Raw genomic sequence first — 57,671 nt, 5'->3', positions numbered from 1 at the left:
TAGATGGGCATCCTTTAGCCAAAAAAGGCTTAGCAGGCAAAACACTTAGTATTTCAGCACTCAGCTCTTTTATTGGATCTTTTATAGCAATTTGTGGTATCATACTTTTTGCTCCACTTATTGCACAATGGTCTTTGAAATTTGGGCCTGCTGAATATTTTGCCCTTATTGTTTTTGGTTTAGCAACCTTAGGAAGTATGCTAGCACAAAAACCTATAAGATCTTTTCTTTCAGCCTTAATAGGACTTTTTTTAACTACCATAGGTATAGATGGAAATACAGGAGTTTATCGTTTTACTTTTGATAGTCCGCATTTATATGATGGAATTTCTTTTATTATTTTAGTGATAGGACTTTTTTCGGTTAGTGAAATTTTTTTGATATTAAAAAATACTCATACAAGTCAAAATATCATCAATAAAACAGGCAAGCTTTTAGTAAATATTAAAGAGTTTTTTCTCTGTTTTTGGACTATTATTGGATTGCCAGGTTCAGGAACAACTGCTGTAATGATGGGAGCATTAACGCTTTATAATATCACTCCAGGTCCTACAATGTTTAGCGAACAAGCAAATATAGTATGGAGACTTATAGCCTCTTTATTATTTACAAATGTAGTTTTGCTTTTAATGAATTTACCCTTAGTAAGTAAGAATTTTCGTAAAAATTTTAAGCATACCTATATGGAGTTTAGCTCCTATTATAATCATTGTTTCAATTATAGGTATTTATTCTATTAATAGCACCAGCTTTGATATAATTTTAATCCTAATTATAGGTATTATAGCTTACATTCTAAGAAAACTTGAATTTCCAATGGCACCACTTATACTTGACTTTGTACTAGGAGAACAACTAGAAACCAATCTAAGAAGGGCTTTATCTATTAGCAATGGAGATTTTTCAATACTTTGGAATGGCCCTATAACTCAAATTTTACTCATAGCAGCTGCATTGATTATAATAATGCCATTTTTAATCAAAAAGCTAAGAAAAACTAAATTTTATTTTTTTTAGCTATAAACATAGAACTCACGCCAAAACTAAAGCTTTTAAAATCAAAGATTTTAAAACCTGCATTTTTAAGTTCTAAAACAAATTCATCCTTGCTTAAAAACCCTTCAATAGAATTAGGCAAATACTCATAAGCACTCTTATTTTTACTGATCATAGCACCTATACTTGGCAAAATATTTTTAAGATAAAAATCTCTAAAAGCTGTAATAAAACCGGTTTTTTCTCTTTTTATAAATTCTAAAACCACTAAAATACCTTCTTTTTTAAGCACTCTAGCAAATTCTTCTAAAGCCTTTTGTCTTTGAACTACATTACGTATACCATAGCTAATGCTTATAATGTCTACACTCTTGCTTTCTAAAGGTAAATTTTGGGCTTGAGCTTCTATAAATTCGACATTAGGAAATTTTTCTTTTGCTATATTTAGCATAGCACTACTTGGATCAATACCCTTAATATTTAAGGTATTTTGCGTTTTTAAAGCACTTTCTTGCCAACTTCGTATCATATCTCCTGTGCCACATGCAATATCAGCAATTTTCAAATTTTGCTTTTCATATAAAGCCATTACTTTTTCACAAGCTTTCCTACGCCATCTCACATCAGCCCCAAAACTTAAAATTCTATTAGCCCTATCATAAGTTGGAGCAATTTGATTAAACATTTCTATGATTTTTTTTTGTTTTTGCATGTTTATCCTTTATAGATTTTCAAATTTTTACTTGCCTTTTTAAGCAGTTTGCAAAGCTGTTTTTTTCTAGTTTTAAACAATAAATTTCTGTCTGCAGCACTAAAATACTTTTTATAAAGCTTATTTAAAATTTTCATTTTCAAAAAACAATGAAAATATTTCAAAAAAATAAATGATGCAAAAAAACTCTGCTCAAAACTCTCTAAAGTATTTTTATTTAACACCTCTTTTCTTAAGAAAATAAGCTTTTTTCTAAGCTCTAAGGCTACAAGTTGTTTAAAAAATCTCTCTTTAGAATGACCCTTATAAAAAGAATTTTCTCTAATAAAAAAATCAAGATCATCTAAAAGATCTTGATGCTTCTTTAAAAACAATAATAAATTTTCACTATTTATAGTGCTTTGAATTTTATAAATTATAGCTTTAAACTGCAAAGCCAAAGCATCACTTAATTTTTGATCTAAAACAGTATTCATGCTAGATAAAAAAATATAAAAACTTCGCATATAAAATACTAAGTTCTCTAAATCTTTCTTATCTTTTTTTTCTAAAAATAACTTCCAATAAAATTGTAGTTTTTCAAATAAATAAAACAAAATAATTCTAAATCCATCAAAAGCACCAATAAAAGCTGGAAAATCTAAAACAAAATTTTGTTTTTTCTCTATAAGGTTAAAATACTTTTGCACATTAAAATCTTCATATCCAAAACCATACAATAAAATCGATTTAAAATCTAAATTATAATGAAATTCTTTTTGAATTTTAAACTCTTTGGGAATTTTAAATTGCTTAGCTGAATTTAAATCTGGAAAAAATACTTTTAAAACACAAATTTTAGGTTTTTTATAAATATCTATATAAGCTTTCAAAGAAGGAAATTTTAATTCAAAACGCTTTTTTTTAATACTTTTTCCTATAATTTTTTTTCGGGCTTTTTCATATTGCTTTTGAGAAATTCTTTCTTCTCGTTCTAAGATTAAATCATTTAATTTTGTAATTTTATAAAATTGTTTGGAAGAACTTTTAAATTTAATGCTATGCTTTAAAGTGATTTTAGTATAAAAAATTTCAAGTTCATAATTTTTAAGACAATTATTTTCCAAATTATCTAAAAAAGTGCAATCAGAAAGCAAAAAATTTTTTTCAATTTCACAAACCATTAAAATAACCCTTAATTCATAAGGATTATTTTAATCTTATTTTGCTTAATGACACTTTTTACAACTATCAACATAAGCACAAACTGATAAATGATTGATCAAATTACCTAGCTTTGTTTCTAAATGTTCTTGATATTCATTAAGCTTTGCATCTTTAAAATTTAAATCTTCTATGTTACCACATTTAGAACAGATCACATGAACATGTTTTTCCTCATAAATATCATAACAAGCTTTTTGATTTAAAACATTAACTTCAACAACCAAACCTTGCTCTTGCAAAGTATTAAGATTTTTATAAACTGTTGCTAAAGAAATGGATGGATACTCTTTCTTAATTTCTGCATATAATTGATCAATGTTTGGATGTTCATGCCTTTGTAAAATTCTCAAAACACAAAGTCTTTGCGGAGTAGCTTTTAACTCATGTTTTCTAAGCATTTGTAATAATTCCATTTTTTATATCCTCACTTTTTAACTCGAAATAATAATAAAATTTTTATTAAAAAAAGTTTATATCAAATAATATTTTTTATTGCTTAATCATAAAATCGTAAAACTTCCTCTACTAAAGTCTTAACATCCTTTCCTAAACTTCTCTCTACTTCACTTGTTTTACCATGCTCAATAAATTCATCTGCATATTCAAAGCTAATAAGCTTGATTGACAAATCGTATTTTTGCAAAAAATCATTAATCAAAGCACCCACACCGCCAATCTTAGCATTTTCGCTAAAAACAAACCAAATGCAACTTTCTCTAGCAAGTTCTACTAAAAGCCCTTCATCCAAAGGTTTTGCAAAAATAAGATCAATTAAATTAGCATTTTTACCCAATTCTTGTAAAGACCGTAAAACTTGCCATGCCTTTCCCACACCCTGTCCATAACCTAATAAGGCAATTTGACTATTGTTTTTTATAAGCCATTGTGCTTTAGCAAGTTTGATTTGACAGGGACTAAACTCTTTATCTAAAATAAAACTTCCCCTAGGATAACGAAAAGCAATAGGCCCTTGATGCAAATAAGAATATTCCATAACTTTTTGCATCATCTTTTCATCTCGCGGTGCTAAGAGAGTAAAATTAGGCAAAGGTGCTAAAAAACTCACATCAAAAACCCCTTGATGTGTCTCCCCATCTTCGCCAACTATGCCTGCTCTATCTATAGCAAAAACGATATTTAAATTCATAATAGCACAATCATGGATGATTTGATCATAAGCACGCTGTAAAAAAGTACTGTAAATGGCAACAAAAGGTTTAAATCCCTCTTTTGCCATAGCTGCCATAGAAGTAACAGCATGTTGCTCTGCTATGGCAACATCCCAAAAACGATTAGGATATTTATCAATTAATTTATCAAGCCCTGTACCGCTTGGCATGGCCGCTGTAACCCCGACAATATTCTCATATTTTAAAGCTAATTGCATTAAAGTAGCAGAAAAAATTTCAGTGGCTGATTTTTTAGCATCAAGCTTTTTAATACTTTCTCCACTATCTATGTCAAAAGCTCCTACCCCGTGCCATTTAGCATGCTTTCCTTCTGCTAAAGTATAGCCTTTACCTTTGATGGTTTGTGCATGCACTACACAGGGCTTTTGCATAGCCTTTGCCTGTTTTAAAGCTAAAATCACCTCAGCTAAATCGTGCCCATCAATAGGACCAATATATTCTAAACCTAATTCTTCAAATAAAAGCCCAGGAGTAATAAGCTTAAAACTTTCTTCAAAACGTTTTGCTATATAAGTAGCACTATTGGGCAATACCCCAAGCATTCTTGCTACACGTTTTTTAAAATTTTGATAAAATTGCGTTGCCATAGCTTGAGAAAGATATTTTGAAATCGCACCTATGGGTTTTGAAATGCTCATTTCATTGTCATTTAAAAGTATCACGCAAGGAAATTTAGAATCCCCTAATTCATTTAAAGCCTCATAAACCATTCCCGCACTCAAAGCTCCATCACCTATTAAGGCTATAGGGATGCGTTTTTCTCCTTTTAAAGCAATAGCTTTGCAAGCACCAAGTGCTAATGAAATAGAAGTGCTTGAATGTCCTGCAACAAAATAATCTCCTTCACTAGGCTTTGTATAACCACTTAAACCATTAATTTGTCTTAAGGAATCAAACACATCCTCTTTTCCACTTAAAAGCTTATGGGTATAAGATTGGTGAGATACATCAAAAATAAAAGGATCTGCACTAACATCAAAAACCAAATGCATAGCTATGCTAAGCTCAACAGCACCTAAATTCGAACTTAAATGCCCTCCATTTTGGCTGACTACTTGTATTATTTTTTCACGTATTAAAGCAGCTAAATCTTGTAATTGTTTTAAACTTAACTTTTCTAATTCTTCCTTGCTATAAGCAAATTTTTTACTCATTATTCACCATTTTTTTAATTTTCATCAAACGAGAATTAAGATTAGACTCCATATTGCCCATATCACTTATAATTACAACACTGCCTTTGCTAATAGCATCATCAAGACTCACTTTAATGTGTGCATTTTCACTAAATTGTTCTTTTAAATACTCATAATCATCTGTATTGACCTTAAGCTCTATAGTGCTAGCACCTTTAAGCTCATTAATTAAATCTTTTGCTAAAGCATAAGCTATTTCTTTAGAATTAGGATCAAGCTCTTTTAAAATCACTTCTTTAGCAATATCTATGGCTGTTTCTGCTAATTCTTTTTCATTTTTTTCTATAAAAGTCTCTAAATTAGCACAAGCACTATCAAGTTTTGCTATGCTTTTTAAATACTTGTCTTTAAAATCATTAAGTTCTTTTTGGAATTCTTCTTTAGCTTTTTCATAGCCTTCTTTAGTAAATTTCTCTTTAGCATTTTCAAGCTCGGAATTTAAACGATTATTAAATTCACTCTCTTGGCTTTCTATTTGCATTTGAAGTTTAATAATATTACTTGACATTTCATCGGTTTTTTTAAGCAAATCTTCAATAAAACTCGGCTGAAATGAAGGAATATGAGATTCTTGCTCTACTGGAGAAACTAAAGATTGATTTTCTTCGTTTGAGTTTTCATTGTTTGAAGATGCATTATCATTTTCTTCCTTAGAACTTTGGACAAGATTTTGTTTTTCTGCTGCAGGAGTATCAAATTCAGAAATCACTTTAAAACGGTATCCTTCAACTACATGCTGATCAGAACTTCCACCTGAAATAACATTGCTACGATTAATCATTATCCACCTACTCTATCATTTCATCTGCATCGCCTGTTTGCACAAGTCCTTGCTCCGCAAGTTTTTGCACCACTTCTACTACCTTTCTTTGCGCATCTTCGACATCTTTTACACGTACAGCTCCTAAAAAACCCATTTCTTCAAGAAAAGCTTCACTCGCACGCGTAGACATATTTGCTAAGAATTTTTGCTTTAATTCTTCACTAGCACCTTTTAATCCTATCATTAAATCCCGCTTATCAGCGACTTTTAAAATCTCTCTGATAGCTTGGGTGCTAAGTTTTTGTATATCATCAAAGGTAAACATAAGCTCTTTAATAGTCTCTGCTAAACGCTCATCACTTTGTTCAATATAAGTAATAGTAGATTTGCTTGCTTTTTGACCCAAACGATTAAGCACTTCAGCCACAGCTCTTGGACCCCCTACTTCAACTTTATAAGAAGTAAGGCTTTCAAGTTTGCTTTCTAACACAGCTGAAACTCTTTTAATAATACTTGGAGAAATATCGCCAAGATTTGCCATTCTTATTACAACTTCAGCCCTTAACTCATCGCTAAAATACTCTAAAGTTTCAGCCGCATGGATTGAGTCCATATGTGCTAAAATAAGGGCAATGGTTTGAGGATGCTCTTTAGTGATAAAATCTGCAAGCTGCTGAGGCTTAATTTGTGCCAAATATGAAAAATTTTGGTTATTTTCCATACTTTTGGTAAGTTTTTCAAGAATTTTATTAGCAATTTCAGGACCAAAAGTACGAAAAAGTATTTCTTTAGCATATTCTAAACCGCCGCTTTTGATGTATTGATTTGATTGAAGCAAGGTATAAAATTCTTCTAAAACCGCAGTAGCTACAGAACGATCAACATTTTTTGCCATAGCAATATAACGCGAAATTTCAGTAATAACATCAATTTCCATATGTGAAAAAACCGAAGTTGTAGCATCTTCACCAAGTTGTATAAGAAATATTGCTACCTTTTCAGGCATAGATAAATCATCATAAACCATTTTTTGTTCTTCACTAAGCTTGATCATTACATATCCTTTTCACCAAATTCACTATCATTTTGGACTAAATTTTGTAAAAGTGCTGCGATTTCTTCACCCTTATCACTCACTAAAGCACGCAATTTTTCAAGTAAAACTTCATATTGAATAGAATCTTCATTGAAATTTTCCCCAAAACCAAGTTGTTCTTCGACTTTTTTCCTGGCTGCATTGAATTTTTCTAAAGCATCTTCAGCATCATCTAAAACAGCACTTGAACCTTGTTCCATTTCTTCTTGTACTGCGACATCTTCTAGCATTTTTTGGGTAAATGGCGCAATAACTTTCTTGTAGAAAATAAAAAGCAAAATCGCTGCGATAAAATATTTAACCGGTGGAATAAAAGGCTCAATAAAACGATTATAAAAAGTTTTAACCTTGCTTTCAACCCTAATAGACTCACGATGAAATGGCAAATTTTGCACCACAACACTATCCCCTCTTGCAATATTGAAATTAATAGTATTTTTAACTATACTTTCAACACTTGCAAGTTCTTCCTTACTTAATGGCACATACTCGCTTTTGACATTGCCATTTTCATCAACAACATCTTGGTATTTCCCATCAATTGTAACAGCAGCTGAAGTACGCACTACGGTTGCAAATTGCTTTTTAGTATTGGTAATAGTTTTTGAAAGTTCATTATTTGTAGTTACTTGATTTTTTTTATAAGTATCAATTTGACCTTTATTATCTAATCCTTCAACCGGACCTATATTAGAAACCGCACCTGGGACTCCTTGAATTTCAGGATCTTTTCTACCTGTTCTTTCTTCATTTAAAGTTTGTTCGCTTCTTACTATAGGATTAGGATCATAAATTTCACTTTGGGATTCTTGCTTAGAAAAATCAAAATCTATATTGACACTTACTTTAACCTTATCCATACCGCCGGCAAAAGGTGCTAAATTTTCTACGATTTTATCTTCTAAGAATTTTTCTTGATCGCTTTTAAATTTAATTTGTGCACGAACCAAATCATCTTCATAAGCTTCTTGTTCATCAAGAGGCACACCTCTTTGATCGCTAATTTTTACATTTTCTTTACTCAATCTCGCAACAGCAGCAGAAACAATATTTTTAATCCCATCAATTTGTTTTCTAGTCAGCTTTAAACCTTCACGCACATTAACAACAACCGAAGCCGTAGGAGGTATTTGCCTTTCAGTAAAAACACTTTCTTTAGGAAAAGCTATATGTACAACAGCACTGCGTATAGGATCTAAAGTTTCTATAGTTCTTGCAAGTTCACCTTCAATAGCCCTTTGATATTTTACTTTTTGCTCTTCATTAGTAGCTCCAAAAGCTTGAGTATCAAAAGCTTCAAAACCTACACGACTATCTTTAATAAGCCCTTCACTTGCAATAAACATTCTTTGACGATAAACTTGATCTTGAGGTACTAAAATTTTATTTTCACTCTCTAATTTGTAAGGGATATTATTTTGTTCAAGTTTAGCTACGATTGCAGCAGAAGAACTTGGACTCACATTTTCAACTAAAACAGCATATCCTTTATTTACACTACTTGCACTTCCACGAAACAAAGCCAAAAATACTAAAAAACCTACCACAACTACAATAGACACAGCAATAACTATACGCTGTTTACGAGTTAGGTTTTGATAAAGCTGTCCGATTTGATGAAACATATTTTTAAAATCCATTAATCCTCATCCCTTAAATTAGCAAATTTTACGCATTATTTTCTTGATAAGTTATTTTTTTAAAATCTTTTCCATTTCTGTTAAAAATTTCTCATTTTCATAGGGCGTTCCTATAGTAATACGCATAGCATTTAAACCATAGCTTTTTAAATTTCTTATTATTATACCCTTTTTAAGCAATTTTTCAGACAAATCTATGCTATTTTTTTCATCAAAAAAATAAGTAATAAAATTCGTATAACTTTGAAGAGTTTTTATACCATGTTTTTTTGCAAATTCATAATAAAGCTGCATTTGAGAAAAATTATTCTTTAAAGTTTTTTTAACAAATTCTTCATCATCTAAGGCTGCTACTGCGGCCTTTAAAGCAAGATTGCTTACATTAAAAGGGGCACGTAGTTTATAAAATGCATTAATAATTTGTGTGTTTGCTATACCATAGCCTATACGCAAGCCTCCAAGCCCATAAAGTTTAGAAAAAGTTCCTAAAAAAAGCACATTTTCAAATTCTTTAATCAAATCATAAGGCTCTAAATGTTTTTTTTCATCTTTAAAGCTTGCAAATTCATTATAAGCTGCATCAAGGACAAGCAAACAATCCTTATCCACGTCTCTTATGAATTCAAGCACTTCATCAGCATCCAAACACTCACCCAAAGGATTATTTGGCAAGCATAAAAAAATAATTTTAATTTCTTCTTTATGCTTATCATAAAGCGTTTTAAATTCCTTTAAATCATGGGTAATGCTTGAGGTTTTATAGCATTTTGCACCCCTTTGTTTAGCATAAATTTCATACATAGCAAAAGTTACACCAGTTTGTAAAAAGGCATTTTGAGGGTTAAGCTTAGAATGCACAGCAAATTCTATAATTTGATCACTACCCGCACCAATAATGATATTTTCATTTTTAATCTTGTATTTTTGTGCAAGCTTGCTTTTAAGCTCTATCATGCTATCATCAGGATAAAGATAAGCTTTACTTGCATTTTGCTTTAAACTTTCAATAGCCTTTGGAGGAACGCCAAAAGGATTTTCATTGCTTGCTAACTTTATAACTTCACTAATACCATATTCTTTTGCGATCACTTCTATATCTTTACCCGGTTCATAATTGCTTAAATGATTTAAAAACTCATTAAAATTCATTTTTTTCTCCTGATAAATAAGATCCAAGCCATACGATTTCTTCTATATTTTTCAAAGCCCTTTGGACATTTTCATCATCAATATGTCCTTGAAAATCTATATAAAAACTGTGTAAAAATTCTTTTGATTTTACAGGACGCGATTCAAGCTTGGTAAGGTTAATATTTTCTTTTTTAAATTGCTCTAATAAAAAACTAAGCCCTCCTGGCTTATGATGAGTATGGGCTAAAATAGAGGTTTTACAATTTGGCATTTTAGCATTTTTAATATCACTTAAAATCAAAAATCTTGTTTTATTAGCCGCATTATCTTCTATCTTATCAAAAAGCACAGGTACATTATAAAGTTTTGCAGCGATCTTAGAACAAATTGCTGCAGAGTATTTATCTTCGCAAGCTAAATAAGCCGCATGGGCTGTAGATTTTGAAGGCACAAATTCTATAGTGCTAAGTTCATGGCTTTCTAAAAATTTACGACATTGATTATACCCTTGAGGATGAGAATAAATGCGTTTTATTTCCTTTAAATTTTCATTAATACCTACAAAAGAATGGTGTATATCCATATAGATCTCACCAAAAATTTTCAGTTCATGGTATTTACCAAGACAATCTAAAGTAACGCCTACAGCACCTTCTGTGTTATTTTCTATAGGTACTACTCCATATTTTGCCTCTTTATTACTTAATTCCTTAAAAACATCTTCTATATTAGCAAGCGCAATATAACGACTCATAGCCCCAAAACGACTTCTTGCTGCTTGATGCGTATAAGTCCCCTCAGGCCCTAAATAAGCTATGCTTTGAGGCATTTCTAAATTCCTAGAAACAGCAAAAATTTCTTGATAAATAGCTTCTATGGCATTATGATCTAAAAGCCCTAAATTAGCATCTTTCAAACGATTTATAATGGCTCTTTCACGTTCAGGGCGATAGATAGTCCCTCCACTGCTTTGCTTGATCTCACCTATATTTTTAACATAGATCATTCTTTCATTTAAAAGTTCTAAAATTTTATCATCTATGCTATCAATTTTATTTCTAAATTCTTCTAAATTTGACATCTTAGCTCCCTTAAAAACTCTAAAACACTAGGATAAACCCCATCAAGCAAATGCGTATTAATTCCTTTAGTATCGCTTAGTTTGCCGCTTAAAACAAGCAAGGTTTTCATCCCAAGTTCTTTTGCTTGAAACAAATCGCCTTTAAAATCATCACTAAGGATTGTAAGATCTCTAAAATCCGCTTTTGGATTTTGTTTTCTTAATAGCTTCAAAGCCTCTTGATAAAAAGCCTTACTTGGTTTACCCACAACTTCATATTCTAAACTCACAGCATTTTTAAGCATAGCCAAAATACTGCCCACCCCAGGATAAAGCCTATTGTCCTTTTTATAAATACTTGTTTCATGCATAAAAATAAATTTAATTCCTTTTTTAGCCAATTCTATCATACTAGCAAAGTCTTGAAATTTAAAATCATCATAACTGGCTATAAGCAAAGCATCTGGAGAAGTAAAATTAAGTTCAAAATCAAGTTTTTCAAGGCTACACAAAAATTCATTCGCACCAAATGCTGCAACTTTACAAGGTTTTAAAACGCGATTTAATACACAAAAAGGATCAATATAAGCATCTTTTTTAATTTCTAAACCTTTTTGCCTTAAATCTTTTAAAAAATCAAGTTTTTTTGTATTATTCGTAATTACAATATAAGGAAGATTTTTTGTATTTAAAAAATCAATCAATTCTTTAGCACCCTTAATCAAAGATTTATCAAGATCTGAAATCAAAGTCCCTTGCACATCTAAAAAAAACATTTAATTCCTTAAAAATTTCTCTTCTAAGGCGATTTGATCTTCAAAACTTTCTCTTTGACGGATTAATCTTACTTTTCCATCTTCTAAAGCCAATTCACAGACTTTATTTCTTGTATTATAATTGCTACTCATGCTAAAACCATAAGCTCCAGCATTTTTAACAATCATTATATCCCCGCTTTGCGTTTTAGGCAAAAATCTTGCTTTAGCAAAGAAATCTCCACTTTCACAAATTCCACCTACAATATCACACTTGCTTTCTTCTCCTTGATTATAAGGCAAAACAATCTCATGATAAGCCTCATATAAACTCGGGCGTATAAGATCATTCATAGCCCCATCTACGACAACAAAACGCTTTGTTTTATTATATTTCTCATAAAGCACACAACACACAAATTCTCCACTTTGCGCCACTAAATACCTTCCAGGTTCCATTCCTATAGTCAAATCAAGCCCTTTTAATTGAGCTAGTATACCTTGAGCATAATCATAAAGATTAGGTTCGCACTCTTGCTTTTCATAAACCACGCCAAGACCTCCGCCAATATCAAAAAATTTAAGATCTATTTGCAAGGCTTTTAATTCCCTCGTAAGTTGGGCTACAATTTTTGCTGCTTCATGGATAGGAGTGAGATCTAAGAGTTGGGATCCTATATGAAAATGCACTCCAACAGGATCTAAAAAAGAAGAATTTTTAGCATAAAGATACATTTTTCTTGCAAGATCAATTTCAACGCCAAATTTATTTTCATTAAGTCCTGTTGAAATATAAGGATGAGTTTTTGCATCCACATTAGGATTAACGCGGATGCTAATTCTTGCCTTTAAAGCCAATTCTTTAGCCACATTTTCTAAAAGCATCATTTCAGCTTCACTTTCAAGATTGATATATAAAATATCGTATTTTAAAGCAAGTTTTAATTCCTCTTTAGTCTTTCCTACTCCGCTAAAAATAATCTTATAAGGCTTCGCACCTGCTTTTAAAGCACGCTTAACCTCGCCTATACTCACACAATCAAATCCGCTATCTAAATGTGCAAACATCTGCAAAAGACTAAGATTTGAATTAGCTTTTACAGCATAAAAAATTTGAGATTTTCTAGCTTTAAAAGCATCTTTAAGATTTAAAAAACGTTCTTTTATCTTATCAAAATCATAAATATAAAAAGGAGTTTGAAAGTCATTTTTTAATTGTTTATAGTCCATTTTTAACCTTTAATTTCCATAATTTTACTACACAAAGCTTAATTTAGCGATGTTTATAATACATATAAGCACTTAAAAAACCTAAAAAAACTATAGGCAATATAATTCCAATTTCACTTATAATCACATCATTTTCACTCAATCTAGTAAGCAAAAACAGCACACCCCAAATCATCAAAGTAACAACAAAGGCCACAAAAGTCACAAAAGCAAGATTAAAAAACCTCGCTATAACAGGAAAAAAATAATACATAATAAGCATTAAAAACGGGGCAAAAAATGGAGTAAATAAGAATTTATAAAGACTGATTTTAGGAGCATCTATATTGACATTTTGTGCCCTAAAAAGCTCAAAACTTTCAAGCGCATCAGAAATAGAATAATCACTATTGCTAGCTACACCTTCTATGATCTTTGGTTTAAAACCATCAAGGGATCTAATTTGAGAAAATTCTTTTATCTTTAAACCCTCATTGCCAAGCCGATAATTTTTAGGCAACAGTGTAATATTGCCATCTTTTAAAACCCAACTTTGGCTTTCAAAATGTGCATTCTTAGCGCTTATAAAAGAACTTAAATTCAAATCATTAAGATGAAAAATTTTTATATTTTGGGCACTGTTTTGCCCATTATTTATTTTCCAAATATAAACAAAATTATTATTAAGCTTTAAAAATACCTCTCCACTTTGATTCATAATAGTGCCGTTTTTTAAAATATTTCTTTTATAATCATTTGCATAAGCAAAAGAAGTAAAATTAAGCCCTATATAAACGCAGCAAAAAAATAAAGCCCACAAAAAAGGAAATAAAATAATATAATTTTTACTAAAACCTAATGCATGAAGGCTTACAAATTCATTAGATCTTATCATAGAAACTAAACAAACTACCAAAGCAAAAACTAAAGAAATAGGCAATACATAAGGCACTGCTGAAAAGGATAAAAACATAACATAAAGCAAATCAAGATTAGCAGCTTTAGGCAAATCTTTAAAATTTAAAAGCAAATCAACGCCGCAATAAAAACCCAATAAAGAAAAAAAAATAATAAAAAAATTTTTTAAATAAATTCCTGAAATAAAACGAAAAAATATACGCATTTTAAGCCTTCAAACTGTATTTAGATGATACAGCAGATAAATCATCATTTTTAATAAGTTCTAGTAAGGCTTCTTTAGAATGTTGCAAAACCTTAGTTAAAATCACTTCTTCATCAGCTTTAAATTTGCCCAATACATGAGAAATCACATTCTCACCCTTGCCTACCCCTATACGTATTCTTATATAATCACTCCCACACAAGCTATCAATACTTTTAAGTCCATTATGTCCCCCACTTGATCCTCCTTTTTTAAAACGTAAAGATCCTAAATTAATATCAATATCATCATGGATTACTATAATTTTTTCACATTTATAAAAATCCTTAACAGCTTTGACACTAAAACCTGAATGATTCATATAAGTACTGGGTTTAAGAAGAAGCAAAGAAGAGTTCATTTTAAAAAGCTCTCCTTTGAATTTTGAATTTGTAAGATCTATAAAATTGCCTTGTTTTAAAACTAAGTCAACAAGCATAAAACCGACATTATGGCGTGTATTTTCATACTCTACGCCTATATTGCCAAGCCCTACGACTAAAATCATCTAGCTTTTTCTACGCCTACAACCGCTACTCTCTCAGCATCAATGACTATCACACCCGCAGGTACTACTATATCGCGAACAAGTAAAGCATCACCCACATCAAGTTTGCTTACATCAAGTTCAAAGAAATTAGGCAAGTTTTCAGCCGCACATTTTACCTTTATTCTTCTTTTTGATTGGATTAAAACACCTTTATTTTTAAGACCAATGGCTGTTCCTGTAATTTTAATAGGAACCATATATTTAGAAACCACACCCTTTTGTGCGACTTTTAAATCTACATGTTTAAGTTCTGCAGTAACAGGATCTTTTTGATAATCTACTACTACAACACTCAAAATTTGAGAACCTACTTTTACATCAAAAATTAAAGTGGTTTTTTTGCGAACTTCTTTAATGAATTCATTGACTTTAAAAGCAGCATTAATATTTTCTAATCCTTTTCCATAGATGTTTGCGATTAGATAACCATCTCTTTTTAAAGCCTTAGCAGCTTTTCTACCGATACTCTCTCTAACGATACCTTCTAACATCCTTTCATCCTTTCTAAAAAATAAGCTAAGATTATAGCTAACTTTGGCTTAGGCAAAAGTAAAATTAGGACTTATTTTAATTTCTTTAGCTATAATTTACTAAAGTTATTTTCATTGATAAGGTTTAAAATGCAAATTTATATAAGTGGGATTCATACTGATGTAGGCAAAACGCATTTTAGTGCGATTTTTTGTGCACACTTTGATTATGATTATTTTAAGCTCATTCAAGCAGGAAGTCCTAAAGATAGCGAGTTAATAGCTAAATTAAGCCCGAAAACAAAGATCTTTAAAGAAGGAGTTTTTTTACAAACTGCAGCCTCACCTCATCTTGGAAAAATCCAAGAAAAGGCTGAGTATAAAGCCTTAAAAATCGCCCTTCCTTCAAGCAAAAATTTACTCATTGAACTTGCTGGGGGGCTTTTCTCACCTATAGATGAAAACTACACTATGATTGATTTTATGAGTAAAAATATAAAGCCAACCTTCTTAATAGCAAAATATTACCTTGGCAGCATCAATCATATCTTACTTAGTATAGAAGCCTTAAAGCGACGCAATATCGACATTTTAGCCCTTGTGATGATGGGAGAAAAAAATACTTTGCAAGATAACTTTGTGCAAAATTACACCCAAATTCCCATCATAAATCTCGATTTTTTAGGTACAAAGCAAGATTTTAAAAAACAAATGCAAAAAATTTTAAAGGCTAAAATTCTTTAAAAATTTGCTCTAAACTCTCTACCACATAAGAAATCTGCTCTTTAGTAATAATATAAGGGGGCATAAAATAAATCGTATTCCCCAAAGGTCTTAAAAGCAAGGCTTTTTCCAAGGCTTTTTCAAATACAAAAAGCCCTACACGTTCATATTTAACACTTAAAATATCAAAAGCACTAATCATACCACAGGTTCTAAAATTAGCTAAGAAATCAAATTTTTTAAGCTTTGCAAATTCTTCTTTGATAAATTGGCTTAGAATTTGGTTTTTTTCTAAGACATTATCTTGTTCAAAGATATCTAAAACTGCATTAGCTGCAGCACAAGCTAAGGCATTTCCTGTATAACTGTGAGAATGCAAAAAAGCCTTTTGTTCTTTATAAGGAGCATAAAAGCTTTGATAAATTGCATCTTTTGTAAGTACCACAGAAAGAGGCATAAACCCTCCAGTAATCCCCTTTGAAAGGCAAATAAAATCAGGACTTTGCTGGCATTGATGCAAGGCAAAAAGACTTCCTGTACGCCCAAAACCTACAGCAATTTCGTCAAAAATCACATGCACTCCAAACTCATGACACAATTTTATAGCCTCATTAATAAATCCCACTTCATACATATGCATATTTCCCGCACACTGCACTAAAGGTTCTAAGATAAAAGCACAAATTTCTTTGCCATGTTTTGTTAAAATACTTTTTAATTCTTGAAGTTCTTTTTGATAATCTTTATTCTTAGGTACACTCACACTCAAACACTCTAAAAGCAAAGCCTTATAAGTATCTTTATAAAGCCCCACACCCCCTACACTCAAAGCCCCTAAGGTCTCACCATGATAAGAATTGCTAAGAGATAAAAACTTATTTTTTTTCTTTCCTTGATTGAAATGATAATGAAAACTCATTTTAAGCGCAACCTCAATAGCACTTGATCCATTATCTGCATAAAAACATTTAGTAAAACCCCTTCCTACTTTTTGACACAATCGGGCTGAAAGCTTTATAATAGGCTCATGCGAAAAGCCTGCTAAAATCACATGCTCAAGCTCATCAACTTGTTTTTTAATCGCCCCTGCTATGGTCTCATTACAATGCCCAAAAAGATTCACCCACCAAGAACTCACACAATCCATATAAGCCTTGCCCTTAAAATCATAAAGCCACATACCTTTAGCTCTTTTTATAGGAATTAAAGGTAAATTTTCATGATCTTTCATCTGAGTGCAAGGGTGCCAAATATGTTTTAAATCAAGTTCTTTTAAAATTTCACTTTGCATTGTAACTTCTTTTTTAAAATATTTTGGCAAAATAATGCTTTAAATTTCTTAAATTACTAGGAAAAAAATGAGTCTTAAAAAAATTTTGCAAGATTTAGAACAAAACCACAATATAAGAACCCTCACGCCTTTAAAACATGAACAAAATTACGTTTATAAACAAGATAAAAAACTTTTAAATTTAGCAAGCAATGATTATTTAAATTTAGCTTCTTCTAAAGAATTAAAACAAGAATTTTTAAGCACCTTAAAAGAAGAAAATTTCTTTTTTTCAAGCTCAAGCTCAAGAAGTTTAAGCGGGAATTTTGAAATTTATGAAGAATTAGAAAGCTTTTTAAAAACCAAATTTAAAGGGAAAGAAATTTTACACTTTAATAGCGGTTATCATCTAAATATTTCTTGTATAGCAGCTCTTTGTCTCATCCCTAAAACACTATTTTTAGCTGATAAACTCATACATGCAAGTATGATTGATGGCTTAAGACTTAGCAAGGGAACTTTTTTTCGCTTTCATCACAATGATATATCGCATTTAGAAAAACTCATACAAAAACATTATCAAAACTATGATAATATCATCATTTTAACCGAGGCTTTATTTAGTATGGATGGAGATTTTAGTGATTTAAAAGCCTTATGTGATTTAAAAAAACGCTACGAAAAAATCAAACTTTATGTAGATGAAGCCCATAGTGTGGGTTGCTTTGATAAAGAAGGCTTAGGACTTGTAAAAAAACTAGGTTTAGAACATGAAGTAGATTTTTTAATTTTTACCTTTGGCAAAGCTCTTACTTCAATGGGTGCTTGCATAATATGCCAAAAAGAATATAAAAGTTTTTTTATCAATAAGGCTAGGGCTTTTATTTATTCTACTGCTTTACCGCCTATTAATGTGGCGTGGACGCAATTTATTTTAAAAAAATTGCCCTATTTTCAAGACAAAAGAGAAAAATTACAGCATTTAAGCGCATTTTTTAAAAACAAACTTCAAGAAAAACATTACCCCATTTTAGGCAATGCTTATATTATTTCTTTGCTTTTAATAAAGAATGAAAAAGCCTTAGCTTTAGCAAACAAACTTGAAAAATCAGGGATTTTTGCACCCGCGATTAAAGAACCCACCGTAGCCAAAAATACAGCTAGAATTCGTTTTTCTTTGCATGCAGGCTTTAGCACAAAAGAACTTGAAAGGATAATAAAAATTTTATGAAACATGCCTTTTTATGCAAAAACCCAGCTTCAAAAGAATTAATAGTAGTATTAGGAGGATTTAGCTCTCATCCTAGTCATTTTTCGCATTTAACAAGCAGTAAAAATGTGATTTTATTTTATGATTATGAAAATTTTGATTTTGATTTTGATTTTAGCAGTTTTTCAAGCCTTAATCTCATAGCTTTTTCTATGGGAGTATGTATCGCAAGCAAGCTTTTTAAAAATTTAGCTTTCAAGCAAAAAATCGCTATTAATGGAACTAATTTAGGTATCGATAAAAACAAGGGTATCCCTGCTGCAATTTTTACTAAAACGATTAAAAATTTCAATTTAGAGGATTTTAAAATTTCTTTGTTTAAACAACACGCCACTTTAGCAAAAAATTTTATTTTTAAAAACGAAAAAGCCTTACAAATAGAACTTCAAAATCTCTTTGATTTTGCTTTAAAAGATCCTAATGAAAACTTCATTTGGCATAAAATTTACTCTAGCAATGAAGATGAGATTTTTCCTCAAAAGGCTTTAAAAAATAGCTTTAAAGAATTGATTTTTTTAAATCAACCTCATTTTGCCTTTTTTCATTTTAAAACTTGGGATGAATTGTGAATTTTTTAAAGGCAAAAGATTATAAAAAACATGCTAAGATCCAGCATCTTATGGCTTTAAAACTTTGTTTAGAACTTCAAAATTTAAAACAAAAACATTTTAAAAGAGTATTTGAATTTGGCTGTGCAAGAAGGGAATTTACTCAAGAACTTGAAAAAATCATTAGCTTTGATGAGTACCTTAAAAATGATATTTTAGATTATGGTATAGATTTAAAAGTACAAATTTTTGATATGAATAAACTCTCTAAACATGATTTAAGCAAAGAAAAATTTGATCTTATTACCTCAAATGCGACCTTACAATGGCTTGATTTAGAACATATCTTGCCTACACTTGCAAATATGCTAGATGAAAAGGGAATTTTACTGCTTTCTACTTTTGGAAAACAAAATTTAAAAGAAATCAAGCAAAGCACAGGATTTTCTTTAAAATATTTTAACATCCCTAACTTAAAGCAAATATTTAAAAAATATTTTTCTCATGTACAAATCATGGAAGAGATTATAGTCTTAGAATTTAATAGTGCTTTAGAAGTTTTTAGACATTTAAAATTAACTGGGGTGAATTCTTTAGGCTTTTATCCTTTAAATAAAAAATTTTTAAAAGATTATGAAGAAAAATTTCAAAACAAACTCACTTATCATCCTATATATATTTTATGCAAAAAAGATATACAATAAAAATTTTGTGCTATAATGGAAAAAATTGAATTTTATATAAAGAAAATTATAATGAAAAGTCTTGCTATTTGTTTAATAATTATATTTTTTACCTTCAATTTAAATGCACAAAATTTAAGTATTTTCGTAGCTTCTTCGGCCTCAAAAGCTATCAATGAAGTCACAAAAGAATTTTTAAAAACACATCCTAATGATAAAATAGAACTTGTTTTTGGTGCTTCAGGAAAATACTATGAACTTTTCAAGCAAGGAAGGGAGTTTGATTTATTTTTTTCAGCTGATACTAAATACGCTCAAGCAATCTATGAAGATAAAAATGCTGTAGAAAAGCCAAAGGTTTATGTTTTAGGGGTTTTAGCTCTATATAGCTTGGATGAAAATTTGCTTCAAGGTGGAGTTGATAAATTAAAAGAAAAAGCAAATCAAATTACACATTTAAGTATAGCCAATCCCAAAGTCGCTCCTTATGGAGTAGCCGCACAAGAAGTGCTTAAAAACTTAAATTTAGATGAAACATTTAAGGATAAAATCGTCTTAGGCGAAAACATTTCTGTACCTGTGCTTCATGTAGATAGCAAAAATGCAGATTTAGCTATCGTGGCATACTCTTTAATCTCCCCTATAAATCACCCCAAAGGTAAGGCTGTCTTGATTGACCCTAAATACTTTCAAGCTTTAAAACAAAGTTTTGTCATCACAAAATATGCTAAAGATAAAAAATTAGCCTTTGAATTTAGTGATTTTATCACCTCACCCAAAGCACAAGAAATCTTTAAAAAATACGGATTTAACACGCCATGAACCTTTTAAAAGGGCAAATTTGTGAACTTTTAAAGCAAAAAGACATAATCTTAGCAAAAATAGCTTGTAAACAAACCATTTTAAATGTTTTGATGCTAGATACTCTAAAAGATTTAAAAATAGGCACAAAGGTAGAATTACTCTTCAAAGAACACGAACTTTGCTTCACTTTTGCTAAGACAATTTTAAGCGTTGAAAATTCTTTTTTAGCAAAAATAGATAGAATTGAAAAAGGAGAACTCTTATACCATATTTTTTTTGACTTTCAAGGCGATAAACTCTCTAGCATTATTACCAAAGAAAAAGCCTTAGAACTTGAAATTTGCGAAAATCAAGTATGGCTTTGTTTTGTCAAAGCAAACGATATTATCTTAAGGATAAATCATGCTTGATCATGCTTTTTTACAAACGCTTTATCTGACTTTCAAACTTGCTTTTATCACTACTTTTATACTCTTTTTTATAGGCGCGTTTTTAGCATATTTATTGAGTTTTGTACACTTTCCTTTTAAGATTGTATTGCAAAGTCTTGTTTCTTTGCCTTTGGTTTTGCCACCGAGTGTTTTAGGATTTTACTTGCTTATAAGTTTTTCAGCTAATAGCTTTTTAGGACAGTTTTTAAAAGAATATTTCAATCTTTCCTTGGTTTTTAGCTTTGAAGGATTGGTTTTTGCTTCTTTAGTTTTTTCTCTTCCTTTCATGGTAAATCCACTACAAAGTGCCTTTTCATCAATAAATCAAAATTTACTTGATGCATCTTATAGCCTAGGCAAAGGCAAAATTTACACTCTTTTTAGAATCATTTTGCCTAATTCTAAAACAGGGATTTTCAGTGCTTGTGCGATGAGTTTTGCTCATACTATAGGCGAATTTGGTATTGTAATGATGATAGGTGGACATAAGCAAGGTCAAACTTTGGTTGCAAGCGTAGCAATTTATAATGAATTAGAAGTGCTAAATTACACTTTAGCGCATCAATATGCTTTTATCTTGTTTATTTTTTCTTTCTTAATGCTTTTAAGCCTATATTTTGTAAATAAAAAAATAAGTTTTCAATGATAAAAATCAACATCAATCATCCCATCACTACAACTCAAGGTGTTTTAGATCTTGAATTTAATAAAGAAATACAATCAGAAAAAATCACCGCACTTTTTGGAGAAAATGGATCGGGAAAAACTACACTTTTAAAAATCATAGCCGGAATTATAAAACCTAAATTCGGATACATAGAAGTAGACAATGAACTTTGGTTTGATTCTTCTAAAAAGATGAATTTGGCCTTGCAAAAAAGAAAAATTGGTTTTGTTTTTCAAGATTATGCTCTTTTCCCTAATATGAATGTCAAAGACAATATTGCCTATGCAGCAAATTCTAAAAAGAAAGTCCAAGAACTGTTAGCTTTAATGAAGTTAGAAAAATTAGCAAAAAGCTATCCTAAAAACTTAAGCGGGGGACAAGCCCAAAGAGTAGCCTTAGCAAGAGCTTTAGCAAGGGATCCAAAAATACTGCTTTTAGACGAACCCCTAAATGCACTAGATTTTAAAATGCATTCTTATTTACAAGATGAACTATCTAAAATCCTCCATCATTTTAAAATCACTACTTTATTAGTCAGCCATAATTTAGCTGAAATTTACAATCTAAGCCATAGAATTTTAGAACTTAAAAATGGAAAAATTATCAAAGACACATCCAAACATCAATTTTTTATAAAATCTGACATTAATACCCAGTTGCATTTAAATGCTATTTTACTTGAAATAAAACAAAGCGATATTTTAGTCATTTTCACACTACTTATAAATCAAGATATTGTTAAAATCACTTTAAGCAAGCAAGAATTCGCACAAAAATATCAAGACATCAAAATAGGTGATAGCTTAGCCTTATCAATAAAAACTTTTAATCCCTTAATCATTAAATAAAAATATCAAGGTCTTAGATAAAAGGGATAAGTGAAAAATATCAAATGCATTAAATTCAATCCAAAATGGAAAAAAATACTCACCCATAAATATTTACTATACCTATAAGCTAATCCATATATAATACCAGCTAAACTTGCAAAAACTACCATTAAAATCCCACCCCTATAATGGATCAATCCAAAAGCTACACTTGCTATTAACAAAGCCCAAAGTGGATTTAAAAACTCACAAAGCCTTTGTTGAAGGTATCCTCTAAAATACGCTTCTTCAACCAAAGCCACCAAAAAAAGATTTGAAAACAAAAAATACCCTAACCACCAAGGCAAACCCAATTCCCATTTTAAAACATCTAAATACCAAGGTATAGACAATAAAATTAAAGGACTAATAATAAGCAAAACCCATTTTAATAAAGACGCTTTAATATAATTTTTATTGACAAATAAAGCAGGGAATATTAAAAACAATACAAACACACCCAAAGGTTTATCAAAATTAAAATACAAAGTAAAAGCAGTGCTATTTGTACTTGCATAGACTCTATCTAAAACTTTTACATTATCAAACCCAGGTATAAAATGCAAAAATAATGCTATAGAAAAAACAAATAATATAATTTCTAAAATCAAAGATTTTTTATATTTATACCATAAAGCTAAAATCAAAATTAATATACCAACTAAGCTAAGATTTATTATATTAAAATAATACGCACAGCATACACTTATTGCTAAAAGTCCATAAGCTGTTTTAATCCTATTAAATGACAATAAAACCAAAGCAAAAGTCAAAAAAGCATAAGTTAAGATAAACATAAATAAGCCTTCATCGTTAAAATATATGGTTTTTATCTGTTTTTAAAATAACGACTTTTTTCCCAAACAAAGCAAAAATATTAAACAAGCATTTAAATTATAAAAATGCTAGAAATTACAATTTTTTACTCTCAATGACCTTTCTCATAGCCAAGCTTGCTAAAACCAATCCAAAAGAAGCAGTCACCCCCATAAAAGATCCAAGATCTTTACAATGCGCCTCTTCATCTGAAAATACTACATCAAAATTCCCTTTAAAACCTGATTTTCTAAGTTCATATCTGAACTTTTTAGCCAAAGCATCACCATGAGTTTTAAAAATATACTTGTGGTTTTAATACGTGTTGGATCAAGCTTTCTAGCTCCTCCTGTTGAAGAAATAAAAATTTGCTTTTTAAAATCTATAAGATGGGCTAAAGCCACTTTAGCAGGGATATCATCAATAGCATCAATAACAAGATCAAAATCACTCAAATTAAAATTTTTTAAAAAGCTTTCATCAATCTTATTAGTTATACCTTTAGCTTTATAAATTCTTTCAAATACTTTTGCTTTTTCTTCACCTATATTTTCACTATGGATTTGACGGTTTTGATTAGTGCTTTCAAATTTATCCGCATCAATTAAAGTAAAATCTCTAAAACCACTTCGGTAAAGACAATCAACACAAATTCCACCCACGCCTCCTAGTCCACAAACAAGTATCTTTGTTTGCAAAATTTTTTGAAATTTTTCTTCTCCGATAAGCCATTTCACACGTGTAAATCTGTCAATCATTCCTTTACCTTTAACCATTTTTTAACTTTTTTCATTTTTTCATAAGCTGTAAGATCAAGCATTATAGGCGTTATAGTCGCATAGCCTTTTTTAAGCAAAGCAATATCACTGTTTTTCTCATCCTCAAAGTCTAAATTCGCCGCTGCAAGCCAATAATACTCCACTCCGCGTGGATTGATGTTTGAATAAGCTTCAAAATTATATACTCTCTTGCCCGCTTTGCAAACTTTTATTCCTTTAAATGGTGGACTTGAAGGGAAATTAATGTTTAAAAATTCTTTTTTTTCCAAAGGGAAGCCTTTATCAAAAATGTTTTGAACAATCTTTTTAGTAATTTTTAAAGCATATTTATAATCGTATTCTTCTTCATTATTTTTATAAAACTGTGAAAGAGCAATAGCAGGAATACCATGTAAAACCGCTTCCATAGCACCCGCACAAGTACCTGAATAAGTGATATCCTCACCTACATTTGCACCCTTATTAATCCCACTAATGACAAGATCGGGCAAATGCGTTTTATAAAATGCATGCAAAGCAAGATAAACGCAATCTGCAGGCGTGCCATCATCAAGCTTATAAAATCGCTTTCCCACTTTTACAAAACGCAAAGGCTTAGTTAAAGTAATAGAGTGTGAACAAGCTGATTTTTCAGCAGCTGGGGCTACTATAGTAATCTTAGCTTTAAATTCTTTTTTTAGCATTTTAATAAGCTTTTTAAGTCCTTCACTTTCATAGCCATCATCATTGGTTAATAAAATTCTTTTCATATTTTTCCTAGAAATTTTTGTGAAATTATATCTATTTTTTAATCATTTATTTGCAAATATTTTTATGAATGAGTCTTTTGGGTTTTTAAAATACTAAATAAATTTTACAAAATATATATTAAAACCCTGATTAAATATATTTACCTTAGCTAAGATAAAATTATTCTTTGAAATGTTTTTTTATTTAAATTATATTTTTTTATGTTAATATTTAACTTAAAGATCTAAAATAGGAAAATTATATGCTTAAAAAAAAATATATTATTATTTTGTTTGATTTTAAACCTAGCTTTTGCAAGTGATAAGGTATTAAAAAGTCAAGGCGTTTTTAGTGATTATATCACCATTATGAATCCTGCTGGAACCATACTTGTCGTATCTAATCCTACTGTAGGCAATTTAATAACAGGCTATACTTTATTAAACAGTAAAAATTTTGGCGAAGCTAGGGCTTGGCGTTTGATAGAATTCCCAAACAATACTGTTATGTTTAAAAACGCAAAAACAAATACTTGCCTTAGTGCAAATAGAAATAAAGATCTTGTCCACTTTGCTTGCAATGTAAACGATTCTTCTCAATTTTGGACTTTAATACCTTATGATAATAAAGCTGTAAAAATTCAAAATTTATTTACCAAATTATGCATTAGATCTATAATTAACCAACCTCTAAAAGACTTTGATAAAATAAGCAGAGTTTTATTAACAAGATGTGTTTTAAAAGGCGAATCCAATCTCGATCAACAATGGTATATCACCGCACCGCCATTTAGCGCAAGACCACTTTATAACAAAGGTGAAAAATGAGAAAAATAATATTGATTTTATTTAGCTTCATATATGCTTTTGCAGGGTTTGAAAACTACAATATAGGCACTTGGAATTTACAAGGATCTTCAGCTGCAAGTACAGAAAGCAAATGGACTATAAGCATAAGACAATTAATCACAGGAGAAAATCCTTTAGACATTTTAATGGTTCAAGAAGCAGGTGTACTACCCTCTACAGCTGTTATGACGCCTAGACAGGCTCAACCTGCAGGCGTTGGCATACCCATACATGAATATATTTGGAATTTAGGCACCTTATCACGCCCTAATAATGTCTATATATATTATTCTCGCATAGATGTAGGTGCCAACCGTGTCAATTTTGCCATAGTAAGCAGACAAATGGCAGATGAAGTTATAGTTATACCATCCCCAACAGTGGCTTCTCGCCCTATCATAGGCATACGCATAGGCAATGAAGCCTTTTTCAATATACACGCACTATCTCCTGGTGGTAACGATGCAGGTGCTATAGTCACAGCTGTTGACAGCCATTTTAGAAATAGATCTGAGATAAATTGGATGATAGCAGGGGATTTTACATAGAGAACCTCTAGATACCTTAAGTTCCCTAGATAGGGACTTGCTTAGAAGAGTAAGTGTGTTTTATCCTCCTAGTTTTACACAAACCACTTCCCAAAGAACGATTGATTATGCAATAGTTGGTAATGCTATGAGACAAACGCCTCCACTGCTTGCAGCTGTGTTGATGTTCGCTGGTCTTAGAACCTTTTTAGCATCGGATCATCACCCTGTTAACTTCAGAAAATTTTAAAAAAGGGTGATTATGAAAAAAATTATATATTTATTTTTGTTTTTATTTCATTTAGTCCATGTGCAAAAATCCACCGATTCTACCTTAGCCCTAAGCATTAGGTCTTTAGAAACAGGCATAATTTTAAGTCCATTTATAGAAACCTCACAAGATATTAGAGATCAAAATTGGATAGTTAAAGAAATAATGTTAAACGAAAAATTAAAAAAGAGAGATAAAATGGCTAATTTATTGCCCTTTGGCTATGTTCAATTTACCTACCCAACTGATGCGGATTTATGTCTGGCCATAGCTCCTAGCGTTTTTTTCGTAGGCAAATCTTGCAGTGATGATTTAGCCAAAGAAGAATTAGAAACTGTATTTTCTATAATGCCTACTACAACCTCAGCTGTTCAAATTAGATCTATGGTTTTAAATAGCGATGAGTGCATGAAAACCTTCTATAATCCAAATATCCCTATACAAGAACGTTTTGGTATAGGCCCTTGCATTTTAGATACTGCTCTTTTTGCTAATTTAAACGAATTAATGATTTTAACCCCTGCAATCACTAATGCAACACCTTTAGAGTGATAAGAATTTAAAGCTTATCACTTCATACCAAATTATAAATTTCTTCTAAATATTAATTTTATAAACAAAAAGCAAAATTGCCTTGCAGATATTAAAGCACTATTTTAAATATAAAAACACAAAAGCAAATCCTTGTAAAAATTTTATTTTAAAATATAGTTTAAAAAGAATTATTTTGTTAAAATATATTTTTTATTTTAAGGGTTGAAATGATTTTTGAAAAACAAGAATACCAAGAACAATGTATAAGCAATATAATAAAACTTTTAAAAAATTTTGACTTTAAAAAGCAAAACAATTTAAAAGAATGCCTAAAACAATTTTATAAAAGCACGCCTTTACCACTGCAAATTATCGATAATAAAACCAAACTAGACATTTTAATGGAAACAGGCACAGGCAAAACTTTTACTTATTTGAATTTAATTTTTGAACTTCATAAGCTTTATAAACAAAACAAATTTATTATTTTTGTACCAAGAAAGGCCATTTTAGAATCAGTAAACAAAATATCAATCTAACACAAACTTATTTTTATTCTCAATACAAAACATATTTAAAAGCTTATTATTATAACGATGGCAAAAGTCAAAGCACTATTATCAACCATTACATAAAAAACAAAGACGAACTCTCAGTACTCATCCTAACCAATAGTGCTATAGATAAAAAAAACAAATTTACTTAATAAAACAAGCGAAAATCTATTTAATATTAAAAGTATTTTTGAAAATATTATAGATTTAAAACCAATCAGCATTATAGACGAGCCCCGTTTACTCAAAGGCAAAGCTTTTAATGAATATTTTTCAAAAATAAATTCTTTATATTTTCGTTTTGGTGCTATCTTTCCACAAGAAAAAGAATATCAGCTTAGCAACATGGTATACTGTCTAGATTCTATCTCAGCTTTTAAAAAATATTTAGTAAAACAAGTAAAAGTGCATACTTTAGGAGGAAACAAAAATAATATTTTTTTAAAAGAATACAAAAACAAAAAAGCCATTATTTCTTATACCACTAATGGATTAGCCCAAGAACAAGAATTAAAAATCAATGATAGCTTTAAGATCTTAAACAATGCGATCTTAAGAGAACTAAAAGACAATAAAGCTTATTTTGGCGATGGTTCCATTGTAGAAAGAAAAGAAAATTATATTCTAAATGATGAAGAAATAAAAGAACTTTTAAAAAAATCCATTGATTTACATTTCCAAACTCTTTAAAAAAGGCATAAAAGCTTTGAGTTTGTTTTTCATACCAAATATCGCAGATTTTAGAGGCAAAAATGCTTTTATTAAAACCACTTTTGAAGAACTTTATAAAGAAAAACGTAAAGAAATCTTAAAACGAAATTTAGATAAAAAATATAAAGCATATCTAGAAAAAGACTTCGATGAAAAAGGAAATTTAAAAGTCCATCAAGGCTATTTTAGCGGAGATAAAGGAAGCATAGATGAAAAGGAAGCTTATGGGGTAAAGCTTATTTTAGAAGATAAGGAAAAACTACTTTCTTTTGATACTTCTTTGCGTTTTATTTTTAGCGTTTGGGCCTTGCAAGAAGGTTGGGATAATCCTAATATTTTTACTTTAATCAAGCTTGCAAATTCAGCTTCTGAAATCAGCATACATCAGCAAATAGGCCGTGGACTAAGCTTTGTGTCAATGATAAAGGCAAAAGAATTACTCATAATTACTTAAATTTCAATGATGATAAATTTTATGACATTAATTATCTTGATATATTAGTAAGTGCAAGAGAATTAAATTATATACAAAATCTACAAAAAGAAATTATAAATTCTAGTTTCACTTTTAATGAAAATATTTTAAATTTTCAATGTTTTAAAAATATAGATTTAAATGATAATCAAATACATAGAATCTTAGTCTATCTAGAAGATAAAGGAATAATAAAATTTGCTGAAGAAGAAAATAACTATATTATCTTAAAACCTTTATATGACAGTATCAAAGAAGATGAAAAAATCCAAAAACTCCTAGGCGATAAATTAGAAGTTTTATTAAAAGCACTTGAAAATCCTCAAAATAAATATAAACAAATCATCAATGTAAATAAAGAAAACAAAAAAAGTCAAAATCAAACCTAATTTAGTCAAAGATTTTAAAGAGCTTTGGGATAATATAAACAAAAAAGCAAGCATAGTTTAAAAAATATAAAAGAAAAAGAACTCATACAAACAATAGCAAAAGAATTTAATGCTTCAAAAATAGAAAAAGAAATTTTATATTATGAGAAAAAAGTTTTTAATCCTCAAGAAAATATTATCATTAGTGAAGAATTTGATATTTTAAGAGAAATTGATTATAAAGACAGTTTATATAAGCATATCCATAATTTATTTTTAAATTTTTGCAAAAATGAAAAATTTCCTTTGCAATTTTTACTAAAGATTTATGAAAAATTAGACAAAACTAAATTTGAAAATTCACCCAAAAAAGCTTTTGATAATTTAAAAAATATAATTAAAAATCAACTTCACAGTAGCTTATTACAATGCTTAAGCTATGAATTTTCTCTTAATATTTTTTCACATTCTTATCATAATTTAGTAGAAAATGGAAAAATCAAAGAAAGCATAGATATGCAAAAACTAGGACGCTATATAGATGATGAAAAACCGGCTAAAAATTATCTTTATGAAAGTATAGTTTATGATTCTGATATAGAATAAAGATATCATCAAAGAAAACAATGAAAATATAAATAAAAAAATCATAAAAGTTTTTGCAAAATTACCAAAATTAAGCATTCCTACTCCGTATAAAAATTATGAACCTGATTTTGCTTATTTTTTAGAAGATGATAAAGGTAAAAAAATATTTTTTGTATGCGAAAGCAAAGGCTATGATAATGAAAGTGAAATTCCCCAAGGTGAAAGAAACAAAATAGACTATGCAAAAATATTCTTTAAAAATTTAAATGATAGCTTAAAAGATAAAAATATAGATATTATTTTCAACACAAGGATAAATAAACAAAAACTCATAGAATGCATAAAGGAAGTTTTATAATGATAGACATTAAAGATATAAAAAAAGAAAATTTAATCAATACAAAAGAAAGCAAAAATGAATTTTTAGAATATCTAAAGCATAATTACCCACAAACCATAAGCGATAATACGCCTAATTTAAATGCTATTATGCAGCTTTTAGGCTTAAATACTAAAGCCCAAGGCATGAAGCTTACTTTCACCGGAAAAGCTTTAGCAAACGCACTTTATAACACTCCAAATACTAAAGAATTAAAATTTGAAAAAGACAAAAGTATAAATCATGAAAACACTAAAAACATTATCACAAAAGGGGATAATCTTGATGCTTTAAAGCTTTTAAAATCAAGCTATTATAAAAAGATAAAAATGATTTATATTGATCCACCTTATAATACAAAAAATGATGATTTTATTTATAATGATGATTTTAGAAAAGACTACAAAGAACTTTTAATCCAAACAGGGCTTTTAGAAATAGACGAAGATGGAGTTGAGATAGAAAGTGAAACTTTAAGATTTTTTAACAATATAAAATCAAGCAAAACCCACAGCGGATGGCTTTCTTTTATGTTGCCTCGCCTTAAACTTGCTAGAGATTTACTTCGTGAAGATGGAGTGATATTTATAAGCATAGATGATAATGAACAAGCAAATTTAAAAATTCTTTGTGATGAGATTTTTGGGGAAGAGAATTTTATTTCATGTTTTATTTGGCAAAAAAATCAGGTGGAGGACAAGCAAAATATTTTTATGAAGGACACGAATACATTCTTATATATACAAAAAATAAAACGGTTTTAAATGGACTTTTTAAATTCAAAGAAAAAGCAAAAATTAATAATGATCTAATAAGAAAAACTCATGGTAAATACACCAATAATGAAGCTATAAAGAAAATTTTAAATTTATATCCAAAAGATACTATTAATCATAGAAATTTAATGTTTGAAGAACTAGATATTTTTTTAAAAGAAAAAATTATCAGTGAGAAAAAGTATAATGACATAAAATCTAAAATCAACAATAATGAATATTTTTTGCAACAATACAAAGATACAAAATTTCATCTTATTTGTTCTTATCAAGATGATAATTTATCAAAAATGTATTCTATATTTAGTGGATATTGGACATCAGATGGAAATGAAGAAATTGAGAAATTATTTGATAATAAATTGATTTTTGAAAACGCAAAGCCAACTAAATTGATCAAAGAAATATTCTTTGCAAATACAAAAGAAAATGATATCATCCTAGACTTTTTTTGCAGGTAGTGGCACCACAGCACAAACGGTCATGGAATTAAATGCAAAGGATAATGGAAACCGTAAATTCATCCTAATACAACTTGATGAAAAGATTAATGAAACTAAAAGCAAAATTTCTTATGATTTTTGTAAAAACGAATTAAAAAGTAAAATTCCAGTCATTAGTGATATAACCATAGAAAGAGTTAAAAGAGCAGCACAAAAGATAGCCAAAGAAAACGAAGGTAAAAATTTAGATTTAGGTTTTAAAGTATTTTCTATGCTAGAAAAAGCCAAACTTGCAAGTGATAAAACAGGTACTTTAACTTTAATCAATCATACGAATTTAAACCCTTATGAAAAAGCTTTAAATTTAGCTTTACAAGATGGAAAAACTTTAGATAAAGAATTAAAAATGATTTTAAAAGATAAACTTTATAATTGCGACGAAAGCTTTTATATGGTAAATTTTGATGATGAAGTTTTACAATTTTTAAAAAATACTTCAAATGAAAATGTCTATATCAATGGCTTTGATGATATAAATTTAGAAATTTATCTAAATTTAGAAAGCTTTTTAAAAGAACGTTTAAAAGTAGTGTATTAATACAAGTTAAAAATTATGAAAAAGTTAAGTTCTAAGCAACAAGAAAAATCTAATAAAATAATGATTAAAGGCGATTATGATACCATAAATAATCTTGTAAAAAAGTCACCAAGCACTCATTGGTATCAAAACAAAAAAATTCCCTTTTTGAAAATGAAAGAAATTACATGAAAACCTTTTTAGTTTGCGCTCTAGAACCCTCTGCAAATTTGCATTTAAAAGAAGTTTTAAAAGTTTATAAAAAAGAATATAAAGACTTTAATTTATTAGGAATTTATGATGAAACAATATGTAAAGATTTCAATCTAAAATCTAAGCCCCTATACAGCTCACACGAATTTAGTGCTATGGGTTTTATAGAGATTTTACCACTTATTTTTAAAGCAAAAAAAGCTATAAAACAACTAGTAAATTTAAGCCTTACTCAAAAAATAGATTCTATTTTATGTATAGATTCTCCAGCCTTTAACATACCTTTTGCAAAAGCTTTGAAAAAAGCAAATTCTAAAATAAAAAGGATTTATTATATCTTACCTCAAGTTTGGGCATGGAAAAAAGGACGCATCCGCATCATAGAAAGTCATTTTGATATTTTAGCTTCGATTTTGCCTTTTGATGAACAATTTTTTAGCAAAAGCATTTATGTAGGTCATCCTCTCTTAGATGAGATAAAAGAATTTAAAAACAAAGAAGACATAAAAAATATACTTTCAAAAAAAGACAATGAAAAAACTATAGCTTTTTTACCCGGTTCTAGGAAAAGTGAAATCAAGCGTTTAATGCCTATTTTCAAAGAACTTTCTAAAAATTTCCAAGGCGAAAAAATCCTGTGCATTCCTTCTTTTCATCTTAATAAACTTGAAATTTATGGTGACATAAGCGGTTTTAAAATCCAAAGCAACACCCCAAAAGTACTCAAACAATCTCATTTTGCCTTCATTTGTAGCGGTACAGCCACACTTGAAGCAGCTTTAATTGGAACGCCTTTTATACTCGCTTATAAGGCTAAGGCTATAGATATTTTTATCGCAAAACTTTTCGTAAAATTAAAACACATAGGCCTTGCAAATATTTTTTTAGATTTCGCAAAAAAAGAAGAATTAAATCCTGAATTCTTACAAGATCAAGTAAATGTTTTAAATCTTTATGAAGCTTATAATAAATATGATTATAAGGCATTTTTTGCTAAAATTGACTTTCTAAAAGAGTATTTAAAATTCGGAAGTGCTAAAAATTTAGCAAAAATATTAAGCCAAACACAATAAGGATAAATCATGCAAAAAGAACCAATGAGTCAATTTGGCTATGACAAATTAGTCGCTGAACTCAAAGATCTAAAAGACAATCAACGCCCCGCTGTTATAGTAGAAATTGACACAGCAAGAAGCCATGGGGATTTAAAAGAAAATGCAGAATACCACGCCGCAAGAGAAAAGCAAGCTTTAATAGAAAGTCGCATTGGTGAGCTTAGCGATCTCATAGCAAGAGCACAAGTAATCGATCCTTCAAGTTACGATCACAATAGCGTAAAATTTGGATCAAGTGTGGTAATCATGGATTTAGACACAGAAAAACAAAGCAAATATACCATAGTAGGAATTTGCGAAGGAAATCTGGATAAAGGCTATATTTCTATAGCTTCACCCATAGCAAGGGCTATGCTTGGAAAAAAACAAGGCGATGATTTTAAAGTGCGTTTGCCCAAGGGTGAGAGCGAATTTGAAATCATTTCTATAAGTTATGAGCCTTTAATATTTTAAGGAAAGAACATTTTACTTCAAAATGGGGCGATTTTAATCGCTGATGCACACGAAAACGAAGAAAGAAAAGGGTTTTGGGAATTTTTACAAGCCCTAAAAAAAGGTGAAATTTCCACCCCACAACTCATATTAATGGGTGATATTTTTGACTTACTCGTAGGTGAAATTTCTGCCACACATGAATTTGCTAAGCCCTATATCAATATACTTGAAGAATTAGCTTTAAACACACAAATCCTCTATTTAGAAGGAAATCATGATTTTAATCTCACACCTCTTTTTCAAAGAGTTAAAATTTTCACCCTAGAACAACAGCCCTTAAAGCTTAATTTGCATCCAAGTAAAGCTAATAATCCTATTAATAACAATACTATTATCCATTTAGCTCATGGCGATATTTTCTTATCTCCTTTATTGCAATTTATTCTTAAAAGCTTAAGAAACCACTATTTGCTTATATTTTTAAATTTTTTAAATACCCTTACTTACAATTTTATTTCTAAGACAATTTTAAAAAACCAAAAGAAAAAAAATCTTTTTTATAAAATAAAAGATTTTGAAAACTTAGCCAAAGAAAGATACAAAAAATACGGAAATTCAGACTCTTGGGTATGTGAAGGACACTATCATCAAAATATGATTTTAAACCAAAAAGATGTCAAATATTTTAACTTAGCTAGTTTTGCACATGAGAAAAGTTTTTTTGTAGTAAAATACCAGCGAAAAATCAAATTTCAAGAACAGAAATTGAGGGGTCAAAATGTTTGATGAAAATATCGTGAAAACGGGTTCAAATGAAATGGAACTTGTCGATTTCCGTATCTTTAAACAAGGACACGATAAAATCTATGAAGGGATTTATGGTGTTAATGTTTCCAAAGTCAAGGAAATTATAAAAATTCCAAGCCTTACAGAACTTCCGGGTGTGCCTGATTACATCGAAGGCATTTTTGATCTTCGTGGTGTGGTTATACCTGTAGTCAATCTTGCTAAATGGATGCAAATTACTGAACCACAAAGCACTATGTTAAAACCTAGAGTTATTATTACTGAATTTAGTAATATACTCATTGGCTTTATAGTCCACGAAGCAAAAAGAATTCGCAGGATCAATTGGAAAGATATAGAACCAGCGACTTTTTCTGCAGGTTCAGGTGCTTTAGACAAAGGTAAAATTACAGGCGTAACGCGCATTGAAAATGATGAAGTTTTACTCATTTTAGATCTTGAAAGTGTTGTTGAAGATCTAGGAATTTATGCACCAAAAACGGATATTGATTTTGGAAAAATAGAAAAATTCAGCGGAACAGCACTCATTTTAGATGATAGCATGACGGCTAGAAAACGTATTAAAGAAATGATGCAACAAATGGGCTTTCAAGTCGTTGAAGCCAAAGATGGCGTAGAAGGCTTAAACAAACTAGAAGAATTAAGCCAAATTTATGGAGAAAGTTTCCAAAGCACGCTTAAGATTATAGTAAGTGATGTTGAAATGCCACAAATGGATGGTTTTCATTTTGCTGCACGCATCAAAGAAGATCCAAGATTTAAAGATATTCCTATAGTCTTTAACTCATCCTTATCAAATGAATTTATGAATGAAAAAGGTGTCCAAGAAGCTGGTGGAGAAAGTTATCTTGTTAAATTTAACGCCAATGATTTCTTCAATGAAATCGCTAAAGTTATAAAAAGACATCAATCTCAAGAACAGGGGTAAAATATGGAAGATATGCAAGAAATACTTGAAGACTTTTTGGTTGAAGCTTTTGAGCTTGTTGAGCAAATCGACCATGACTTAGTAGAGCTTGAGTCTAATCCAGAAGATTTAGAATTACTAAACAGAATTTTTCGCGTCGCTCACACAGTTAAAGGATCATCAAGCTTCCTAAATTTTAATGTTTTAACAAAACTCACTCATCACATGGAAGATGTTTTAAACAAAGCAAGACATGGGGAATTAAAAATAACTCCAGATATTATGGATGTTGTTTTAGAGTCCATTGATAGAATGAAAACATTACTTAATTCTATCCGTGATAATGGCAATGATACAACTATTAATATGGATATAGAACCAATATGTGCAAGACTTACAGCAATTTCAGAAGGAGAAGCCCCATCTAAGGCTAATGCAAACGAAAATACCGTTTCAAATACTACAACACAAGCACCAAAAGAAGAAACGCCTAGCCCAAAAGAAGTAGACATTAATCAACTAAGCGATTCTGAAGTTGAAGCTGAAATAGAAAGACTTTTAAAAGTTAGAAAGGCTGAAGATCAAGCCCGCCGTGCACAAAAAAAACAAACAGCAAAAGCAAATAAATCAAACAACGATACAGTGAACAAAACAGCACAAAACAATGAGAAAAAAGTCCCTGCTTCAGGAAGTGCTAGTGCTAATAGCATGGATCAAACCATACGCGTAGAAGTAAAAAGACTTGATCATTTAATGAATTTAATCGGAGAGCTTGTTTTAGGCAAAAACCGCTTGCTTAAAATTTATGATGATGTTGAAGAACGCTACGAAGGTGAAAAATTCCTTGAAGAATTAAACCAAGTTGTAAGTCAATTAAGCATCATTACAACCGATGTGCAACTTGCTGTAATGAAAACAAGAATGCAACCTATTGCTAAGGTTTTCAACAAATTCCCAAGAGTCGTACGTGATTTAAGCCGTGAACTTGGAAAACAAATCGAACTTGAAATCACTGGAGAAGAAACCGAACTTGACAAATCCATAGTAGAAGAAATTGGCGATCCTATCATGCATATGATCAGAAATTCATGCGATCATGGTATTGAAGATCCATTAACACGTACTAATAATGGAAAGCCTGAAAAAGGCATTGTTCAATTAAAAGCTTATAATGAAGGCAATCACATCGTTGTTGAAATCACCGATGATGGTAAAGGACTTGATCCTAATGCTTTAAAAGTAAAAGCTATAGAGAAAAATCTGATCACTGAAAGAGAAGCAGATCAAATGACTGATAAAGAAGCCTTTGCTTTAATCTTTAAACCAGGTTTTTCTACAGCGGCTAAAGTTACAAACGTTTCAGGTCGTGGTGTGGGCATGGATGTTGTCAAAACCAATATAGAAAAACTCAATGGGGTGATAGAAATTGATAGTGAGTTAGGTAAAGGAAGTTCATTTAAGCTTAAAATCCCTCTTACTTTAGCAATCATACAATCTTTACTTGTTGGCACACAAGAAGAATTTTATGCTATTCCATTAGCAAGTGTGCTTGAAACAGTCAGAGTGCCTATTGATGATATTTATACTATCGAAGGTAAAAATGTATTGCGTTTAAGAGATGAAGTACTTTCTCTTGTAAGGCTTTCAGATGTATTTGGGGTTAAACAAGTACTTGAAAGCGGGGATCAAACCTATGTGGTTGTTATAGGTGTGGCTGAAAGCAAACTCGGTATTATTGTAGATACTCTTGTTGGGCAAGAAGAAATAGTGATTAAATCTATGGGAGATTATTTGCAAAACATTCAAGGTATAGCTGGAGCTACGATCCGCGGCGATGGTAGAGTAACGCTAATCATTGATGTGGGTGCTATGATGGATATGGCCAAAGAAATCAAAGTCGATATCAAAGCCCAACTAGAATCAAATGCTAAAAAACCTAAAGAACAGCCAAGTGACTATAAAGTTTTAATTGTAGATGATTCTAAGATGGATAGAACACTCATGCAAAAAGCTTTAGAACCGCTAGGAGTTAGTTTAATCGAAGCAACAAATGGGGTTGAAGCACTTAATATCATTAAATCTGGCGAACACGATATTGATGCTATGCTTATTGATATTGAAATGCCAAGAATGGATGGCTATACTTTAGCAGGTGAAATTAGAAAATATTCTAAATATCGCACTTTACCACTCATAGCAGTGACTTCTAGAACAAGCAAAACAGATCGTTTAAGAGGAGTTGAAGTGGGCATGACTGAATATATTACTAAGCCTTATTCTCCAGAATATTTGGAAAATGTGGTTAGAAAAAATTTGAAATTAGGATAAGAATATGAGTAATGAAAAATTAGATCAAATTTTGCAAAAACAACAAACTCAGATGGCTGGTCCTTATATTGATCAAAAAGAAGATGATATCATCCAACTTGTGGGTTTTGTGGTTGGAGATGAAGAATATGCTATTCCTATTCTTAACATACAAGAAATCATAAAACCTATAGAATATACTAGAGTTCCTAGTGTGCCTGATTATGTTTTGGGTGTTTTTAATATGCGCGGCAATGTTATGCCTCTTATTGACTTAGCCCAACGTTTTCATTTAGGAAGTTCTAAAATGACTCCTCAAACAAGATACATTGTATTAAGAGGAGAAACCAACGGCACAGGCGTTGGGGGCAATGCTGGTTTTGTCATAGATAGATTAACAGAAGCGATTAAAATTCACAGAAACAGAATCGATCCCCCACCTGAAACTTTAGTAAAAGATAAAGGCATGATCTATGGTATAGGAAAAAGAGATGAAAATATTCTCACTATACTAAAGGTAGAAGCCTTGCTTAAACGTGAGTTTTAATGATTAAACTTTGTGTTTTTGACTTTGACTCCACCTTAATGGATGGTGAAACGATCGATATTTTAGCTATGGCACACGGCAAAGGCGAAGAAACGAGTGAAATCACCCGCCGTGCTATGGCTGGGGAACTTGATTTTTTTGAAAGTCTTCAAAAACGCGTAAGCCTTTTAAAAGGAATGGCTTATGAAAGGGTTATAAAAATAGGATCCATGCTCCCATTAATGCAAGGATCTTATAATCTTATCCAATATCTTAATTCTAAAAACATTCAAATTGTTATTTTCAGTGGAGGCTTCCATGAAGGCATCGATCCTGCTATGGAAAAATTGGGAATCAAAATGGGTTATGCAAACTACTTACATCATAAAAATGGAGTTTTAACAGGACTACTTGGCGGTGAGATGATGTTTTCAAATTCAAAAGGCTTAATGTTGCAACGATTAAAAAATTTTTTAAATTTAAAAACTGAAGAAGTGATGTGCGTTGGCGATGGGGCAAATGATATAGCAATGTTTTATGAAAGCGGTTTGAAAATTGCATTTTGTGCTAAAGAAATTTTACGATCTCAAGCTGATATTTGTATAGATACAAAAAATTTAGAAGAAATAATAAAGGTAATATAAAATGAATAAATTTTCCCTTTGGTGTGATTTTATAGAAAATAGTTTTTTAGATAATGCTTTTTTAAATTTATTATCTCATGGAGTTAACGGTGCTACATCAAACCCTGCTATCTTTAAAAATGCCATTTTAAATTCTCCCATCTACCAAGATAAAATCCTTAAATTAAAAGGCAAAAAAGCAAAAGAAATTTATGAAGAATTAGCCATTTGTGATATCCAAAAAGCAGCAGATAAACTCGCTCCTTTATTTTATCAAAAAAATGATGGCTTTATAAGCATTGAAATTGATCCAAGACTTTATAATAATACAACATTAAGCTTAGGCGAGGCAAAAAGACTGTATACAAATATAGCAAAAGAAAATGTGATGATTAAAATTCCAGCAACCCCTGCTTCATATGAAGTGATGTATGAGTTAATGAAAAATGGCATTTGTGTTAATGCTACTTTAATTTTCTCTTTAGAACAAAGTCAAAAATGTTTTGAAGCTTTAAATGCAGGTTTAACAAAATTCAGGCAAAATAATCCCAAAAGACCAAATCCTCAAGCTGTTATTAGCATTTTTGTAAGTCGTTTTGATAAACTTTTAAATTCTAAAGCTAAAGAACAAAACCGCATAGGGATTTTAAATGCGAATTTAATTTATAATAATATCATTTCTAAAAATGAATCAAACATCCGTGCTTTATTTGCAAGTACAGGGGTTAAAGAAGATAATTTAGCAAAAGATTATTACATCCAAGAACTTCTTTTTAATAACTGTATTAATACCGCACCTCTTGATGCTATACAAGCGTTTAAAACTCAAACAAATTTTAAAAAACCTCTAATGAATCATGAAATTTATACAGCATTAAATCAAATCATCTCTCAAAATGAAAGAGAAAAAGCTTATAATGATTTATTAAACGAAGGATTAAACCAATTTTGCATTGCTTTTGAAGAGATCTTAGAAGCTTTAAATTAACGTATTTTTATAATTTTATTTCTTGAAAGCTTTAATATTCTTGAGGGATCATTCTCATAAAAATTCTCATCAAGGATCACATCAGCAACACTCTTAGCCCAATTTTCATCAAATGCCTCTCCATGTTTATTAGCCGAACTTGAATAAAAAAAGCCATTATTAGCTAAAAATTGGGCATGTTTACACCCTTTAACTATACGGATGGCTTTTTGATTAGGATAAATGAAAGTGGTTTTTCTAGAACGACGCACAAAGTTTTTAAAAAGCTTAGGAACCCTTGCTAAACTTTTAAGTTCACTAAATTTTGCCGAAGTAATAAGGCAAGGTTGATCCTTAGATCTTCTTTTTAAAATATTAAGCTTTTGCAAGTCTTTGCTTAAAAATCCTACTGTCGTATCAGTTTGGGCTAAATAAATCAATTTTTAAGCCACTCTTGCAAACTTTTAACTTCCAAGCAAGATTTACTTTGTATAGCTTTGATAGACTTTGCACCTGCTAAAGCAGATCGTAAATTAGTAAAATACGGTATTTTAAAGCGGATAATATTCTCGCGGATTTTTTTCGTATCTCCTTTAAAGCTATGACTATCACTTGTATTAATAACTAAATGAATTTCACCATTTTTTAGCTTGTCTTCAACATTAGGGCGTCCTTCTGAAATCTTGTGCACCAACTCACACTCAAAACCACTTTCTACAATTTCTTTGCAAGTTCCACTTGTTGCCATAAGCTTAAAGCCTAATTTAATATATTCTGCGGCTATTTTTTTGGTATATTTTTTATCCTTATCTTTTAAAGAAATAAAAACCACCCCTTTTTCTGGAAGATGGTTAAAAGATGCGATTTGGCTTTTTGCATAAGAATTAGCAAAATCCTTACTAATACCCATAATTTCACCTGTTGAACGCATCTCAGGCCCTAATTCTAAATCACTACCATTAAGCTTAGCGAAAGGAAACACCGCTTCTTTAACACTCATGTATTTTGGGGTTTTAGGGCGTAAAATTTTATTATCAAAATTAACCACTTTAAAAGTATCATAAAATTTCAAAGCTTCCTTTAAATTGCCTTGCCACATCACACGGGTTGCGACTTTTGCTAAAGGAATGCCTGTAGCTTTGCTTACAAAAGGTACAGTCCTACTCGCTCTAGGGTTAACTTCTATCATATAAAGCTCATCATTATACCAAGCAAATTGTATATTTAAAAGCCCCACAACGCCTAAATTTAAAGCAATATCTACGGTTTTTTGTGCGATTAATTCTTGCACCTTTAGATCAATATTACAAGGCGGTAAAGAACAAGCACTATCTCCTGAGTGAATTCCTGCTTCTTCTATATGCTCCATAATGCCTGCTACATAAACTTCTTTTCCATCACAAATTGCATCCACATCAATTTCTGTTGCATTGTCTAAAAATTGATCGATTAATACAGGGCTTTTATCACTCACCTCTACAGCTTCTTGCATATAAAGTCTAAGTTCAGTCTCATCATTTACCACACGCATAGCGCGTCCACCTAAAACATAACTTGGACGCACAAGCACAGGATAGCCTATATCGCTTGCTTTAAGCACAGCTTCTTCTATACTTGTTGCAGTAGTATTTTTTGGTTGAGTGATACCAAGTTTTGCAATAAATTCAGAAAATTTCTTCCTATCTTCTGCTATATCAATCACTCTTGCACTCGTACCTATAATCTTAGCCCCAAAAGCACTAAGACGCTTAGCAAATTTCAAAGGAGTTTGACCACCAAAATGCACAATAACTCCATCAGGCTTTTCGCGCTCAATAACTGCTCTTAAATGCTCAAAATCAATAGGCTCAAAATACAAAGTATCACTTGTATCATAATCGGTTGAAACTGTTTCGGGATTGCAATTATACATGATAGTTTTAACACCCATTTGCTTCAGCGCAAAAGAAGCATGCACACAAGCATAATCAAATTCTATGCCTTGACCTATACGGTTTGGCCCACCACCTATAATCATAACTTTTTTCTCTTTTTTATCCTTAATATCACTCTTACTTTGTATTAACTCACTCACATTAGTACTAGAATAAAAATAAGGAGTTAAAGCCTCAAACTCACCCGCACAAGTATCTACTTCACTAAATTCAGCTACGATTTTTTGTCTCATTCTAGCATAATAAATATCGTTTTGACTAAGCTCTAAATTATCTTTTAAATTGACAAGCAAAGCGATCATTTTATCTGAAAATCCAAGGGTTTTTGCTTTTCTTAAAAGGGTTTTGTTGCTTAAAATATCCATATCAATTTGATCTTCAAAATCTACAATTTCTTTAATTTGGACTAAAAACCAAGTATCTATCTTGCAAAACTCATAAAGCTCTTCAACACTAAAGCCTTCTCTAAAAGCTTGCGCTATGTAAAGCAAGCGTTTTTCATTAGGATTGCGGATTTTAAAAATAAGATCATTTCTATCTTCAAATTTCACCCTATCAAAACCACTTAAAGAACGCTCTAAAGAACAAAGCGCCTTTTGCACACTTTCTTTAAAAGTACGTCCTAATGCCATAACTTCTCCCACACTTTTCATAGCAGTGCCTAAGATTGTATTAGCTCTTGGGAATTTCTCAAAGGTAAAACGCGGAATTTTTGTAACAATATAATCAATCACAGGTTCAAAGCTTGCAGGAGTGCCTGTAATATCATTTTCAATTTCATCCAAAGTAAAGCCCACAGCTAAAAGCGTAGCTACTTTTGCTATAGGATAGCCCGTTGCTTTACTTGCTAAAGCACTTGATCTTGAAACTCTTGGATTCATTTCTATAACTATAATTCTACCGTTGCTAGGATTAACAGCAAATTGAACATTACTTCCACCTGTATCCACGCCAATTTCACGCAAGATAGCAAAAGAAGCATTACGCATGATTTGGTATTCTTTATCCGTTAAAGTTAAAGCAGGAGCTACTGTAATGCTATCGCCTGTGTGCACACCCATAGGGTCAAGATTTTCTATACTACAAACAATAATACAATTATCTGCCTTATCGCGTATGACTTCCATTTCATATTCTTTCCAGCCTAATAAACTCTCTTCGATTAAAATCTCATGAATAGGTGATAAAGCTAAAGCGGTATTAGCAAGTTCTTTAAACTCATCCATATTATACACTACACCACTTCCAGCACCCCCTAAAGTATAAGAAGCACGGATCATTAAAGGAAAACCAATTTCATCAACTGCTTTTAAAGCTTCATCATAATTATACGCGTACATAGATTTTGGTAGTTCCATGCCAATTTTTTTCATGCATTCTTTAAAAACTTGACGATCTTCGCCTTTTTTAATCGCCTCAGGATTTGCTCCTAAAAACTTCACATTAGTCAAAAAACCGCTTTCATAAACTTCCATAGCGACATTTAAAGCTATTTGTCCACCCATGGTTGGCAAAATAGCATCGATTTTTTCTTTTTTAATAATGCTTAAAATACTTTCTTTCGTAATGGGTTCTATATACGTAGCATCGGCAAATTCAGGATCTGTCATAATGGTCGCTGGATTTGAATTAATCAAAACTACACGATATCCTAATTCTTTTAAAGTTTTAGCCGCTTGGGTACCTGAATAATCAAATTCACAAGCTTGACCTATGACAATAGGGCCACTCCCTATAAGTAAAATATTTTTAATATCTGTTCGTTTTGGCATAAATTTTCCTAAAGATCATAAATTTAAAGCGATTATAACAAAATTTAGTTTTAGGCAAACTTTCAAAGAAAAAATTTATGCTTTGTTCATGGTTTTATCAAAATCATTGACATTATAAATTATCAACTATGTATAAATAATTAGGGATAGTGATTTGGATATAAGGTTTTACTTCAACGCTTTGATACATATCCTCATCATTAATCTTACTGACAATGCCTACTGGTATATCTGAAAAAAAGATATTATCAAGTCCACTAGTTAAAATTTCATCTGCGATATTGATTTTTGCCCATTTTGGAATAAATTTAACCATAAGCTTACCCTCTTCGCCTTGAATCAAACCCGGAGCTTTAGATTTTCCTATATAAACAGAAAAAACACACTGTTCATCTCCTTGCAAAAGTGCCATTGCCCTACCATTTTTATTAATAGCTATGCCCGCAGTATATCCTTGATAAATCAATCCACGATTTTTATTAAGAGGAATTTTATTCCAATCTAGCCATAGCTTTTTATAATCATTTAGTTGCACATAAGAAATAACTCTAGTTAAAGAAACTTGAGGCAAATATTTAGTAGAATTTTGATCCTCTAAAAAACGGTTTAATTGGTTAGCAAAACTAGTTGCTTTTACAGCAATATCTTCTAATTCTTTATTTCTAGTTTTTAATTTTTGAATTTGATTGACTTGATTAAAATGTTCTGAAATTTTTTCTCCCAAAAAATCTTTAATATTATAAAAATTGCTTATAACAAGATCATTAATACGAAGAACATTTTGCTTAACAAGTCCTCCATAATAAAAAGATATAAACACTAAAAAGGCTAAAATAAGAACATAAAAAATCTTATTCTTCATTAGTCAGTTGTTGCAATAATGAAATTTCCTCTAAAGCTTTGCCCGTTCCTTTTGCAACAGCTAAAAGTGGTTCATCAGCAATATAAACTGGCAAACGAACAATTTCTGATAAATATTTATCAAGTCCGCGGATCAATGCTCCACCTCCTGTTAAAACCACACCATTTTCTACTATATCGCTTGCTAAATCAGGTGGCATCATTTCAAGTACCATTTTTAAGGCATCAGCTATTTCTTTTAAATACTCACGCATAGCTTCTCTTACATCTTCACTTGTAAGCTCAATACGGCTTAAAAGCCCGCTTACTTGATCGCGTCCTTTAACTACCATGGAAAGTTCTTTTGGAAGCTGAATAGCAGAACCTATAGTGATTTTAATCTCTTCACCAGTTCTTTCACCTATGATAAGATTATACTTTTCTTTTACATAATTAACTATACTCATATCAAGTTTATCGCCTGCAGTACGAATAGATTTTGATATCACAAGTCCTCCTAGGGAAATCACACCAATTTCAGTTGTACCGCCCCCTATATCCACAACTAAATTGCCTTTAGGTTCTTGTATAGGTAAGCTCGCTCCAATTGCAGCGGCCATAGGCTCTTCGATTAAAAACACCTCTCTAGCACCTGCACTTAAAGCACTTTCTCTTACAGCCTTTCTTTCTACCTGAGTTAAACCATAAGGAACAGAAATAATAATTCTAGGACGCAAAAAGCTTTTTCTACGATGGGTTTTTTCTATAAAATAACGTATCATCTTTTCTGTCATATCAAAATCCGCGATCACGCCATCTTTCATAGGGCGAATTGCTTCGATATTACCTGGAGTTTTACCTACCATATCCTTAGCCTCTTTACCCACGGCTAAAATTTTAGCCTTAGAACCATATTTTTCTCTCTCAACTGCCACTACAGAAGGTTCATTAATCACTATACCTTTATCTTTTACTAAAACAAGGGTATTAGCTGTCCCTAAATCAATCCCCATATCACTAGAAAAAAATCCTATAAGCTGATCTAATATCATTATTTATCCTTTTTAACTTGTTTTTCTCTTTATTAATAATGCTTTTGCATTCTCTTTTACAACTTCTTTAGTAATTACAATATCATAGTCTTTATATTCTGGTAATTCAAACATTAAATCCACCATAAGCTCTTCTATAATACTTCTAAGTCCTCTAGCTCCAGTCTTTCTTTGAAGTGCAAGCTGTGCAATCGCCCTTAAAGCATCTTCTTCAAATTTCAAATTCACTCCATCAATAGCAAAAAGCTTTTGATATTGTTTCACAATAGCATTCTTAGGCTCAGTTAAAATTCTAACCATGTCATCTTCACTAAGCTCATCTAAAGAAGCAATCACATGCAAGCGTCCTATAAGTTCAGGAATCAAACCAAAACGCACCAAATCATCGGGTTCTATTTTTTCAAGCAAGGTTTTATCGTCTTTTTTTGTATCATCAAAAAACCCTACAACCTTATCGCCTAACTTTCTCTTAAGTATGGTTTCTAAGCCATCAAATGCTCCACCACAAACAAATAAAATATTTGAAGTATCAATCTGTATAAAATCTTGATTTGGATGCTTTCTTCCCCCTTTTGGTGGGATATTTACCAAGCTTCCTTCTATGATTTTAAGCAAAGCTTGCTGCACGCCCTCACCACTTACATCACGCGTAATAGAACGGTTCTCACTCATTCTAGCAATTTTATCAATCTCATCGATAAAAACAATACCTTTTTGTGCTCTTTCTATATCTCCATCTGCAGCTTGTAAAAGCCGTGTTAAAATATTTTCTACATCTTCACCTACATAACCTGCTTCAGTCAAAGAAGTCGCATCACAAATTGCTATTGGTACATCTAAAAATCTGGCTAAAGTTTGAGCTAGCAAAGTCTTCCCGCTTCCTGTAGGACCAACAAGCAAGATATTAGACTTAAAAAGTTCTGTATCATCGTCTTGAAATTGAGATTTAAAAAGCCTTTTATAGTGGTTATACACTCCTACACTAAAGATTTTTTTAGCCCTATCTTGACCTATAACGTAGCGATCTAAATAAGCTTTTAACTCTTTTGGGCTAAGATCTTTAAATTCTATATTATGATTTTGCTTAGGATTTTTAAATTCTTTTTCTTCTCCATAAATAATGCTATAAGCACCCTCAACACAATATTCACAAATAAAAGCATCATCATTTTCATTAGCTAAAATCCTTCTTTGTGAATTTTCCATTTCATTACAAAAACTACATTTTTTAGGCATTATTTTTACCTCTATAAACAGGAATTCCTCGTTTGGTTTCTAATATAAAATTACACATCTTATTAACGTTTTCACTTTGATTATGCTCCAATAATAGTGTTGCATTTTCTTTCAAGTCTCCTTGCCTAAACAAAAATTTAAAAGCTTTACTAAGTCTTTCTACCTCATCTTTATCAAAACGACGACGAATACCTACTAAATTCAAACTTCTAATACTTGCACGATTTCCTTCAGCCAAGCAAAAAGGCACTATATCTTGTGAAAGCGCACTAGCTCCTGCTATCATACAACCTTCACCTACTTTTACAAACTGATGGATAGGCGTAAGCCCTCCTACGACAGTAAAATCACCAAGTTCTACATGCCCTGCTAAGGTCGCATTATTTGCCAAAATAATATGATCCCCTAAAAAACAATCATGCGCAATATGACAATAAGCCATAATGAAAGCGTAATCTCCTATACGCGTAAAACCGTCCCCTTTCATAGTGCCAGAATTTACAGTGACAAATTCTCTAATTGTAGCATTTTTACCTATAATGACTCCTGTTTTTTGCTCATCTTTATAAGAAATGTCTTGAGGAATATCCCCTACTATAGCATAAGAAAAAATACGAGAATTATCTCCTATGGTTGTATCTGAAAGAACCCTAGCACCTTGCTTAATGATAACATTATTGCCTATTTTAGCATCCTTACTCACATAAGCATAAGCTTCTATTACAACATCATCGCCAAGCTGTGCACCTTCTTCAATCACTGCACTTGGATGAATTTTTTTCATTATCTATCTACTATCATAGCTTTAAGTTCAGCTTCTGCGACTAAATTGCCATCTACAAAAGCTTGCCCTTTAAAAATCCACATATTTGCACGATTTTTAACCACACTCATTTCATAATCAAGCCTATCTCCAGGACGCACAGGATTTCTGAATTTTGCCCCATCAATACCGGTAAAATACACAACCTTACTCTTTGGATCGACTTTATCTTCCATACTTTCAAAGGCTAAAACTCCTCCAGTTTGTGCCATACCCTCTAAAATTAAAACCCCAGGATAAATAGGATGATCTGGAAAATGACCCATAAAAACATGATCGCTTATGCTAATATTTTTGTACCCACGCACCACTTCTTTAACTTTTAACTCTGTAATTTTATCAACCAATAAAAAAGGATAACGGTGTGGCAAGATTTTTTGAATTTGCATTACGTCTATCATTATAAATTACCCTTAAAACAATTAAAAAATTTTATTATATAAAAAATTCATTAAAAATTATATTAACAAGAAAAGTTTTTCTTGGTAAATTTTTAGATTTTTATAAGCACTTCTTTACTATCGTGGTAAATTTCACTCTTTGCTATTATCTCATATCTTAAAGGCAAAATCTTTTCAAGCACTATAATAGGACTAAGATTATAAGATCCGAAGTGTTTAACACGCCATTTAATTTCAGCTTCTACACTTAAAGGACATTTTAAAAAATCTTCAAAATCTTTCCATTTGTTTTTAAAATAAGCATTAAAACGCCAAAATTCTATCAAAAGTATTTCATCTTTAGTACTTTTATAATGACCTTCTTTTAAATTTTGTTTTAAATCCTCTTCATTTAAAGAAAATCTCGTATAAGCATTTTTAAAATGAGAATAAAACAAAATATAGGATTTAATAGGCTTTTTATCAAGTTTTACTAAAGCACTTAAAAGACGATAATTTAAAAATTTTTGCCTTAGAATTTCAAATTTTATCCCTTTTTTTTCAAATAAATGCACCTTTTTATAAAGTTTAATTCTTGCTTGTATACTCGCAGGAGCAATTTGCTTATTTACAGGTGAAAACAATTCATCAATAAAACTCTTATCTTGCTTTTGCTTTTTAAGTCCATAAATACAACCACAATAATTTTGATGGTACAATTTTTCTTTTTTTGCTAAGGCAAATTGCCTTTGCGTACCACCATTTTTACGAAAATCAGGTGCTATAAACTCCACTCCATAAGGTTCACATTCTTTTTGCAAGGTATTTCTTAATTGTTCTAAGTCTTTTTTAGGGCTAGTAAGAAGTGTCGTAGTAAGTCTTTTTTCTCCTAATTTTACTGCAAATTCCACACTTGAACCCATTCTTAAATCAAAACAAATTTCACATCTTGCGCCTTTTTCAGGTTCATCTTCATAGCCTTTTACAGCATTTAACCATTTTTCATACTCATACTCACCTTTGTAAAGCTTAATACCAAGCTTATCACAAGATCTTTTAACATCTAAAAATCTTAATTCATACTCACTAAAAGGATGGATATTAGGATCATAAAAATAGGCTATGATTTTTTCATCGGGGTATTCTTTTTTAAGTTCTTGTATGAAATAATGACTATCTACACTACAGCAAATATGCACTAACATCAAAGACTTTCAAGCACACTTAAAACATGACCTTTAACGCGAACATTAGTATAAATTTCAGCAATTTTGCCTGTTTCATCGATGACAAAAGTGGATCGGATTAAACCCTCATATTCTTTGCCGTAATTTTTCTTAATCCCCCAAACTCCATAAGCTTTAGCAACCTCTTTTTGACTATCGCTTAATAAAATGTGCTTTAAATTAAAGCGAGCTATGAAATTTTCATGGCTTGCTACGCTATCAGGACTTATACCAATAATCACTGCATTTTTATCACTGAATTTTTCATAATTTAAACTAAAATCACACGCTTGGGTTGTACAACCTGGGGTGTTATCCTTAGGATAAAAATACAAAATTACTTTTTTACCTATAAAATCTTTAAGTGCGATCTTTACTCCATCTTGATTTAAAAGCTCAAACTGAGGTGCTTTATCTCCTATATTTAACATTTATCAACCCTTTCTTTAATTTTTTCTACGCTTTCTCCACCAAAACCTATATCATAATTTTCTACATCTTCTAAAACAACTACAATTCTTTCTTTGTTTTTATTATATTTGGTACTTAAAAGTTCAGTTATATCAGCTATAAGCTGTGCTTTTTGAACTTTATCTAAGGCAGGTTTTGCTAATTTTATATTTACTAATGGCACTATTTTTCCTTACAAAAAATTAAAATTAATAATCTTTATAATTATTTCAAAAAATACTTAATACCTCTTAAAAAAATTATTAAATTTGTAATTTTACACTCATTTTCATTTCATAAAAAAGTCAAAGCTTATTGTTAGTATATTTTTGATAAAATTAGATTTTATTTTCACAAAAATAAAAATTGTTTAAGAAATAAATTTATTTTGTAAGGTAGAAAAATGATCTCAGCAGATAAAATTTGGATGGATGGAAAATTAGTTGATTTTAAAGATGCAACTTTACATTTTCTAACCCATTCTTTACACTATGGCAATGCTGTTTTCGAAGGAACTAGAGCTTATAAAACCGATAAGGGTTTAGCAATTTTTAGACTTGAAGATCATACTAAAAGACTTTTAGAATCTGCGAAAATAACTCTTTTAAACTGCCCTTTTTCTCAAAAAGAACTTCAAAACGCTCAAATTGAACTTTTAAAAGCAAATAATTTTAAAAGCAATGCCTACATACGGCCTTTAATCTTTTTAGGCGATGGCGTTATGGGGCTTTATCATGTAAAAGCCCCTGTTAGAGTAGGGATTGCAGCCTGGGAGTGGGGCGCTTATCTTGGCGAAGAAGGATTAAATAAAGGTATTAAAGTAAAAATTGCATCTTTTACAAGAAACAGCGTAAAATCTTGCATGGGCAAGGCCAAAGCAAGTGCAAATTATCTCAACTCACAAATGGCAAAATTTGAAGCTATTGAAGCAGGCTATGAAGAAGCCTTGATGCTTGATGAAGAAGGTTTTATCGCAGAAGGAACAGGTGAATGCTTTTTTATCATAAAAGATGGGGTTTTAATCACACCTCCAAATGATTTTTCCTTAAAAAGCATTACTCAAGATACAACACTCAAAATCGCCCATGATCTTGGCATCACCGTACTTCGTCAAAGAATTTCAAGAGATGAAGTTTATACTGCAGATGAAGCATTTTTCACCGGAACAGCCGCTGAAATCACCCCTGTGAATAATGTCGATGCAAGAATTATAGGCAGTGGTTTTAGAGGAGCTATAACTAAAAAACTTCAAGATGCTTATTTTGATGTAGTTTATGGACGCAATGAAAAATACGCATCTATGTTAACTTATATTTAAAAGGAAATGAATGCCAGCTGATTTAAATGATTATTTTAATAAAAAAAATAAAAATTCTAATAATGGCGGGAATTTTAACCGTCAAAACTTTAATTTTAAAGCCCCTGAATTTAATTTCAAAGGCTTTGGAAAATTTTCTCCTCTTGTTTATGGAACGCTTATTATCGTTTTGTTTTTAGTCATTGCAAAACCTTTCATGGTAATTAACTCTGGTGAAATGGGGATTAAATCTACCACAGGTAAATACAATCCTAATCCCTTAGAACCCGGACTTCATTTTTTCATACCCTTTATACAAAAAATAACCATAATCGACACTAGAGTAAGACAAATTAATTATGCTTCTATAGAAGGGAGTAATGAAAATTTATCTTCAGGTTCAGGTGTCATTAATAAAAACAGTATTTCTGTGCTTGATTCTCGTGGTTTGCCCGTATCTATTGATGTAACAGTCCAATACCGTCTAAATCCCCTTCAAGTACCTCAAACTATAGCGACTTGGAGTTTAAATTGGGAAAATAAAATCATAGATCCTGTGGTTCGCGATGTAGTACGAAGTGTCGTAGGAAAATATACCGCAGAAGAATTACCAACTAATCGCAATGCTATTGCAACCCAAATAGAAGAAGGAATAAGAAAAACCATAGAAGCACAGCCTAACGAACCTGTAGAGCTTCGTGCAGTACAACTTAGAGAAATCATTCTCCCTTCTAAGGTTAAAGAGCAAATAGAACGTGTACAAATTGCCAAACAAGAAGCCGAAAGAACCAAATATGAAGTTGAAAGAGCTAATCAAGAAGCTTTAAAAAAAGCAGCTTTAGCAGAAGGTGAAGCTAATGCAACCATTATTAGCGCTAAAGGTAAAGCCATGGCTGTAAAAATTGAAGCAGACGCACAAGCTTATTCTAATAAAGAAATTGCCAACAGTTTAAATACACCTTTGCTTAACTTAAAACAAATTGAAACCCAAAAGGAATTCAACGAAGCATTAAAAGTCAATCAAGATGCTAAAATTTTCCTCACTCCAGGTGGAGCAGTGCCAAACATTTGGGTTGATACAAAGGATGCTAAAAAACAAAGTTCTATTAATATGAACTAAGGCATGCAAGTGGAAAAACTAAGAGAAATTCTGCTTTTTTACACTACTTATTTATATTTAGTAGATTATATGCTGATTTTATTAGTTTTTTTCCTTTTCACTTGCGTTTTGCTTCTTTGTGTTTTTTTACGTCATAAACCTAAAATAGCACTTTTTATTATCGCTTTTGATATTATTATTTGCTTTTTAATTTATATTTATGCATATGAATTTATAGATGATAAAGCAAGATCACGCAAAACAACCATCACAGATCAAAAAATAATACAAAGTTCTAATGCTTTAATTGTCGATTTTAGCATTACAAATACCTCAAAAAACAATTTTAAAGAATGTAAAATTACAGCTAAAATCTTTGGTGATAAAATGCCTAATGATAGTATCTTAGAAGGATATAAAAAGAATTTCCTTCCTTTAAGACAAAAAAGTCAAAAAATCAAAGATTTAAAGAAAAATACAACCCAATTTCAAAGAATTTCTTTTGAAAATTTTAATTATGAAAACAACTACACCCTACGCTTGAATTCGGAGTGTTTTTAATGCATTTTACTATTTTTCATATTCTGGCTTTTATTATTTTACTTCTTTGTTTTATTTTAGTTTGTATTTTAATTTTTCTTAAAATCAAGCAAAAAGAACTTGCTTTGATTTTTTACACTATAACAACTATTTTTACAGCACTTTTAATATATTCTACTTTTTTAACCATCAATCAATTTACTACTCAAGCCAATCTAAGTAAATTAACCTACACAAGAGATTTAAGACATGAAAGCGTTATCATAAGCGGGAAGGTACAAAATCTCACTCGATTTGAAATTAGGAAATGTTATTTAATCCTTAGCATACTCGATCAAAGGCAAGTGGGTGCAGAAATTTTCAATGACAAAAACATTCGCAATGCCAAAATGCAAAATACTAGCGTTTCTTACACTATAGAAATCATAGATCAACTCCCAGGCAATACTTATAAAGAATTTAGAGCTAGTGTTCCTTTCCCGCCAAGTTTTAACAATCCTGAATTTTATCATACTCTAAAATGTATTTAAAAATCAATTTAAATATAAATTAAATATATTCTAATTTATAAGATTTACAACTTAATATTTCAAAATCAAATAATAATTTTATATTTATTTTCATAGCTTATATAAAACACTTTTATTTAAATTATATATCCAAAACAAACAATTTATTTCTTAAAATTTATACAAATAAGAATAATATTAAAATCCTAATAATTAATAATCTTAAAAAGAATTATGTAAAATTAAGTAATAATTAAGCTACTTGGATTAAAATATATTTACATTAGATTTTTATATTTTTAAGGAATAGTTAATGAAAAAGATTTTCATTTCTTTTGCTGTCCTAGCGACATGTTTATGGGCAAAAAATATTGCTTATACTGATGAAGTTGTATCACTTTATCTTAATAAAGATGATACCAAAGTTGCAGGAAGACTTTTACCTACAAATCCTTTTGAAATACTAAAGACCGATAAAGACAAGGTTTTAGTCAAAATCGATGGCTATGTAAACCCTAAAGCTCCTTTTGTGGTTTATTTTAACGATACTCAAAGAATCATTGTTGCAGCATTTTCGAAAAATACTAAATTGAATTTCTCACAAAAAATTGCGGGAAAAGATGGCAAATGGGATAAAGTAAGTCTTGAAATTTGGGCAGATAAAAAAGAATTTCTTAAAGATAATAAAGAAATGCTAAAGCGTGCTAAAGATCTTTTTGTAAACAATTGCGGAATTTGTCATGCACTCCATAAAGAAAAAGAATTTAATGCAAATGCTTGGCCTGCGATTTTCCGATCCATGGCCGATAGAACAGGAATTGATAAAAAAGACCGATGGCTTGTCATAGAATATTTGCAAAAAAACGCCAAAGATTTTAAAGCAAAATAAGGAGAAAATATGCTAGATAGAAGGAAATTTTTAAAAATCGGTGCAAGCTTAAGTGCCCTACCCCTTATCCCAACTTTAAGCACAGGAAAAACCATAGAAGCTTCAAAAGTAAGCCTTGGGCTTGTAAAAAATGGCGAAGTGATCACTGCAGCACATTGGGGAATTTTAAAACTCACTATAAAAGATGGTAAAATAATTAAAAGCGAACCTTGGGAAAAAATCACCAAAATGGACAATCCTTTGCAACACTACACTGCTGATATGGTGTATAAATCTCGTGTAAAATATCCTTATGTACGCAAATCCTACCTTCAAAATCCTGATGATCCTAAACCTGAACTTCGCGGAAAAGAAGAATTTATTCGTGTAAGCTACGATCAAGCCATTAAACTCATTGCCAAAGAGCTTAAAAAAACAAGAGATACTAAAGGCACAAGTGCTATTTTTGGCGGAAGTTATGGCTGGAAATCAAGTGGAAATATGCAAAACTCACGCATCTTACTTCATAGGTTTTTAAATGTAACAGGCGGATTTGTAGGGACTAGTGGGGATTATTCTACAGGAGCTTCTCAAGTCATTATGCCTTATGTTGTAGGATCTATTGAAGTTTATGAACAACAAACCTCATGGGAAAATATTTTAAACCATTCTAAATATGTAGTCATTTGGGGTGCTGATCCTCTTTCTACTCTACGTATTGCTTGGACTTCAAATGAACAAAGAGGTTTAGCGTATTTTGAAAAACTCAAAGAAAGTAAAATCAAAGTCATTTGCATCGATCCTGTAAAAACCGCTACTGCTAAATTTCTAAATGCCCAATGGATCACCCCAAGACCAAATACAGATGTAGCATTAATGATGGGCATGGCAAGCCATTTAATCGCTAAGAAAAAAGTCAATTACGAATTTTTAGAAAACTACACCACAGGTTTTGATAAATTTAAAGACTATTTGCAAGGCAAAGAAGATGGAATTATCAAAGATACAAAATGGGCAAGTAAAATTTGTGGCATTGATGAAAAAACCATACAAAATTTAGCTGAAACTTTTTATGACAATGCTACTATGATCATGAGTGGTTGGGGCATGCAAAGAGCACACCATGGAGAGCAACCTCACTGGATGCTAATAACTCTTTGTGCTATGCTAGGGCAAATTGGCACCAAAGGAGGAGGCTTTGGATTGAGTTATCATTATAGCAATGGCGGGGTTCCAACCTGCAAAGGCGGGGTTATTGGCGGTATGACAGCAGGAAATTTGGGGATTTGGAAAAATGGAAAATTTCAAGGCTTAGCTAAAGCAAATACTGCAAATGAAGGTGCTGAATGGCTTGAAAATGTAGCAAATTACTCTTTTCCTGTAGCAAGAATTGCAGACGCTTTATTAAATCCTGGCAAAACTATCGATCATAACGGAAGCAAAGTTACTTATCCTGATATTGATTTTATCTACTGGGTAGGTGGAAACCCTATAGTACATCATCAAAATACAAATACAAATTTAAAAGCATGGAGAAAACCACGCACCGTTGTAGTCAATGAAATCTATTGGACTCCAACAGCTAAAATGGCAGATATCATCATGCCTGTAACTTCCTCCTATGAAAGGGATGATATTACCATGACAGGGGATTATTCTAATATGCATATAGCCCCTATGAAACAAGCCGTTGAACCTATAGGCGAAAGCAAGGATGATTATGTGATTTTTTCTGATATTTGTAAAATTTATGGTGAGGATGTTTTTAATGCCTATACAGAAAATGGCAAAAAAGCTAAAGATTTCATTAAAGAATACTACAATAGTGCTTTAAAACAAACCCAAAGTTTTGGTGAAGCCTTTGCTACACCTATGCCAAGTTTTGAAGAATTTTGGGCTAAAAACGAACCTATTACTTTTGAACCTACGGTTGAAAGTTTAGAATGGACGCGCTTTTCTGACTTTATTGAAGATCCTATTTTAAATGCTTTGGGCACAGAATCAGGATTGATAGAAATTTATTCAGAAACGATTAAAAAGTATAATTATGATGATTGCAAACCCCACCCTACTTGGTTTGAACCTATTGAATGGCTAGGAAATGCAACCAAAGAAGCACCTTTGCATTTGCTTACAAACCACCCAAGAGATCGCTTGCATTCACAACTTTGCCATACAAGCTTAAGAAATACCTATGCAGTAAAAGACAGAGAACCAATTTTAATCAATACCAAAGACGCTAAAAGATTGGGCATTAAAAATGGCGATCTCGTACGCGTGTTTAACAAACGCGGAGAAGTCCTAGCAGGTGCTGTAGTAAGCGATGAAATCATGCAAGGGGTTTGCAGGCTTTGCGAAGGGGCTTGGTACGATCCTGATAAAAAAGGGCTTTGCAAATGCGGAAATGCAAATGTTTTAACCCTAGATCTACCTACTTCAAAACTTGCAAATGGCAATATTTCTCACACAGGCCTTGTAAATATAGAAAAATTCCAAGGCGAAGCCCCAATACTTAATGCCTTTAATCCCCCAAAAGGTGCCAATTAAAAAGAAAGCCTTAAAGGCTTTCTTAATGATTTTTACAAGATATAATAAAAAACAAAATAATAAAATGTCAAATAAGTTTTAAATTTATGTATTATTTACTTTTGTAAGAATTAATTATAAAAATATAAAAATAATCAAAAAATTTTATAAAAATTTATTTATTTTTTGCTATAATATTAAAATAAAATTTATTATTTTAACGATGCGGAGGTTATAGTATGAAAGCAAAATTATCGATATTTTAATCCAATAATAATCATTTTGGAATTACAACTTGAATGAATTTTCAATGCTTGATAAATTCTAAATCCTCTTTAGTTATTTTAAACAAAAAATAACATTTTCACTACTTAAAGTAGTCAAAAATTAAAACCACAAGGAGTATATTGATGCAATTATCAATCCGTAAAAAGATACTTATGCTAGGAATTATTTGTCTTATTTCCATGCTAGCAACTTTCGCAATTTTTTATTATAATAACCTACAAGGAAGCCAAAAAATAACTCAAACAACGCGCTTTTTAATTAACAAAGAAATAGACAGCAAACTTGAACTCTTAACAAAATCTATGGCTATTGCCCTAGGAAATCTCATTAAAAATGTCCCAGATGAAAAAGAAAAAATAAAAATCATAGCCACAGCTATTGAAAATTTCAGATTTGAAGAAGATCAAAGCGGTTATTTTTCTGTTTACAAAAAAACCCTATCCATAGCCCACGCAGTAAGAAAAGATATAGTAGGATCTGATTTAAAAAATGCAAAAGACAGTGATGGAGTCTTTTATGTACAAGAATTATACAAGCAAGCTTTAAATAATGGAGGATTTGTTTCTTATAAATTTACTAAACCCCAACCAGGTGGAGGTCCTGACTCTATAGTAGATAAAACATCTTATAGCTATTTAATACCTAATACAGACGATATGTGGGTAACAACAGGTATGTATAAAGATACCCTAGAACCTTATATTGAAAAAAATTTAAGTGAATTACTATCCTTTTTTTCAGAAAGCTTTTTTAGAACTATAACATTCTCTATGCTCTTTATATTAATTATCATACCTTTTATCTTTATGTTTTACAAAAATCTCATTACTGGAGTTCAAGGAATACATGCTAATATTAACTCCTTCTTCGACTTCATCAACCATAAAACCCAAAATGTCTCTACTATAGAAATCAAAAGCAAAGATGAATTTGGTCAAATCTCAAGTGCTATTAATGAGAATATCTTACAAACTAAAAAAGGTTTAGAACAAGACAATCAAGCTGTTAAAGAATCTGTACAAACAGTATCTATAGTAGAAGGGGGTAATTTAACAGCAAGAATTACAGCCAATCCAAGAAATCCTCAACTCATAGAACTTAAAAATGTTCTTAATAAATTGCTTGATGTTTTACAAGCTAGAGTGGGATCTGATT

54 protein-coding genes and 6 pseudogenes (1 of these 60 running past the window's edge) are annotated in these 57,671 nt (G+C 30.9%); 32 read left to right on the top strand and 28 right to left on the bottom strand.

Annotated elements, in window-relative coordinates:
• Positions 1-1,017 (top strand): annotated as a pseudogene (locus GRQ01_RS01850) (tripartite tricarboxylate transporter permease); it begins 290 nt to the left of the window's first position.
• Here the strand turns inward: GRQ01_RS01850 and ubiE are convergent.
• From ubiE to GRQ01_RS01780, 14 genes are all read right to left on the bottom strand, one after another.
• Positions 998-1,708, bottom strand: a complete 711-nt coding sequence (ubiE, locus tag GRQ01_RS01845; protein ID WP_158334153.1) for a bifunctional demethylmenaquinone methyltransferase/2-methoxy-6-polyprenyl-1,4-benzoquinol methylase UbiE — start codon at positions 1,706-1,708, stop codon at positions 998-1,000. The pseudogene GRQ01_RS01850 and the gene ubiE sit on opposite strands and share 20 nt — an antisense overlap.
• Positions 1,709-1,710: 2 nt before the next feature.
• Positions 1,711-2,871, bottom strand: coding sequence for a CYTH domain-containing protein (locus GRQ01_RS01840; protein WP_158334152.1), 1,161 nt, complete (start codon positions 2,869-2,871; stop codon positions 1,711-1,713).
• Positions 2,872-2,916: 45 nt separating this feature from the next.
• Positions 2,917-3,327 (bottom strand): peroxide-responsive transcriptional repressor PerR, encoded by a 411-nt coding sequence (gene perR, locus GRQ01_RS01835; protein ID WP_158334151.1) that lies wholly within the window; start codon positions 3,325-3,327, stop codon positions 2,917-2,919.
• A gap of 83 nt (positions 3,328-3,410) precedes the next feature.
• Positions 3,411-5,258, bottom strand: a complete 1,848-nt coding sequence (dxs, locus tag GRQ01_RS01830) for a 1-deoxy-D-xylulose-5-phosphate synthase (protein WP_158334150.1) — start codon at positions 5,256-5,258, stop codon at positions 3,411-3,413.
• A complete protein-coding gene (gene fliH, locus GRQ01_RS01825) occupies positions 5,251-6,081 on the bottom strand; it encodes a flagellar assembly protein FliH (RefSeq protein ID WP_158334149.1) in 831 nt (276 codons plus the stop codon). The genes dxs and fliH overlap by 8 nt, the downstream gene beginning before the upstream one ends.
• A gap of 7 nt (positions 6,082-6,088) precedes the next feature.
• Positions 6,089-7,117, bottom strand: a complete 1,029-nt coding sequence (gene fliG, locus GRQ01_RS01820; protein WP_158334148.1) for a flagellar motor switch protein FliG — start codon at positions 7,115-7,117, stop codon at positions 6,089-6,091.
• Positions 7,117-8,799 carry a flagellar basal-body MS-ring/collar protein FliF gene (gene fliF, locus GRQ01_RS01815; RefSeq protein WP_158334147.1) on the bottom strand — a complete coding sequence of 561 codons (1,683 nt, stop codon included), beginning with the start codon at positions 8,797-8,799 and terminating at the stop codon, positions 7,117-7,119. Before fliF ends, fliG begins: the two co-directional genes overlap by 1 nt.
• Positions 8,800-8,850: 51 nt before the next feature.
• Positions 8,851-9,948, bottom strand: coding sequence for a histidinol-phosphate transaminase (gene hisC / locus GRQ01_RS01810; protein WP_158334146.1), 1,098 nt, complete (start codon positions 9,946-9,948; stop codon positions 8,851-8,853).
• Positions 9,938-11,011, bottom strand: a complete 1,074-nt coding sequence (pheA, locus tag GRQ01_RS01805) for a prephenate dehydratase (RefSeq protein WP_158334145.1) — start codon at positions 11,009-11,011, stop codon at positions 9,938-9,940. Before pheA ends, hisC begins: the two co-directional genes overlap by 11 nt.
• On the bottom strand, positions 10,999-11,766 hold the full coding sequence (locus GRQ01_RS01800; protein WP_158334144.1) for an HAD-IIA family hydrolase: 768 nt from the start codon (positions 11,764-11,766) through the stop codon (positions 10,999-11,001). The genes pheA and GRQ01_RS01800 overlap by 13 nt, the downstream gene beginning before the upstream one ends.
• Positions 11,767-12,975 (bottom strand): diaminopimelate decarboxylase, encoded by a 1,209-nt coding sequence (gene lysA, locus GRQ01_RS01795; RefSeq protein ID WP_158334143.1) that lies wholly within the window; start codon positions 12,973-12,975, stop codon positions 11,767-11,769.
• A 43-nt stretch (positions 12,976-13,018) separates the two neighbouring features.
• Positions 13,019-14,077, bottom strand: a complete 1,059-nt coding sequence (locus GRQ01_RS01790; RefSeq protein WP_158334142.1) for an LptF/LptG family permease — start codon at positions 14,075-14,077, stop codon at positions 13,019-13,021.
• 1 nt (position 14,078) lies between these two features.
• Positions 14,079-14,624, bottom strand: coding sequence for an aminoacyl-tRNA hydrolase (gene pth / locus GRQ01_RS01785; RefSeq protein ID WP_158334141.1), 546 nt, complete (start codon positions 14,622-14,624; stop codon positions 14,079-14,081).
• Positions 14,621-15,157 carry a 50S ribosomal protein L25/general stress protein Ctc gene (locus GRQ01_RS01780; protein WP_158334140.1) on the bottom strand — a complete coding sequence of 179 codons (537 nt, stop codon included), beginning with the start codon at positions 15,155-15,157 and terminating at the stop codon, positions 14,621-14,623. Before GRQ01_RS01780 ends, pth begins: the two co-directional genes overlap by 4 nt.
• Before the next feature lie 129 nt (positions 15,158-15,286).
• Between GRQ01_RS01780 and GRQ01_RS01775 the strand changes: the two genes are divergently transcribed.
• Positions 15,287-15,880, top strand: coding sequence for a dethiobiotin synthase (locus GRQ01_RS01775; protein WP_158334139.1), 594 nt, complete (start codon positions 15,287-15,289; stop codon positions 15,878-15,880).
• Here the strand turns inward: GRQ01_RS01775 and GRQ01_RS01770 are convergent.
• Positions 15,867-17,150, bottom strand: coding sequence for an adenosylmethionine--8-amino-7-oxononanoate transaminase (locus tag GRQ01_RS01770; RefSeq protein ID WP_158334137.1), 1,284 nt, complete (start codon positions 17,148-17,150; stop codon positions 15,867-15,869). The two genes, GRQ01_RS01775 and GRQ01_RS01770, sit on opposite strands and share 14 nt — an antisense overlap.
• Before the next feature lie 67 nt (positions 17,151-17,217).
• On the opposite strand from GRQ01_RS01770, the gene GRQ01_RS01765 reads away from it, so the two are divergent.
• From GRQ01_RS01765 to GRQ01_RS01735, 7 genes are read left to right on the top strand one after another with little or no spacing between them, the layout of a single operon-like run.
• A complete protein-coding gene (locus GRQ01_RS01765) occupies positions 17,218-18,360 on the top strand; it encodes an aminotransferase class I/II-fold pyridoxal phosphate-dependent enzyme (RefSeq protein WP_158334135.1) in 1,143 nt (380 codons plus the stop codon).
• Entirely contained in the window at positions 18,357-18,968 is a 612-nt protein-coding gene (locus GRQ01_RS01760; protein ID WP_158334133.1) for a pimeloyl-ACP methyl esterase BioG family protein, read from the top strand. Before GRQ01_RS01765 ends, GRQ01_RS01760 begins: the two co-directional genes overlap by 4 nt.
• Positions 18,965-19,651 (top strand): methyltransferase domain-containing protein, encoded by a 687-nt coding sequence (locus GRQ01_RS01755; protein ID WP_203121133.1) that lies wholly within the window; start codon positions 18,965-18,967, stop codon positions 19,649-19,651. The genes GRQ01_RS01760 and GRQ01_RS01755 overlap by 4 nt, the downstream gene beginning before the upstream one ends.
• 51 nt (positions 19,652-19,702) lie before the next feature.
• Complete coding sequence (gene modA / locus GRQ01_RS01750) at positions 19,703-20,452, top strand: molybdate ABC transporter substrate-binding protein (protein WP_158334131.1); 750 nt, start codon at positions 19,703-19,705, stop codon at positions 20,450-20,452.
• Entirely contained in the window at positions 20,449-20,844 is a 396-nt protein-coding gene (locus GRQ01_RS01745; protein ID WP_158334130.1) for a TOBE domain-containing protein, read from the top strand. The genes modA and GRQ01_RS01745 overlap by 4 nt, the downstream gene beginning before the upstream one ends.
• Entirely contained in the window at positions 20,837-21,511 is a 675-nt protein-coding gene (gene modB, locus GRQ01_RS01740) for a molybdate ABC transporter permease subunit (protein WP_158334129.1), read from the top strand. Before GRQ01_RS01745 ends, modB begins: the two co-directional genes overlap by 8 nt.
• A complete protein-coding gene (locus tag GRQ01_RS01735; RefSeq protein WP_158334127.1) occupies positions 21,508-22,380 on the top strand; it encodes a sulfate/molybdate ABC transporter ATP-binding protein in 873 nt (290 codons plus the stop codon). The genes modB and GRQ01_RS01735 overlap by 4 nt, the downstream gene beginning before the upstream one ends.
• A 5-nt stretch (positions 22,381-22,385) precedes the next feature.
• Here the strand turns inward: GRQ01_RS01735 and GRQ01_RS01730 are convergent, their stop codons facing one another.
• The 3 genes and pseudogenes from GRQ01_RS01730 to surE all read right to left on the bottom strand — a co-directional run bounded on the left by GRQ01_RS01730 (position 22,386) and on the right by surE (position 24,745).
• Complete coding sequence (locus GRQ01_RS01730; RefSeq protein WP_158334125.1) at positions 22,386-23,198, bottom strand: CPBP family intramembrane glutamic endopeptidase; 813 nt, start codon at positions 23,196-23,198, stop codon at positions 22,386-22,388.
• Between the two features lie 115 nt (positions 23,199-23,313).
• Positions 23,314-23,975, bottom strand: a pseudogene (locus GRQ01_RS01725) (ThiF family adenylyltransferase).
• Positions 23,972-24,745 carry a 5'/3'-nucleotidase SurE gene (gene surE, locus GRQ01_RS01720; protein WP_158334124.1) on the bottom strand — a complete coding sequence of 258 codons (774 nt, stop codon included), beginning with the start codon at positions 24,743-24,745 and terminating at the stop codon, positions 23,972-23,974. The pseudogene GRQ01_RS01725 and the gene surE overlap by 4 nt, the downstream one beginning before the upstream one ends.
• Positions 24,746-25,018: 273 nt before the next feature.
• Here surE and GRQ01_RS01715 point away from each other — a divergent pair, with 273 nt between their 5' ends.
• The 15 genes and pseudogenes from GRQ01_RS01715 to GRQ01_RS01655 all read left to right on the top strand — a co-directional run bounded on the left by GRQ01_RS01715 (position 25,019) and on the right by GRQ01_RS01655 (position 39,697).
• Positions 25,019-25,552, top strand: a complete 534-nt coding sequence (locus GRQ01_RS01715; RefSeq protein ID WP_158334123.1) for an RICIN domain-containing protein — start codon at positions 25,019-25,021, stop codon at positions 25,550-25,552.
• Positions 25,549-26,350 (top strand): annotated as a pseudogene (locus GRQ01_RS01710) (cytolethal distending toxin subunit B family protein). The gene GRQ01_RS01715 and the pseudogene GRQ01_RS01710 overlap by 4 nt, the downstream one beginning before the upstream one ends.
• 12 nt (positions 26,351-26,362) lie before the next feature.
• A complete protein-coding gene (locus GRQ01_RS01705; protein WP_158334122.1) occupies positions 26,363-26,923 on the top strand; it encodes an RICIN domain-containing protein in 561 nt (186 codons plus the stop codon).
• Positions 26,924-27,132: 209 nt separating this feature from the next.
• Positions 27,133-29,959: pseudogene (locus GRQ01_RS01700) on the top strand (restriction endonuclease).
• Entirely contained in the window at positions 29,959-30,744 is a 786-nt protein-coding gene (locus tag GRQ01_RS07790) for a DNA methyltransferase (protein ID WP_373451526.1), read from the top strand. Before GRQ01_RS01700 ends, GRQ01_RS07790 begins: the two are co-directional and overlap by 1 nt.
• Positions 30,645-31,217 (top strand): DNA methyltransferase, encoded by a 573-nt coding sequence (locus GRQ01_RS07785; RefSeq protein WP_373451525.1) that lies wholly within the window; start codon positions 30,645-30,647, stop codon positions 31,215-31,217. Before GRQ01_RS07790 ends, GRQ01_RS07785 begins: the two co-directional genes overlap by 100 nt.
• 22 nt (positions 31,218-31,239) lie before the next feature.
• Positions 31,240-31,797: a site-specific DNA-methyltransferase gene (locus GRQ01_RS07780; protein WP_373451524.1), complete on the top strand. Its 558-nt coding sequence runs from the start codon at positions 31,240-31,242 to the stop codon at positions 31,795-31,797.
• A 167-nt stretch (positions 31,798-31,964) separates the two neighbouring features.
• A complete protein-coding gene (lpxB, locus tag GRQ01_RS01690; protein WP_158334121.1) occupies positions 31,965-33,062 on the top strand; it encodes a lipid-A-disaccharide synthase in 1,098 nt (365 codons plus the stop codon).
• Between the two features lie 9 nt (positions 33,063-33,071).
• Positions 33,072-33,557: a transcription elongation factor GreA gene (gene greA, locus GRQ01_RS01685; RefSeq protein ID WP_158334120.1), complete on the top strand. Its 486-nt coding sequence runs from the start codon at positions 33,072-33,074 to the stop codon at positions 33,555-33,557.
• A gap of 9 nt (positions 33,558-33,566) precedes the next feature.
• Positions 33,567-34,325: a metallophosphoesterase gene (locus GRQ01_RS01680; RefSeq protein ID WP_324250696.1), complete on the top strand. Its 759-nt coding sequence runs from the start codon at positions 33,567-33,569 to the stop codon at positions 34,323-34,325.
• Complete coding sequence (locus GRQ01_RS01675) at positions 34,318-35,274, top strand: chemotaxis protein (RefSeq protein ID WP_158334118.1); 957 nt, start codon at positions 34,318-34,320, stop codon at positions 35,272-35,274. Before GRQ01_RS01680 ends, GRQ01_RS01675 begins: the two co-directional genes overlap by 8 nt.
• A 3-nt stretch (positions 35,275-35,277) precedes the next feature.
• Entirely contained in the window at positions 35,278-37,581 is a 2,304-nt protein-coding gene (locus GRQ01_RS01670) for a hybrid sensor histidine kinase/response regulator (RefSeq protein ID WP_158334117.1), read from the top strand.
• A 4-nt stretch (positions 37,582-37,585) separates the two neighbouring features.
• Positions 37,586-38,107 (top strand): chemotaxis protein CheW, encoded by a 522-nt coding sequence (locus tag GRQ01_RS01665; protein WP_158334116.1) that lies wholly within the window; start codon positions 37,586-37,588, stop codon positions 38,105-38,107.
• Positions 38,107-38,730 carry a phosphoserine phosphatase SerB gene (serB, locus tag GRQ01_RS01660; protein WP_158334115.1) on the top strand — a complete coding sequence of 208 codons (624 nt, stop codon included), beginning with the start codon at positions 38,107-38,109 and terminating at the stop codon, positions 38,728-38,730. Before GRQ01_RS01665 ends, serB begins: the two co-directional genes overlap by 1 nt.
• Before the next feature lies 1 nt (position 38,731).
• Positions 38,732-39,697, top strand: coding sequence for a transaldolase (locus GRQ01_RS01655; protein ID WP_158334114.1), 966 nt, complete (start codon positions 38,732-38,734; stop codon positions 39,695-39,697).
• Here GRQ01_RS01655 and GRQ01_RS01650 read toward each other — a convergent pair.
• The 10 genes from GRQ01_RS01650 to GRQ01_RS01605 all read right to left on the bottom strand — a co-directional run bounded on the left by GRQ01_RS01650 (position 39,694) and on the right by GRQ01_RS01605 (position 49,573).
• A complete protein-coding gene (locus tag GRQ01_RS01650; RefSeq protein WP_158334113.1) occupies positions 39,694-40,116 on the bottom strand; it encodes a Sua5 YciO YrdC YwlC family protein in 423 nt (140 codons plus the stop codon). The genes GRQ01_RS01655 and GRQ01_RS01650 overlap by 4 nt on opposite strands.
• Positions 40,113-43,382, bottom strand: coding sequence for a carbamoyl-phosphate synthase large subunit (gene carB, locus GRQ01_RS01645; RefSeq protein ID WP_158334112.1), 3,270 nt, complete (start codon positions 43,380-43,382; stop codon positions 40,113-40,115). The genes GRQ01_RS01650 and carB overlap by 4 nt, the downstream gene beginning before the upstream one ends.
• Positions 43,383-43,494: 112 nt before the next feature.
• On the bottom strand, positions 43,495-44,244 hold the full coding sequence (mreC, locus tag GRQ01_RS01640; protein ID WP_158334111.1) for a rod shape-determining protein MreC: 750 nt from the start codon (positions 44,242-44,244) through the stop codon (positions 43,495-43,497).
• Positions 44,234-45,274, bottom strand: coding sequence for a rod shape-determining protein (locus tag GRQ01_RS01635; RefSeq protein WP_158334110.1), 1,041 nt, complete (start codon positions 45,272-45,274; stop codon positions 44,234-44,236). The genes mreC and GRQ01_RS01635 overlap by 11 nt, the downstream gene beginning before the upstream one ends.
• A gap of 12 nt (positions 45,275-45,286) precedes the next feature.
• Positions 45,287-46,510 carry an ATP-dependent Clp protease ATP-binding subunit ClpX gene (clpX, locus tag GRQ01_RS01630; protein ID WP_158334109.1) on the bottom strand — a complete coding sequence of 408 codons (1,224 nt, stop codon included), beginning with the start codon at positions 46,508-46,510 and terminating at the stop codon, positions 45,287-45,289.
• Positions 46,503-47,294, bottom strand: a complete 792-nt coding sequence (gene lpxA, locus GRQ01_RS01625; RefSeq protein ID WP_158334108.1) for an acyl-ACP--UDP-N-acetylglucosamine O-acyltransferase — start codon at positions 47,292-47,294, stop codon at positions 46,503-46,505. The genes clpX and lpxA overlap by 8 nt, the downstream gene beginning before the upstream one ends.
• The gene (gene fabZ, locus GRQ01_RS01620; RefSeq protein WP_158334107.1) at positions 47,294-47,734 is read right to left on the bottom strand and encodes a 3-hydroxyacyl-ACP dehydratase FabZ; all 441 of its coding nucleotides are present in this window, start codon (positions 47,732-47,734) and stop codon (positions 47,294-47,296) included. Before fabZ ends, lpxA begins: the two co-directional genes overlap by 1 nt.
• 92 nt (positions 47,735-47,826) lie before the next feature.
• Positions 47,827-48,918, bottom strand: a complete 1,092-nt coding sequence (locus GRQ01_RS01615) for an epoxyqueuosine reductase QueH (protein WP_158334106.1) — start codon at positions 48,916-48,918, stop codon at positions 47,827-47,829.
• Positions 48,918-49,370 carry a thioredoxin-dependent thiol peroxidase gene (bcp, locus tag GRQ01_RS01610; protein WP_158334105.1) on the bottom strand — a complete coding sequence of 151 codons (453 nt, stop codon included), beginning with the start codon at positions 49,368-49,370 and terminating at the stop codon, positions 48,918-48,920. The genes GRQ01_RS01615 and bcp overlap by 1 nt, the downstream gene beginning before the upstream one ends.
• A complete protein-coding gene (locus GRQ01_RS01605; RefSeq protein ID WP_203121131.1) occupies positions 49,364-49,573 on the bottom strand; it encodes a tautomerase family protein in 210 nt (69 codons plus the stop codon). Before GRQ01_RS01605 ends, bcp begins: the two co-directional genes overlap by 7 nt.
• Positions 49,574-49,792: 219 nt before the next feature.
• On the opposite strand from GRQ01_RS01605, the gene ilvE reads away from it, so the two are divergent.
• The 8 genes and pseudogenes from ilvE to GRQ01_RS07630 all read left to right on the top strand — a co-directional run.
• Positions 49,793-50,707, top strand: coding sequence for a branched-chain-amino-acid transaminase (gene ilvE / locus GRQ01_RS01600; protein WP_158334104.1), 915 nt, complete (start codon positions 49,793-49,795; stop codon positions 50,705-50,707).
• 10 nt (positions 50,708-50,717) lie between these two features.
• Complete coding sequence (locus GRQ01_RS01595) at positions 50,718-51,806, top strand: prohibitin family protein (RefSeq protein WP_158334103.1); 1,089 nt, start codon at positions 50,718-50,720, stop codon at positions 51,804-51,806.
• Positions 51,807-51,815: 9 nt separating this feature from the next.
• Complete coding sequence (locus tag GRQ01_RS01590; protein WP_203121129.1) at positions 51,816-52,346, top strand: DUF2393 family protein; 531 nt, start codon at positions 51,816-51,818, stop codon at positions 52,344-52,346.
• Positions 52,346-52,855 carry a DUF2393 family protein gene (locus tag GRQ01_RS01585; RefSeq protein ID WP_158334101.1) on the top strand — a complete coding sequence of 170 codons (510 nt, stop codon included), beginning with the start codon at positions 52,346-52,348 and terminating at the stop codon, positions 52,853-52,855. Before GRQ01_RS01590 ends, GRQ01_RS01585 begins: the two co-directional genes overlap by 1 nt.
• A 292-nt stretch (positions 52,856-53,147) precedes the next feature.
• Positions 53,148-53,723: a cytochrome c3 family protein gene (locus GRQ01_RS01580; protein ID WP_158334100.1), complete on the top strand. Its 576-nt coding sequence runs from the start codon at positions 53,148-53,150 to the stop codon at positions 53,721-53,723.
• 9 nt (positions 53,724-53,732) lie between these two features.
• A complete protein-coding gene (locus tag GRQ01_RS01575; RefSeq protein ID WP_158334099.1) occupies positions 53,733-56,249 on the top strand; it encodes a molybdopterin guanine dinucleotide-containing S/N-oxide reductase in 2,517 nt (838 codons plus the stop codon).
• A 389-nt stretch (positions 56,250-56,638) separates the two neighbouring features.
• A pseudogene (locus GRQ01_RS07635) lies at positions 56,639-57,184 on the top strand (cache domain-containing protein); the annotation flags it as partial.
• Positions 57,185-57,373: 189 nt separating this feature from the next.
• Positions 57,374-57,671: pseudogene (locus GRQ01_RS07630) on the top strand (methyl-accepting chemotaxis protein); the annotation flags it as partial.

The organism is Campylobacter bilis (assembly GCF_016806695.1).
GTDB lineage: Bacteria > Campylobacterota > Campylobacteria > Campylobacterales > Campylobacteraceae > Campylobacter_D > Campylobacter_D bilis.
This window is presented reverse-complemented; position numbering and strand designations above follow the sequence as displayed.

Excerpts from the sequence above, each read along its gene's own strand:
- fliF (WP_158334147.1), bottom strand. The coding sequence starts at position 8,799 with ATGGATTTTAAAAATATGTTTCATCAAATCGGACAGCTTTATCAAAAC.
- pheA (WP_158334145.1), bottom strand. The coding sequence starts at position 11,011 with ATGTCAAATTTAGAAGAATTTAGAAATAAAATTGATAGCATAGATGAT.
- dxs (WP_158334150.1), bottom strand. The coding sequence starts at position 5,258 with ATGAGTAAAAAATTTGCTTATAGCAAGGAAGAATTAGAAAAGTTAAGT.
- fabZ (WP_158334107.1), bottom strand. The coding sequence starts at position 47,734 with ATGATAGACGTAATGCAAATTCAAAAAATCTTGCCACACCGTTATCCT.
- GRQ01_RS07790 (WP_373451526.1), top strand. The coding sequence starts at position 29,959 with ATGATAGACATTAAAGATATAAAAAAAGAAAATTTAATCAATACAAAA.
- GRQ01_RS01665 (WP_158334116.1), top strand. The coding sequence starts at position 37,586 with ATGAGTAATGAAAAATTAGATCAAATTTTGCAAAAACAACAAACTCAG.
- lpxA (WP_158334108.1), bottom strand. The coding sequence starts at position 47,294 with ATGAAAAAAATTCATCCAAGTGCAGTGATTGAAGAAGGTGCACAGCTT.
- GRQ01_RS01675 (WP_158334118.1), top strand. The coding sequence starts at position 34,318 with ATGTTTGATGAAAATATCGTGAAAACGGGTTCAAATGAAATGGAACTT.
- GRQ01_RS01655 (WP_158334114.1), top strand. The coding sequence starts at position 38,732 with ATGAATAAATTTTCCCTTTGGTGTGATTTTATAGAAAATAGTTTTTTA.
- modA (WP_158334131.1), top strand. The coding sequence starts at position 19,703 with ATGAAAAGTCTTGCTATTTGTTTAATAATTATATTTTTTACCTTCAAT.
- surE (WP_158334124.1), bottom strand. The coding sequence starts at position 24,745 with ATGAAAAGAATTTTATTAACCAATGATGATGGCTATGAAAGTGAAGGA.
- GRQ01_RS07785 (WP_373451525.1), top strand. The coding sequence starts at position 30,645 with ATGTTTTATTTGGCAAAAAAATCAGGTGGAGGACAAGCAAAATATTTT.
- GRQ01_RS01575 (WP_158334099.1), top strand. The coding sequence starts at position 53,733 with ATGCTAGATAGAAGGAAATTTTTAAAAATCGGTGCAAGCTTAAGTGCC.
- GRQ01_RS01765 (WP_158334135.1), top strand. The coding sequence starts at position 17,218 with ATGAGTCTTAAAAAAATTTTGCAAGATTTAGAACAAAACCACAATATA.
- GRQ01_RS01800 (WP_158334144.1), bottom strand. The coding sequence starts at position 11,766 with ATGTTTTTTTTAGATGTGCAAGGGACTTTGATTTCAGATCTTGATAAA.
- greA (WP_158334120.1), top strand. The coding sequence starts at position 33,072 with ATGCAAAAAGAACCAATGAGTCAATTTGGCTATGACAAATTAGTCGCT.
- GRQ01_RS01580 (WP_158334100.1), top strand. The coding sequence starts at position 53,148 with ATGAAAAAGATTTTCATTTCTTTTGCTGTCCTAGCGACATGTTTATGG.
- modB (WP_158334129.1), top strand. The coding sequence starts at position 20,837 with ATGCTTGATCATGCTTTTTTACAAACGCTTTATCTGACTTTCAAACTT.
- GRQ01_RS01770 (WP_158334137.1), bottom strand. The coding sequence starts at position 17,150 with ATGCAAAGTGAAATTTTAAAAGAACTTGATTTAAAACATATTTGGCAC.
- clpX (WP_158334109.1), bottom strand. The coding sequence starts at position 46,510 with ATGCCTAAAAAATGTAGTTTTTGTAATGAAATGGAAAATTCACAAAGA.
- mreC (WP_158334111.1), bottom strand. The coding sequence starts at position 44,244 with ATGAAGAATAAGATTTTTTATGTTCTTATTTTAGCCTTTTTAGTGTTT.
- GRQ01_RS01635 (WP_158334110.1), bottom strand. The coding sequence starts at position 45,274 with ATGATATTAGATCAGCTTATAGGATTTTTTTCTAGTGATATGGGGATT.
- pth (WP_158334141.1), bottom strand. The coding sequence starts at position 14,624 with ATGATTTTAGTCGTAGGGCTTGGCAATATAGGCGTAGAGTATGAAAAT.
- GRQ01_RS01780 (WP_158334140.1), bottom strand. The coding sequence starts at position 15,157 with ATGTTAGAAGGTATCGTTAGAGAGAGTATCGGTAGAAAAGCTGCTAAG.
- carB (WP_158334112.1), bottom strand. The coding sequence starts at position 43,382 with ATGCCAAAACGAACAGATATTAAAAATATTTTACTTATAGGGAGTGGC.
- fliH (WP_158334149.1), bottom strand. The coding sequence starts at position 6,081 with ATGATTAATCGTAGCAATGTTATTTCAGGTGGAAGTTCTGATCAGCAT.
- GRQ01_RS01730 (WP_158334125.1), bottom strand. The coding sequence starts at position 23,198 with ATGTTTATCTTAACTTATGCTTTTTTGACTTTTGCTTTGGTTTTATTG.
- serB (WP_158334115.1), top strand. The coding sequence starts at position 38,107 with ATGATTAAACTTTGTGTTTTTGACTTTGACTCCACCTTAATGGATGGT.
- GRQ01_RS01585 (WP_158334101.1), top strand. The coding sequence starts at position 52,346 with ATGCATTTTACTATTTTTCATATTCTGGCTTTTATTATTTTACTTCTT.
- bcp (WP_158334105.1), bottom strand. The coding sequence starts at position 49,370 with ATGTTAAATATAGGAGATAAAGCACCTCAGTTTGAGCTTTTAAATCAA.
- hisC (WP_158334146.1), bottom strand. The coding sequence starts at position 9,948 with ATGAATTTTAATGAGTTTTTAAATCATTTAAGCAATTATGAACCGGGT.
- GRQ01_RS01595 (WP_158334103.1), top strand. The coding sequence starts at position 50,718 with ATGCCAGCTGATTTAAATGATTATTTTAATAAAAAAAATAAAAATTCT.
- GRQ01_RS01735 (WP_158334127.1), top strand. The coding sequence starts at position 21,508 with ATGATAAAAATCAACATCAATCATCCCATCACTACAACTCAAGGTGTT.
- GRQ01_RS01760 (WP_158334133.1), top strand. The coding sequence starts at position 18,357 with ATGAAACATGCCTTTTTATGCAAAAACCCAGCTTCAAAAGAATTAATA.
- GRQ01_RS01745 (WP_158334130.1), top strand. The coding sequence starts at position 20,449 with ATGAACCTTTTAAAAGGGCAAATTTGTGAACTTTTAAAGCAAAAAGAC.
- ubiE (WP_158334153.1), bottom strand. The coding sequence starts at position 1,708 with ATGCAAAAACAAAAAAAAATCATAGAAATGTTTAATCAAATTGCTCCA.
- GRQ01_RS01615 (WP_158334106.1), bottom strand. The coding sequence starts at position 48,918 with ATGTTAGTGCATATTTGCTGTAGTGTAGATAGTCATTATTTCATACAA.
- GRQ01_RS01670 (WP_158334117.1), top strand. The coding sequence starts at position 35,278 with ATGGAAGATATGCAAGAAATACTTGAAGACTTTTTGGTTGAAGCTTTT.
- perR (WP_158334151.1), bottom strand. The coding sequence starts at position 3,327 with ATGGAATTATTACAAATGCTTAGAAAACATGAGTTAAAAGCTACTCCG.
- GRQ01_RS01775 (WP_158334139.1), top strand. The coding sequence starts at position 15,287 with ATGCAAATTTATATAAGTGGGATTCATACTGATGTAGGCAAAACGCAT.
- GRQ01_RS07780 (WP_373451524.1), top strand. The coding sequence starts at position 31,240 with ATGGAATTAAATGCAAAGGATAATGGAAACCGTAAATTCATCCTAATA.
- lysA (WP_158334143.1), bottom strand. The coding sequence starts at position 12,975 with ATGGACTATAAACAATTAAAAAATGACTTTCAAACTCCTTTTTATATT.
- ilvE (WP_158334104.1), top strand. The coding sequence starts at position 49,793 with ATGATCTCAGCAGATAAAATTTGGATGGATGGAAAATTAGTTGATTTT.
- fliG (WP_158334148.1), bottom strand. The coding sequence starts at position 7,117 with ATGATCAAGCTTAGTGAAGAACAAAAAATGGTTTATGATGATTTATCT.
- lpxB (WP_158334121.1), top strand. The coding sequence starts at position 31,965 with ATGAAAACCTTTTTAGTTTGCGCTCTAGAACCCTCTGCAAATTTGCAT.
- GRQ01_RS01705 (WP_158334122.1), top strand. The coding sequence starts at position 26,363 with ATGAAAAAAATTATATATTTATTTTTGTTTTTATTTCATTTAGTCCAT.
- GRQ01_RS01840 (WP_158334152.1), bottom strand. The coding sequence starts at position 2,871 with ATGGTTTGTGAAATTGAAAAAAATTTTTTGCTTTCTGATTGCACTTTT.
- GRQ01_RS01790 (WP_158334142.1), bottom strand. The coding sequence starts at position 14,077 with ATGCGTATATTTTTTCGTTTTATTTCAGGAATTTATTTAAAAAATTTT.